This is a genomic window from Enterobacter chuandaensis, assembly GCF_039718975.1.
In the GTDB taxonomy this organism is placed as follows: Bacteria; Pseudomonadota; Gammaproteobacteria; order Enterobacterales; family Enterobacteriaceae; genus Enterobacter; species Enterobacter chuandaensis.
Map to the genome: position 1 here is coordinate 2,960,910 of NZ_CP097173.1, position 57,311 is coordinate 3,018,220.

A 57,311-nucleotide genomic window follows, 5' to 3' on the forward strand; every position below is an offset into this window, starting at 1 on the left:
AAAGACAGTTTTACACGCTTATTGCGCTATTACGCTTTGCCATTTAAACAATAAGCATCAAACCTGACGCCATTTCTCACCATTAATAAAAAAATCAAAAAATAATTCAGTCTTTTTTATTCCCCCCGATGAAAGAAGTATGCGCAACAACGAACGCATATCTCTTATTACCGTTATCACTTAGAAGGATATAACAATGGCACAGGTCATTAATACCAACGCGCTGAGCCTGATGGCTCAGAACAACCTGAACAAATCTCAGTCTTCTCTGGGTACCGCTATTCAGCGCCTCTCTTCCGGTATGCGTATCAACAGCGCCAAAGACGATGCGGCAGGTCTGGCGATTTCCAACCGCTTCACGGCGTCCATCCGCGGTATGACTCAGGCGGCACGTAACGCCAACGACGGTATCTCCCTGGCACAGACCACCGAAGGGGCGCTGCAGGAAGTGGGCGAGAACATCCACCGTATCCGTGAGCTGACCGTACAGGCGAAAAACGGCACTAACTCTGCAAGCGACCTGGACTCCATCAAGAAAGAGATTACCACCCGTCTGGAAGAGATTGGCCGCGTGGCGGAAACCACCAACTTCAACGGCGTAAAAGTCTTTGATGGTTCTAAAGAGAAGATCACTATTCAGATCGGCGATAAAGACGAAGACACCATTGATATCAAGCTGAGCAAGCTGGATATGGAGACCCTGGGTCTGGATGAGTTTATGGATGACTTTGCCGATATTGGGATTACCGTGAATGGGAATATTGCGGCAGGATCTCAGTTTGAAGACAAAGGTACTGTGCTCAAAGATAGCGATGTCTTGACAGGTGAGAAAATTGGCCTTGCTACTGGTCAAGACTTTACTGTTGATGCTGCTACTCTTACTACCATTAAGGCCGCAGCTACAATTGCTTCACCTACCCAAGTATTAACCTATGAGGATGCGGATTCAGGGCAATACCGTTTCTTTGTGGCTAATGCTGCCGGTGAGGTGGAGGAGATGAATGTTCCGTTCTCATGGGATCCTACTGGTAGTCAAGTGGATTTAGGTGCCGTGACGTCAGTAGCCGTGATGACGGACGTGGACGCTGACATGCTGCTGAATGGCAAGAGCACGTTGAAAAATGCGGAAGTCTTGGGTGTTGGATCTGAAGTTACTGAAGTTGGAGGTGCTGCTACCCGAAAACTTGACGAGGCAGCTCTGGATGCCATAGCGGGGGCAGCTTTCGGGGGCGCAACAGCCGAAGCTTCCGGCATGAAGTTATTCTCCGTTGAAGACGGAGCAGGTAACACCAGATACTTTGCTTATGGTGAAGATCCAGCGGGAACTACAGGTAAAGAAGCATTCGAAATTACCTTCCCAGCAGGTGGTGGTGCACCTGCAGCCGTAAAAGCACGTCCTGCTGACACTGAGTTCATTGAGAAAGCAGCGAGCGGAGCACTCGCAGATGGCCTGCTGGCTAAGCTGGATGAAGCCCTGACCAAAGTCGCCGACTTCCGCGCCGACCTGGGTGCCGTTCAGAACCGCTTTAGCTCCATCATTGCGAACCTGAACACCAACATCATCAACACCACCGAAGCGCGCTCCCGTATTCAGGACGCTGACTTCTCCGTAGAAGTGTCCGCCATGAGCCGCGCGAACATCCTCCAGCAGGCAGGTGTGTCCGTACTGGCCCAGGCTAACCAGGTTCCGCAGAACGTGCTGTCCCTGCTGCGTTAATCTGTAACAAACCACCTTACATTGTCATTACGCGCGTGCCTCACGCGCGGTTGCCCTCCCTGGTGGAGGGCTTTTTTTATTTCACGCTCTGGCATGTAAAGGCCTTCTGCTGCCCGCCCGTCTTTTGCACCAGCCCGATGTGACCCTGTTTGCCCATGTCGAACTCAAGGGTTCCCTCTGCACTGCTGAACGTCATCTGCGAAGGATTGTGCTGCTGTTCCGTCGGTTCAACAAAGTGGTACGTTGTGCCGTCGAACTTCACCGTTTCGGTTTTTGAATACATTTTGACAAGACGATTTTCACCGCTCTCATCGCTGCACTGCATGTTCAGAACGGAGAAATCCGGTTCATTAGCCGCAGGTTTTCCGGTGGCACGTTCGGCACAGCCGCCCAGCGTAAGGGCCGCACACAGGCCATATATTGCTTTACTATTCATAGCACTCCTCTTCCTTAACGTTGCCTGACTAAGGGTAGCACGTAACAAAAAGCCCTCCATCAGGGAGGGCTGAGAGCGATTTACATCAGTGATTTTCACCGGGTACCACGAATCACACCTTAAACCGGTCCACCACGCTTTCCAGCGCCACGGCCTGCTCTTCCATCGCCTTCGCCGCCGTCGACACGTCCGCCACCAGCGCGGCATTCTGCTGGGTGGCACCTTCAAGCTGACATACCGCCACGTTCACCTGCTCAATGCCGACGCTCTGCTCGCGGCTGGCGGTTTTGACCTGCTCCATCAGCGTAGACACGTCGTTAACCGACGTTACCAGCGCATTCATGGTTTCTCCGGCCTCCTGCACCAGACGGCTGCCATCCTGCACGCCCGTCACCGCGTCGTTAATCAGCTCGCGGATCTCCTTCGCCGAGCTGGCGGACCGCAGCGCCAGGCTCCGTACTTCTGCCGCCACCACGGCAAACCCCCGTCCCTGTTCGCCCGCACGTGCCGCTTCAACCGCCGCATTCAGCGCCAGGATATTGGTCTGATACGCGATACCGTCAATCACCCCGACGATGTCGGTTACGCGTAAGGAGGACGATTCAATGTGGCTCATCTTTTCGACGGCGGCAGTCATCAGCGCGGCCCCCTGCTGCGCCACGGTGGCCGCCTGCGTCGCCAGCCTGTCGGCTTGCGCCGCGTTGTCGGCGTTATTGCTCACGATACCGGCAATCTGCTCCATTGATGCCGCCGTTTGCGTCAGCGAGGCGGACTGCTCCTCGGTGCGCGACGAGAGCGCCACGTTGCCCTCGGCAATCTGATGGGAGGCCGCCGCAATCGTGCGCGTGCTCGTCCCCACCTGCTGCAACAGCCCCTGCAGATAGCGCATAAAGGTATTCACGTTGTCGGCGATGGCGTTCAGCTCGCGGGTGCGGCTCTGCGGCAGGCGCAGGGTCAGATCGGCCCCGCCCGCAGACAGGGCCACCAGACGGTCGCTCACGGTCTGGAGATTACGCATCATGACGCGCACGGTCAGAATCAGTACCACGCCCAGCAACAGCAGCAGCGGGATCTGCACCATCCCCAGGCGCAGCAGAATGGTGCGGGACTGCTGGCTCAGCAGGTTACTTTGGGTGTCGGTCGCCACAAACCACGGGCTACCGGCAATCGGCGAGAGAAAGATAGTGTGTTCGCCATCGTCGGCGTCATAGGTACGCTCGATGTAGCCACCGCTGCCCTGCGCCAGCATCTCCTGCAGAATGGCAATCTCATCTCCGGGCAGGTCGTTAATGTTTTTCAGCCCGGACATAGCTCCGGCGGCGCGGCTGTAGCCGATAATGTTGCCGTTGCCCTCAATAATCAGCACGCCGCCCTGCAGCGGCTCTGCTATCTCGCGGGCCAGCTGATTAAAGAAGCCCAGCGTCACGTCCAGCGTCGCCACGCCCCACGGTTCTCCGTCACGCCAGATGGGCATGGCGCAGTTGGTTCTCGGCTGTGGACTGGCAGCATCCATATAGGCCTCGGCCCAGGCGCACTGCCCTTTTGCCGCGTTCATCCCGGCCTTAAACCACGGCTGTTGCCAGTACGGTGGCGCACCGGGCTGGTTCCACGTGCTGTTCAGCTGCAGCTGGTTTTGATTGTTCCGGGCATAGAACGTGCTGTGTTTCTCGATTCCCGGTTCGCGCTTGCCCGGCAGCGGCCACACGCCGCCGCCAAAGAGGGTGCTGTCACCGTTCTGGTTCACCAGGGCGGGAAGCAGGCGGTCGATTTGCACGCTGTCGAGCCGGGCGACGGTTTCCGTCAACCCGCGCTGTTGCGCCTGTACCCGCGACATCAGCTGCGTCACGTCGGCGGTGTGTTCGTTAATTTGATAGTGCACGCGGCGGTACTCCTCTTTGAGCAGCGCGGGCGCAATAAAATGCATAACCACCCAGAGGGTGATGAGGGTCAGTAAGATAAAGAAAGCGGAGACCAGCAAAATGGCTCTGCTCTGAAGGGAAGAAAACATAACAGGAAATTCTCGTTGTTTATCCGCTGTTGCGGTGAATTAAGGTGTTTGCCACCGTATAAACTTCTTCAATCAGCACGCTGTTATTTTGCGTCACCGATGCGGCGCCGCTCTGCGCCTGCATCATCGCATCGTCAACCAGCGCCCGGAGCTCTTTCGACGAACGCGCGCAGCGGCTCGCCAGGTTGCGCGACTCCACGGCAAAAACGCCCTCCTCGTTATGCAGCGAATAGCTGTAGGCGCGGCTGGCCAGCTGCACCAGCGCGCCGCTGCTGTCGGCAATCTGCAGCGCGGCGTCGTGCAGGTGTTCATCGCCCGGATCACGCCCGTGGCGCTTTCGCTCAGCACCGCCAGCATATTGGCGTTCGCTTCAGGTACCCGCAGCAGACGTTCGTTCTCCTCAGCAACCGTACTGGCAGCCTGAGCGATCGCGATTACCTGCTCGCCGATCTCCTTCATCAGCGGCGGCAAGTGCGCCCCCTGCTCGGTTTTCAGCTGCGACGGGAGTTCTTCGTTGAGGCGGGAGAGGTGCAGGTTCAGGCTGCGCAGAAGGGTTAACGTGGAGACCAGCAGCAAGGCCGCCAGCGGCCACGGCTTATGCAACAGAATGCCGGGACGCTCCCCCAGACGTCGGGTAGGAACATCAATGGCCAGCAGCCACGGCCTGTCGGGAATGGGCATCACCACCAGCGTATGCTCGCCGCTGGCGCTGCGAAAATGAGTATGACGCAGACCGCCACCCGACTGGGCCAGCAGCGTGCGCAGCGGCACCGCCATCGGCAGGTCGGTGTCGTTGAGGGATTGCACCGTCGGCGCACCGGCGGCATCGCCGATGATGCGGCCAGTGTCGTCCACAATCCATGCCCGACCGCCAAGACGTTCGCCCGTCTCTTTGACCAGGGCGTTGAGAAATTGACGGCTGTTGCCCGTCTCGTCGGCAATATCCGTATCGCCAGGGGCGCTTTTGTCCAGCGCGAAGCTTTTGAGGGTGACCACGCTTTCGGTCATTGAGCGCTGCTGCGCTTCAACGCGATCGAGCTGCTCCCGCAGCTGGGTTGCCAGGGCATCCACCTGCGTGCGCAGGCGTTGCCCCTCCGTGCGAATAAACCACGGCATGACGCCCGCCTGCACCAGAATCACCAGGGTAATGAAAATAACGACCAGTATGACAATAAAAACCATGACATCAGCGCCTGTTCTTTTAACGGCAGCACAACGCTGCCTCTACAGGGCTATTTTATTATGCGGGGGTCGGGAAATATGCTCTTCAAACCGTTGATAACCGCGCACTTCTGTTAACCCTCAACAAAAACAATTTTGCGCATCTTCTGCCAGCGTTTGACCAGCCAGCCGTCGAGGCTGCATAGCGTGCCGCCCCAGGTCAACGGGAACAGGCACAGCACCATATAAAGGGTCTCAGGCAGATAAAACAGCCAGCTGAGCCATGAAATCAAATTAAGCCCGCGTGGAATGGTGTAAATGCCGATAGTTATCAGCGCCACGGTGCTGATGATCATCAGTACCAGCGCGCTAACGCGGCTGAACAGCCCCAGCGTCAGCAGCAGCCCCATGCTGCACTCCAGAAACGCGACGACCACCGCCATGACGACAGGAAATGGGATCCCCGCATCGTGCATCGTATCGACCATCAGCAGCTGGTTCTCCGGGACAAATAATTTATTAAACCCGGCGGTAAAGAAAAATACGCCCAATACCAGGCGGCAGATGAGTACGGGAAACATGGCCGGCATATCGGACGTATGCATAAAACGCTTCAGAGAGAACATCGGTCATCCTTGTAAAGAAAATAAATACTGTGTAATAAATTCAATAACCTGTCTTTTACTCAGTATAAATTCGCGGTCCTCGTTCGCAACCGCCTCGCCCTCAATGCCTGCATAATTAATAATTTTATTCAGATTAAAAATAATTAATTCGTAATAATAACAGCGTCTCATTATCAACGCCGCAGAAGCACCGCCGGCACCGCCAAAAATGTAACCATTTGGTTTTAAAATGATTAAAGTAAAACCGCACTAAACTCCACTTTTAATGTGGTTAATAACACCACGATTAATATCCTTAATAGCGTTAAGGTCGTTATTACGAAGTGGTTGCAAAAAAATGACGTAAGACATAAAAAGCATGTCGCTCTGGCTCCCGGCTAGCAATAACGTGCATTCATTACTATTAATTACATTAGCCAGAAGCGATACCCAATACACCAGAAGAATCAAATAACTATGCTAAACAATATCGCGATTGGATCGTCAGTGACGCTGGATATGCAGACCCGTACGCTTGCCCGTACGGATACGCAAGAGACCGTCACTCTTCCCCAAAGCGCATGTCTGTGCCTGGCCGCACTGGTGGAAGCGCAGGGTGAGGTGTTGTCCCAGGAACAGCTGATGGAGATCGGCTGGCGCAGCGCCGGAGTGGAGGTTACCGACAACAGCGTGCGGGTGATGATCACCAAGCTACGCCGCGCGTTCGCTCAGCTGAACCTGCAGGAAGCCATTACGCTCATCGCCGTGACGCGCAGCGGCTATCGTTTGATCGTCCGGGAAACCGCGAGCGAACTGCCGCCTGCGACACAGACGGAAACCCTCCCGCAGCAGACTCCTCCCGTGCAGGTCGATGCGCCAGAGGCTCCGCCAGCTGTCACCCCCGCCCCGCCCCGTGCCCGCAGCACGCTACTGCAAAAGAGCTGCGTCACGCTCAGCGGCGTGCTCGTGGGGCTGGTGATTGCGCTCCTCCTGCGCGGCATTTTCGATTTTAGCCCACAGCCGGTGCACTTTGTGCGCTGGAATGGCCCCGGCGTGCCGCCCGGCACCGAGGTGATGGTTCAGCAGGACAAGCAGTCGCAGACCGCCCTGATTGAGTCCACGCTGCAAACCTACACCCGCCATGTGCTGGCGCGCCGCACTGACGAGAAGCCCGCAGCGGTACTGTATGTCACGACGGGCTCGGAAAAGATGAGTAAATTCCAGGGGCTTATTGCCTGCCAACAACCCTTTAAGGATTCAGGGAATGACTGCGAATCGTTCTATTTTCGCCATTATTAAATCGCCGATCGCGCTGCTGTTTCTTGGCGGCGTGGTTATCGGGACCGGCGCCATGGCGCTGTACGGGTTATACACCTCGCCCTACAAGGCGGTCTGTATTGCCCCGACCTCGTATTACATTATCGAGGACGACAACAACGCGACGCTGGCGCGCGGCATCTACCGCTCCTACCGTGACGGCCTGTTTAACGGGCATACCACCTATATCGGCAGCATCAGCCACTTTAAAGACGGCAAACGCGACGGGCTTCCCAAAGCCGTAAACCGTGAAGTGCGTTACGACGTTGACGTGTCGGGCAAGCGGCTCCATCTCACCGTCACCAGCCAGCACCGCAAGCTCGGCGGCCAGAGCACCGATGAAGACGTGACCGATTATATTTTCCCGCAAATCAAACCGGGTGAAGTGGCGACCAGCACCGTCTACCTGCTGGACGACAAGGTGCTCGCCTCCGGCACGGAAACCGTCGCCCGTATTGCCTGCATGAACTGACGGTTACACCAGCGCCTGAATCAGCCCGGCAAGGGTATCAAACCCGGTAGCCATCAGGCGCTCAAAGAACGGTGCCAGCGTTTCGGCAATCAGAAACAGCGCCAGCATGCCGAAGGTCAGCGTCAGCGGGAAGCCAATCACGAAAATAGAGAGCTGCGGCGTCAGACGGTTTAGCAGCCCGAGGATAAAGTTGATGCACAGCAGCAGCGCAATCACCGGCAGCCCAAGCATCAGCCCCTGACTGAAGATCATCCCTGCGTGGGTCACCAGATACCTGAACCCGCCCGCGTGCAGCGGCGTGGCGTCAACCGGCAGCGTCTGGAAGGTGTCGGCCAGCAGCGCCAGCAGCCAGAGATGGCCGTTAAAAGCGAGGAACAGCAGCGTCACCAGCAGATTGAGAAAACGCGAGATCACCGGGCTGTTACCGGCGCCGGGGTCGAAGAAGGTGGCGAACGACAGCCCCATCTGCATCCCGATGATTTCACCGGACATGCGCACGGCGGCAAACAGCAGCTGTATCGTCAGCCCCATCGCCGCCCCGATAATCACCTGTTTTGCCAGCACCCATACCCCTTCCCAGGAGTAGAGACCGATCTGTGCGTCAGGCAACGTGCCGCCAATCAGGATGGCGATAAGCAGTGCCAGACCGGCGCGCAGCCGGACGCTGATCGCCTTCTCGCTGAAAAACGGCGCGACGTGCAGCAGCGCGGCAATGCGCACCATAATGAAAAAGGTGTGGCTGACCAGCCCGTAGAGCTGGTCGAGAGGAAGTCCGAAGGCCATCAGCCGATCACATAGGGAATACTGGCGAACACCGCGCGGGTGTATTCAATAAAGATTTTCATCATCCACGGACCAAGCGCGACCGCAACGCCAACAATCATCAGGATTTTCGGGATGAAGGTCATGGTCATTTCGTTGACCTGGGTGGCGGCCTGCAAAATACTGATGATGAGACCGGTGACCAGGGCGGCCACCAGCAGTGGGGCTGACACCATCAGTCCCACCTTGATCGCCTGCATGCCAATCACCATTACGCTTTCCGGGGTCATGGTCGTCTCCTAACTGTAAAAACTCTGGGCCAGCGACCCCACCAGCAGTTGCCAGCCGTCGACCAGCACAAACAGCATCAGCTTGAACGGCAGCGCAATGGTGGTGGGCGGCACCATCATCATCCCCAGCGCCATCAGAATACTGGCGACGACCAGATCGATAATCAGGAACGGAATAAAAATGGTAAAGCCAATCTGGAAGGCGGTTTTCAGCTCGCTGGTGATAAACGCCGGTACCAGAATGCTGAGCGGCACCTCGTCCGGCGAGGCGATATCAGGCGTTTTGGCGATACGCGCAAACATCGCCAGATCGCTTTCTCGGGTCTGGTCGAGCATAAAGGCACGCAGCGGCTTCACCCCTTCCGTCAGGGCCACCTCCATGGTGATTTTATTTTCCTGCAGCGGCTGCCAGGCTTTTTCGTAGATCTGGCTGAACACCGGTGACATGACGAAAAAGGTCAAAAACAGCGACAGCCCCACCAGCACCTGATTTGGCGGCGCAGTGGGCGTGCCCAGCGCGTTACGCATCAACCCCAGCACAATGATGATGCGGGTAAAGCCGGTCATCATCAGCAGTACGGCAGGGATAAAGGTAAACCCGCTCAGCAGGAGCAGGGTTTGCACCGGCAACGTCCAGCCCTCTTCCCCCGCCGGTTTGCCGAGGGTGATATCACCGTTGGCCGCCAGCGCACCGGCGGCAGGCAACATCAGGACGAGTGCCAGCAGCAGACGGCGGTTCACTGCCCACCTCCCGGACGATAGTTCTGGCGCAGCTTTTCCAGCATCAGCGGGAACGTCGCCGCAGGCGTAGAAGTTTGCGGGGCATCTTCCGGGCGCGACTGCGTCGCAAGACAGGTAATCTGTGACGCGGTGACGCCCAGCACCAGCCGCTGCTCGCCCACGTCAACCAGCACCAGGCGCTCGCGCGGGCCCAGCGACTGGCTCGCCACCAGGGTCATGTTGCCCTGGGCATCGTTCAGCCGACGCGCCAGCCCGCTGCGGCGGGCGGCCCAGGCCATCACCACCATCAGCAGGATAATCAGGGCCAGCGCGCCGGTGACCGTCATCAGCACCGAGCCAGTGGCCGGGAGGGAGTCAGTGGCGTTCATTAGCGGCTCAGGCGATGCATACGTTCAGACGGCGTAATGATGTCCGTGATGCGGATGCCGAACTTATCGGAGACCACCACCACTTCACCCTGCGCAATCAGATACCCGTTGATCAGGATATCCAGCGGTTCCCCTGCCAGACCGTCCAGCGACACCACCGAGCCCTGGCTCAGGCGCAGCAGCTCTTTGATGGTCATCTTGGTGCGCCCCAGCTCCACGGTCATTTTGACCGGGATATCAAGGATCAGGTTCATCTCGTCAGAAAATTGCGGTGCAGCCATGGTGTCGGTAATTCCCGCCGCGTGCTGTTCGCTCATTGCATCACCCCAGAGATTATCAATGGACTGATCGTCAGAACCCGATGAGGTGTTCATATCGCTCATGGGGAAATTACTCCTTGTTTAATGATAGTAATGAAGGCTGAATCATCTGCTCGACCTTCAGGGCATATTGATTGTTAACGGCACCGTAGCGGGCCGTGAAGACCGGTACGCCACCGACGCTTGCTTCGATAAACTCCTGCTTATCCAGCGCGATAATGTCGCCTTTCTTCATCTGCATCACGCGGGAAAGCCGGGTGCCGATATCCGCGAAGCGTGCCGTCAGCTCCAGCTCCGTTTCGCGCATCTGGCTGGCCAGCAGGCCGCGCCACTGGGTGTCTTCCTGCCGGGAGTTGTCCATCGGCGGGTTGCTCAGCAGCTCGCGCAGCGGTTCGATGGTGCTGAAGGGAATACAGATGTTGAACTCCCCGCGGTGCGAACCGATCTCCACCGAAAACGGCGTGGTGACCACCACATCGTTAGGTGATGAGGTAATGTTGGTGAACTTCACCTGAATTTCCGAACGGATGTACTCCGTTTTGATTTTATAGATTGAGCTCCAGGCAAATTCGTACGCCTCGCGCGCCATCGATAGCATGCGGTGGATCACCCGCTGTTCGGTGGGCGTAAATTCCCGACCGTCGGCCTTAGTCGGAAAACGCCCGTCGCCGCCAAACAGGTTGTCCACGGCCATAAACACCAGCCCCGGCGAAAAGGCCATCAGCGAGGTGCCGCGCAGCGGGTTAAGGTGCAGCAGGTTCAGGTTTGTCGGCACCGGCAGGTTGCGGGCAAACTCGTGATACGGCTGGATCTTAATATTCCCCGCCGTGATATCCGGGCTTCGGCGCAGCAGGTTAAACAGCCCCATACGGAACTGACGAGCAAAGCGTTCGTTAATAATTTCCAGCGAATGCAGACGCTCGCGGATCACCCGACGCTGCGTATGCGGATCGTAGGGTTTTATCCCGGCATCGGGTCGGCTGTTATGCAGATCGCTGCTGCTGTCAGCGTCAGCGTTAAGCAAGCGGTCGATCTCATCCTGTGATAAAAAGCTGTCAGCCATAATTATTACCGCAGAATAAATTCGTTAATAAGGACGTCGGTGACGCGAATAGACTGGTTAAACGCCAGCGGTTTATCCAGCTCGTTCTGAATATTAGTCATCAGACGGCGTTTCCCCTCATCGGTGGCTAATTCTTCATAGGTCTGATGGGTGAGCAACATAAATAAGCGGCTGCGATATTCCGGTAAATATTTTTCCAGAACGGCAAGCGATTTCTGCTCAGCCACCCGAATAGACAGGCCCAGGTACAATACGCGATCCGATTCATTCGCGGTCGGCTTCAGGCTCACGGTGAAGGTATTCATCGAGGCGTAAAGCGGCTCGACTTGCGCAGACTCAGACGCTGTTTTCGCTTCCCCTTCCACGACCTCTTGTGCCGGCTTCGCGAATTTCACTTCCCAGAACAGGTAGCCGGAAAACCCGCACGCCGCAACGGCAGTCAAAAACATGAACGTCATCAGAAGCGAGCGAGACCCTCCGCCGCTGGCGACCTTTTTATTTTTATTACTCATTGAACGTATACCTGATAAATAAGAGAGGGCAGCGTTCTACCCTCGTGTCAATATGGCGGACATTGTAGTCCATTTAATCATCCTGATAATCAGGCGATAAAATTTCATTCCTGAAGCTAATTCAGGACTTCAGGCAAAGGTATTAATTCCGTATATATTTCCCGGTGTGGTGGTTAATAACGTCGGCACACTCTCCTCCTCCGTCGTTAGCGTTTCCCCCTCCTGTTCGGCCTGTTCCTGGCCCGATGCGTTTTCGCCCTGCTCACCGGCGGCAAACGGCTGCCCGTCGGCGCTGACGTTCGCCTGACCGAGCTGAATACCCGACTCCGCCATCGCGGCGCGCAGCTGCGGCATGGCCTGCTCCATGGCGTGACGAACGTGGGCATGCTCGGTGACGATATGGATCTGCGCCTGATCCTGCTGCATGCGCAGGGAAATGTGCAGCGACCCAAGGTCTTCCGGGTGCAGGCGGATCTCTGCGCTGTGCAGCCCGTTGCGGCTGAAGAGCGCAATATGCTGGCTGACCGACTGCTTCCACTCCGGCGTTTCCGGCGGGTGATTGACGGTAACAACCTGCTGCGGCGCGTGCGCGACGCTGGTACGCACGGCGGCGGCCAGCGCCACGGCGCTGGCCGGGGTGGTTACGGACATCTCCGGCGCGGCGACGGGTTCACTCATAGACTGCGCCAGCAGCGGCGATGCTGACGCCGGTGATGTCTTCTCCGGCGCGCTCAGCGGCGACGGCGCTTTACCGTCCTGCGACAGCGGGTTTTCGCGCACGGCAGGCTTGCCAGGCGCCGTCTCCGTGCCCGTTACGCTGCGGGTGACCAGCTGCTGGAGCTGCCACTGCGGGCTTTCTTCCCCTTCGCCCTCGGTAATGACAACGCCCGTCAGCGCCTCCGCCAGCCCCGGCGGGGCCATCAGCAGCGCGTCAGCACTCTCGTCATCCCCTCCGGCGGTAACTTCCGTGAGCTGTCCCGGCAGCATACCGGCGGGCAGCATCGCCTCCGGCAGCGCCTGCGGATCCAGTCCGGTAAACAGCTGCGCCAGCTTGCCCTCCAGCGCCGGGCCAAAATCCTCGTCAGACAACAGCCCGGCTTTCGGTTTGCCCTGCGCTCCGCCACCCAGTAGCAGGGTAGCAATATCAATGTTCATAGCCTTTCTCTCTTTTGTCCGGCACGCTGAGCAAATTCATCCATCAGCTTTTGTTCATGTCGGCTCTGAACCAACGCCTGCGCCGTCGCCCGACGCTCAATCAGGGTTTCAAACGCGTTCAGGCGCTGCTTGTTCTGCACCCAGTTCTGTTTCACCTTGTCGACCGCCTGCTCGCAGGCGCTGACGTGTCCTTCCTGCTGTTTCACGACCTGCTTCAACGACAAAATAAACGACTGGTGATTCACCAGATCCGCTACCGACATGCCCTCGCCCATCATTCCCTGACGCAGGGAATGTTGGTACTCCTGTTCGTAGTGCTGCAGCTGTTCGCGCTGGGTGAGCGCCTGCTGAAGCTGCTGCTGCGCGCCGCCCAGCGCGCGGGTGGTCTGCGTTAACGTCTCCAGCGCCATGTCGCGCAGCCGGGCCATGGGGTTGTTTTTCATTACGCCTCCGGGTTAGTCCTTAATGTCCGGGAAGAGCCCGGATAGCGCACGAATGGCGTCGTCATAGCCGCTGCGCTCGTGGATCGCCTGATGGAGGAAGGCCTCCAGCGAAGGGTATTTGTCGATAGCCTGGTCCAGCATGGCGTCGCTTCCTTTGACGTATGCGCCCACGCTGACCAGATCGCGGTTGCGCTGATAAGCGGAAAGCAGCTGTTTGAAACGCTGCACCTTGCGGTACTGGGCGTGCGGGATAAGCTCGGTCATGGCGCGGCTGATCGAGGCTTCAATATCAATCGCCGGATAGTGGCCCGCCTCGGCAAGACGACGCGACAGGACGATGTGGCCGTCGAGGATCGCCCGCGCGGAATCGGCAATCGGATCCTGCTGGTCGTCCCCCTCCGTCAGAACGGTATAAAACGCGGTGATTGACCCACCGCCCTTCTCGCCGTTACCGGTCCGCTCCACCAGCGCAGGCAGGCGGGCAAAGACCGACGGCGGATAGCCTTTGGTCGCGGGCGGTTCGCCGATGGCCAGCGCCACTTCACGCTGCGCCATGGCGTAACGCGTCAGGGAGTCCATGATCAGCAGCACGTTGAGGCCGCGCTCGCGAAAATCTTCCGCGATGCGCGTCGCGTAAACGGCCCCCTGCATACGCAATATCGGCGAAACGTCAGCCGGGGCGGCAACCACTACCGCCCGCGCCAGCCCCTGCTCGCCGAGGATATTCTCGATAAAATCTTTTACCTCGCGGCCACGCTCGCCGATCAGCCCCACCACGATGACGTCAGCGGTGGTGAAGCGCGCCATCATGCCGAGCAGCACGCTTTTTCCAACGCCGGAACCGGCGAACAGGCCCATACGCTGCCCGCGCCCCACCGTCAGCAGGCCGTTAATGGCGCGCACGCCGACGTCAAGGACGGTTTTGATCGGGTCGCGGTGCAGCGGGTTAAGCGTCGGCGTAAAAAGCCCCGCCGCCGGTTTGCCCGGCGCGGGACGGCCATCCAGCGGTCGGCCCTGCGCATCCAGCACGCGGCCCAGCAGATGCGGGCCCACGGGCAGCTGTTTACCGGCGTGGCTGTCGGTTTGCAGGGCGTAAATGCGCGCCCCCGGCAGGATGCCGTCGACATGCTCCAGCGGCATCAGAAACAGCGTCTGGCCGTTGAAGCCCACCACTTCGCTCTCAACCGGAATTATTCCGTGTTCGGTCTGGCGTTCAACGATACACAGCGCGCCAATCGGCAGCTTCAGCCCCACGGCCTCCATCACGAGTCCCGTGGCGCGCGTCAGTTTGCCGTACTGGCGAAACTCGGGTACCCGGGTGAGTTTTTCCTCCACCCGGTCAAGGGCCGATAGCCACTGCTTTAGCTGCTGGCTCATTGCGAGAGCTCCTCGCGCGCCAGCTGGCACAGCGCCTGCCAGCGGGTTTCCATGCTGGCGTCCACCTCCACGTCCGGGGAGACCACCCGGCAGCCACCGGCGGCCAGGCTGGCGTCACGGTGCAGCTCCCAGCCCATCGCGGTGAGGGTTTCTCCCAGCGCCGCCTGCACGCCCGCAAAGTCGTCCGGGCTGACGTGAAGCTGGAGGGGGCCGTGCAGCAGCGCGTCCTGCTGCATCAGGCTGCGGATCCGGGTGACCAGGGCATGGTTGTCCGCCACGCGGGAGGTACCGTAGAGCTGCTGCACCGCCGTCAGCGAGAGCTGCACCAGACGAGCGGGGATCAGCCCTTCGAGGTTTTCCAGCCCCAGCTTAAAGTTGCTGACCCACCGTTCAGCCTCGCGCAGCAGCGCCTGCTGTTCCGCGCGCGCCTGTTCCACACCCTGGGCAAAACCCGCGTCGCGGCCCTCTTTCAGCCCCGCCTCATAGCCCTGCTTGCGGCCCTCTTCCTGTCCCTGCTGCTGCCCCTGGGCAAAGCCCTGCTGCTCCGCCTGCTTGCGCAGTCGCGCCAGTTCGGCTTTCAGCTGCGCCTCAGACTGGCCGTTTTCCAGCGTCGGCAGCGGGGTTTCCAGCGGCTCACCCAGCAGGTTTTCCGGCTTCCAGGCACGCCATCCTGCGGCGTTGTGTTCATCAAACGTAGGCATCGTCGCTGCCTCCAATCAGGATCTCGCCAGACTCGGCCAGGCGACGAACCACGTTGAGGATGTTCTTCTGTTCGGCTTCGACCTGCGAGAGACGCACCGGGCCGCGGGAGGCCAGATCGTCGGTCATCAGCTCGGCCTGACGACGGGACATATTGCGGAAGAACTTCATGCGCAGCGGCTCGTCGGCCCCTTTCAGCGCAACGATCAGCGTATCGCTCTCGATCTCCTGCAGCAGACGCTGGATGCTTCTGTCTTCCACATCCACCAGGTTTTCGAACAGGAACATCTCGTCGATAATTTTTTGCGCCAGCTCGCCGTCGAACTCGCGAACCGCCTCGATGGCCGCCTCTTCCTGCTGGGATTTCATCAGGTTGAGGATCTCGGCCGCCGGACGTACGCCACCCATCTTGCTGCGCTTGAGGTTCTGACCGTGCAGCAGGTTGTTCAGCACTTCCGTCAGCTCCTGCAGCGCGGCAGGCTGTACGCCGCCGAAAGTGGCGATACGCAGCATGATGTCGTTACGTTCGCGATCGTCGAATTTACCCAGCACGTCCGCCGCCTGGTTACGCTTGAGGTGCACCAGGATGGTGGCGATGATCTGCGGGTGCTCTTCGCGGATAAGGTCAAACACCGCCTGCGGATCCATAAAGTTGAGCGTTTCAATGCCGTTGGTGCCCTGATGGGTATCGAGCAGATCTTCCAGCAGCGAGGAGGCGCGCTCTTCGCCCAGCGCCTTGACCAGCACGCTGCGCAGATAGTCGTTGGTGTTGAGGCTGAGCGCCGCGTATTCGCTGGAGTCTTTCTTAAACTCCTCCAGCACCATCGCCATCTGATCGTGGGTAAAGCCCGCCATATTGACCATCGACCCGCTGATCTGCTTCACCTCGTGGGCGTTGAGGTGCTTGAACACCTCCGCCGCCAGGACATCTCCCAGCGTCAGCATGACGATGGCGCTTTTTTCTGAGGCATTCATTATTTAGGCTCCTTACTCATCCACTGGCGGATCACGAGGGCGATAACGCGTGGCTCCTGCTCTGCCAGCTCACGCAGCTGTTGGCTATTGACTTCCGTATCCACGCGCTGCTGGGCACGGTCGCGGTTGTTTTTCTCCGCAGCGCGTTTCCGGGCGGCAAGCTCTTCTTCTCGCGCCTCTTTTTCCATCTCAAGACGACGGATAGCGGTCTCCTGATGACGGATCCAGGCCGGCTGCACCAGCTTGCGCCACATGACCCAGGCGATAATCGCAATCACCAGGTAGCGGGCGATCGCCATCAGCAGGGCGTAGAAACGATCCTGTTCCCAGAACGGCGGTACTGGTGTTTCCACCACGCCGTTAAACGCGGAGTTGAGGATATTGACGCTGTCGCCGCGCGCGGCGTTATAGCCGATGGCCTCTTTGACCAGCGCGTTAATGCGGGTCAGTTCGGCCTCGCTAATCGGCCCCGGCTTCCCCTCTTCCCCCTGCGGCAGGTGGTTAATCACCACCGCCACCGACAGCTTCTGGATGCGTCCGGTATTGGATTTGGTATGGGTCAGGGTGCGATCCACTTCAAAATTGGTGGTCTCGTCGCTGCGGTTGTTGTACGGCTGTGCGGGCTCGCGGTTCGCCCCGTTGCCGGTGGTTTTCTCATTTTTGTCATCCGCCGGGGTGTTGAGCGGCTGGGTCAGCGGTGCGGTGGCCGGTGCGGGAGGCGTATTGCTCAATGCTCCCGGCACGCCGCCCGCGCCGCGGCGATTACCCTGTTCTGAGAGGCTCGCCTGACGGCTGCGGATCGCCATTTTTTCAGGGTCACTGTTAGGCTGATATTGCTCCTGGGTCTGCTCCTGCTCGGTGAAATCAATCTGCGCCGTCACCTGAGCGCGGATGTTTTCATCCCCCACCAGCGGGGCCAGAATGCGCTGAATGCGCTGCTGATAGTCGGTTTCAATTTCGTTGGTGTACTTCAGGTGTGCCGTCTGCAAACCGCGCAGACCGCTCTGGGTCAGCAGGTTGCCGCGCTGATCGACAATGGTCACGCTTTCGGCTGCCAGCCCGGTTACCGCACTGGAAATAAGATGGGTAATAGCCACCACCTGGCTGTCGTCAAGGGTACGCCCCTGCAGCAGATTGACGGTGACAGATGCGGTCGGTTTTTTCTGCTCGCGGACAAACATTGACGGCTTCGGCGTGGCAAGATGCACGCGCGCGCTCTGGATCGGCCCGAGATTTTCAATGGTGCGCGCCAGCTCGCCCTCCAGGGCACGCTGATAGTTCACCTGCTCGGTAAACTGGCTGACGCCAAACTTCTCCTGGTCGAGCAGTTCAAAGCCCACCGAACCGCCTTTCGGCAGCCCCTGCTGGGCCAGCTTCATGCGCACCTCATGCACCTGCGAAGCCGGTACCATAATAACGCCGCCCGGCGTGTCGATACGGTAAGGAACGTTGAGCTGCGACAGCTGCGCAACAATCGCGCCGCCTTCTTCATCACTGATATTGCTGAACAGCACCCGGTAGTCCGGCTCCTTTGCCCAGAACATTAACGCGATGATGACGGAAAGCGCCGCAGCGCCGCAAATCACCAGCAAAAGCTTTGGACTGCTGCGAAGTGAGGACAGTATTGATTTAATTCGCTCTGCCGGGTTGTTGGTTAAATCATTTAGTGTGGCACTCATGCCGTATTCCTGTATGAAATAGCACGCATCTGCGATGCGCGTCAGCTCACGAAATTCGCGAGAGTGATGTCGACGATTTCAAAAATATAAGAATTTTTCAGGCGGGCATTATCGTCTGAAAGGCGTTTTTTTTAAGGATAAATAAGCTCAAAGTTCTGACGGCTTATTGGGTTTTCTGAGGTTTTTATTCGCGTGTTAAGCTGTCGACGTTTAAAAGACAGGCAACTAACAGCGGTTTTTATCCCATTTACCAGGAATTGAACATGTCAGCAACATTAATGCGTGGCGTACTCGATCAAATACAGACTCAGGCGCAGCAGGTCAACGGCGCATCGAATCGCCTCCAGACCTCCCGCGGCGATACGCCCTCTTTTTCTGACGTTTTATTTAACAGTATTAATGAAATAAATAAAACCCAGGTCGAAGCGAAGAGCAAAACACAGCAGTGGATGTCCGGAAGCTCCGATATTGCCCTGAATGACGTCATGCTGGCGATGCAGAAGTCATCTATTTCATTCAGCTTTGGTATGCAGGCGCGAAATAAAATGATCGGCGCGTATCAGGAAATAATGAATACACCGGTTTAAGGTCTGCCTCAATTCTATGAGTGAAATTATCAGCACGTCTACACGCTTATCCCTGAATACGCTTTCTCTGACTGACGGCGAATTACAGCGTGTCGGGAAATTAATTTATAAGCGCGCCGGAATTGTCGTCAACGCGCAAAAGCGAGAGATGATTTTTAATCGTCTTTCCCGTCGCGTACGCACGCTGGGGCTTGCTTCGTTCAGCGAGTATATCGGCCTGCTTGAGTCGCACTCTGAGCACCCGGAATGGCAGAACTTTATTAACGCGCTGACGACCAACCTGACCTCCTTTTTCCGCGAGGCGTATCACTTCCCGATCCTCGCGGAACATGCGCGCCAGCGCGCCTCAGGCTACCGCGTCTGGTGTACCGCCGCCTCAACGGGTGAAGAGCCCTGCTCTATCGCCATGACGCTGCACGAACAGCTGGGCGCTTCGCTGACCGGACCGCGCATCTGGGCGTCGGATATCGACACCGAGGTGCTGGCAAAGGCGGAAGCAGGCGTTTACCGGTTGAGCGATCTGGACGCGCTGACGCTGGCGCAAAAGCGTCAATTTTTTCTACGCGGCACCGGCGACAACAGCGAGTGGGTAAAAGCCAGACGGGAGCTGCTGTCCGCCATTCACTATCAGCAGCTTAATCTGCTGGATGAGAAGTGGTCCGTGCCGGGGCCGTTTGACGCCATTTTCTGCCGCAACGTGATGATTTACTTCGACGCGCCGACGCAGCAGCGCCTGTTACAGCGCTTTGCGCGTCTGCTTAAGCCGGGCGGCCTTCTGTTTGTAGGTCATTCGGAACATTTTAACCACGCGCATATTCCGCTGCGCCTGCGCGGGCAGTCGGTCTATGAACTGACGGAGGCGACACGGTGAAGGCAATTCGTGTGCTGGCGGTCGATGATTCGGCTCTGATGCGTAACATGCTGAGCGCGGTAGTCAATCAGCAGCCTGATATGGAAATGGTCGGCACGGCGCCGGACGCGTTTATTGCCCGCGAGCTGATCAAACAGCTCAACCCGGACGTGCTGACCCTGGATATCGACATGCCGCGGATGGACGGGCTGGAGTTTCTCTCCCGACTGATGCGCCTGCGCCCGATGCCGGTCATCATGATCTCCTCCCTGACCACCCGTGGTTCAAAAGCCACGATGGCCGCGCTGGAGCATGGCGCGGTTGATTTTCTGCCCAAGCCGGAGCACCGCGGGGCAGAGAATATCGACAGCTGGAGCCAGCTGGTGGTGGAGAAGATCCGCGTCGCTGCTCGCGCCAGGCTGTCTCAGCACAGCCCTGCCGCCCGACCGGTTCTCGCCGGTATTCCCGTGCGTAAGCAGAGCATCATTGCCATTGGCTCGTCAACGGGCGGTACGGAGGCGCTGCGTCGGGTGTTGATGCCATTACCGGCCAGCACGCCGGGAATTGTTATCGCCCAGCACATGCCAGCCGGTTTTACCTACTCTTTCGCTCAGCGTCTCGACTCGCTGTGTCAGATTGCCGTGCGTGAAGCGCAGGATGGCGAGCCGGTGCTGCCGGGATGCGCTCTGATAGCGCCGGGTGACAGCCACATGGAAATCCTCGGCCAGGAGAACGGCTACCGGGTCCGGCTCAGCGATGCCCCACCGGTGAATCGCCATCGGCCTTCGGTAGACGTGCTGTTTGACTCCGTGGCGCGTCAGGCCAGCAAACACGCCAGCGCCGCCCTGCTGACCGGCATGGGCGCGGACGGCGCACGCGGCCTGCTGCACCTGCGTCAGACCGGGGCGTTTACCCTCGCGCAGAGCGAGGCCACCTGCGTGGTGTTCGGTATGCCGCGCGAAGCCATCGCGCTCGGCGCGGCGAAGAAGGTCGTCGATCTCGACGACATCAGCCAGTGCTTACTGGACAGTTTCCATAAACATAACTCATCCAAAACCGACTCACGTTCAGGAGATACCCCCCATGTCGGATAAAAATTTGCGTTTTCTGGTAGTGGACGATTTCGCCACCATGCGACGCATCGTACGAAACCTGCTGCAGGATCTGGGCTACAAGCACATTGACGAGGCCGAAGACGGTCAGGACGCGCTTAACAAACTGCGTGCCGGAGGCTTCGATTTCGTCGTCAGCGACTGGAATATGCCAAACGTCGACGGGCTGGAGCTGCTGAAAACCATCCGCTGCGATGCCACTCTGGCAAAACTGCCGGTGCTGATGGTGACCGCTGAAGCGAAGAAAGAGAACATCATCGCCGCTGCTCAGGCGGGTGCCAATGGTTACATCGTTAAGCCGTTCACCGCTGCCACGCTGGAAGAAAAGCTCGGCAAAATCTTTGAAAAACTCGGGTAACCCCTATGAACACCCCGTTAAACATGCAGGCGGATAACGCCACAGAGATTTTCGTTCGCATCGGGCAACTGACCCGTCTGCTGCGCGACAGCATGGCCAACCTCGGTCTGGAGCAGGCCATCATGGAGGTGGCGGACGCGTTTCCGAACACACGCGATCGCCTGAACTACGTGGTCGGCAAGACCTCACAGGCGGCCGATCGTGCGCTGACCAGCGTGGAGGTGGCGCGTCCCCTGCAGGAAGGGCTGAGCGATAGCGCCACCGCGCTGAGTGCGCGCTGGGATGCCTGGTTTGAACATCCGCAGCCGCTGGAAGACGCCCGCGAGCTGGTCAAAGCCACCCGCGCCTTCCTGCACGACGTGCCAGCGGTAACCCAGCAAACCAACCGCCAGCTGACCGAAATCATGATGGCGCAGGACTTCCAGGATCTCACTGGTCAGGTGCTGCAAAGCCTGATGCACGTGATTGAGACCGTTGAGAAAGAGCTTATCAGCGTGCTGGTAGAAAACATGAACGAGCGCGATGTGATTGCCGAAACGGGCGATGCGCACCTGAAGAATGGTCCGCAAATCGATGCCCGCGCCGAAGGGATCGTCGCCTCTCAGGAGCAGGTGGATGACCTGCTGGAGTCACTCGGCTTCTAATCCCGCCGGGCGAAAGTCATGTCAGAGCAAAACGACAGCGAAAAAACAGAAGACCCCACCCCCCACCGAAAGCAAAAAGCGCGTGAGGAGGGGCAAGTTCCGCGATCGCGCGAGCTGACGAGCCTTCTGATGCTGCTGGCAGGCTGGGGGTTAATCATGGTGGCGGGCGGCTGGCTGGCAAAACAGCTGCAGCATCTGCTGCATAACGGTTTGACGTTTGATCGGCTGTTAGTCAGCGACCCGCAGCAGATGCTGCACCACGCGGCATCGCTGTTAGGGAACGCCTTCCTGGCGCTGCTGCCGTTCGTTGGCGGGCTGTTTCTTACCGCCGTCGCCACGCCGTCGCTGATTGGCGGCCTGAACATGAGCGCCAAAGCGCTGAAATTTAACCTGAAGAAGCTCAATCCGCTGAGCGGCATCAAGCGCCTGTTTTCCGGGCAGATGGTGTCGGAGATGGTGAAGAGCATTCTGAAGGTCACGCTGGCAGCGGTCGGCGGCGGGCTGTTCCTGTGGTTTAACAAAGCGAAGTTTATCAGCCTGATGTTTGAACCGCTCGGCATGGCGCTTAGCGATATCAGCGCCCTGCTGCTGGGCTGCATGCTGTCCATTATTTTATCGCTGATCCCGATGGTGGCGTTCGACGTGGTTTACCAGCTCTGGAGCAACTTCAAAAAGCTGCGCATGAGCCTGAAGGAAATCAAAGACGAATTCAAAAATCAGGAAGGCGACCCGCTGATTAAAAGCAAGGTTCGCCAGCTGCAGCGTCAGATGGCGCAGCAGCGAATGATGAGCGATGTCCCCACCGCCGACGTGGTGGTGAATAACCCGACCCACTATTCGGTCGCCCTGAAGTATCAGGAAGGCGCCATGGGCGCGCCGATGGTTGTTGCCTGCGGCAGCGGCTTAATTGCCCTGCGCATCCGCGAACTGGCCGAAGAGAACCGGGTCCCCATGCTTGAAGCGCCGCCGCTGGCGCGCGCCCTGTATCGCCATTGTGACCCCGGCACACCGGTTCCCGCCGAGCTGTACAGCGCGGTGGCGGAAGTGCTGGCCTGGGTTTATGGCCTTAAGCGCTGGCGTAAAGGCTACGGCCTGCGTCCGCTGACACCTAAAGATCTTCCCGTTCCGGCGGGGATGGATTTTGCACAAGAGAGTAGAGAGTGATGGCCAATATCGCCACCAAATTACGATTACCCAACATGAAGGAAACCCAGTGGCAGGTACTGGCCGGACCGGTATTGATCATGACCATCCTGGCGATGATGATCCTGCCGTTGCCGACCTTTGTGCTGGACCTGCTGTTTACCTTCAACATCGTGCTGTCGATCATGATCCTGCTGGTCGCCATGTTTACCCAGAACACGCTGGAGTTTTCGGCGTTTCCGACGGTGCTGCTGTTCTCCACCCTGCTGCGTCTGGCGCTGAACGTGGCCTCCACGCGCGTGATCCTGATGAACGGCCATACCGGCTCTGAAGCGGCGGGTCAGGTCGTTGAAGCCTTCGGCCACTTCCTGGTGGGCGGGAACTTCGCCATCGGTATCATCGTGTTCGTCATCCTGATCATCATTAACTTTATGGTTATCACCAAGGGTGCGGGACGTATTGCAGAAGTGGGCGCGCGCTTTTCTCTCGACGGCATGCCCGGCAAGCAGATGGCGATAGACGCGGATCTGAATGCCGGACTGATCGGCGAAGAAGAGGCTAAACGCCGCCGTAAAGAGGTGACGCAGGAGGCCGACTTCTACGGTTCGATGGACGGTGCGAGTAAGTTTGTGCGCGGAGATGCCATCGCCGGGCTGCTGATTATGGCGATCAATATTATTGGCGGCCTGGTGATCGGCGTGATGCAGCACGACATGTCCGTGGGCGTGGCCGGGGAGACCTATACCCTGCTGACCATCGGTGATGGTCTGGTGGCGCAGATCCCGGGGCTGGTGATCTCCACCGCCGCCGGTGTGGTCGTGACCCGCGTTGCCAACGATCAGGATGTGGGCGAGCAGATGGTGGGCCAGCTGTTCACCTCTCCGCGCGTGATTGTGCTGGCGGCGGGCGTGATTGGTCTGCTGGGGCTGATCCCCGGAATGCCGAACGTTGTCTTCCTGCTGTTTACCGCCGTGCTGCTTGGCGTCGCCTGGTGGCTACGCGGTCGCGAAGGTGAAGTGAAAAAAAGCAGTGGTGCGCAGGCCGATGCCGAAGCAGCGGAAGCCGAGGTTGCGCAGGTGCATGAGGCCACCTGGTCTGACGTACACATGGAAGATACTCTGGGTCTGGAAGTGGGCTATCGCCTTATTCCGATGGTGGATCACGAACAGCAGGGCCAGCTGCTGACCCGCGTGCGCGGCATTCGCAAGAAGTTCGCCCAGCAGATGGGGTTCCTTCCTCCTGCCGTGCACATTCGCGACAACCTGGATCTGGCCCCGACGCACTACCGTATCCTGCTGAAAGGGGTCACGATTGGTTCTGGCGACGTTCAGCCGGACCGCTGGATGGCAATCAACCCTGGCTGTGCTGAAGGTGAAGTCCCTGGCACACCGTGCACCGAGCCCACCTTTGGCCTGCCTGCTCTGTGGATTGACGAAGTCCACCGCGAGCTGGCGCAGACGCTGGGCTACACGGTGGTTGACCCAAGTTCAGTCGTAGCGACGCACCTTAACCATCTGATGAGTACCCACACCGAAGAGCTGTTTGGCCGCCAGGAGGCGCAGCAGCTGCTCGATCAGATCACCAAACATTCACCGAAGCTGGTGGAAGATTTGATCCCGGCAGTCATCAGCCTGACCACTCTTCACAAGGTGCTGCAGAACCTGCTGGCTGAGCGCGTGCCGATCCGCGATATGCGCACCATCATTGACACGCTGGCGGAGTTTGCCACCGCCCAGAGCGATGCCGATGAGTTGACCACCCGCGTGCGGGCGCGTCTGTCCAGGGCCATCACCCAGCAGTGGTTCCCGGGCGAAGATGACATTCAGCTGATTGGTCTGGATCTCTCCCTGGAGCAGCTTCTGGTGCAGGCGACCCAGAGCGGCAGCGCGATTGAGCCGGGGATTGCTGAAAACCTGATGAAGCAGACCGAACAGGCGCTGCAGCATCAGGAAGGCTTAGGCGCGCCGCCGGTGCTGCTGGTGAACCCGGCCCTGCGTCTGATGCTGTCGCGCTACCTGCGCCGCATCTTCCCGCAGCTGGCGGTGCTCTCCAGCCAGGAGATCAACACCCAGCGCAACGTGCGGATGACGTATCTGATTGGGGGCAAAGGATGATGAGAGCAGCGCTTGCATTGCTTCTGGTTTCGCCGCTGGCTGTTGCGGCGGACGGTTCCTGGAGCAGCCAGAGCTTTGGTGGCACGCTGACCCGGGGGCAAATGGTAATGAAAAGCAAACCGGTGCATAGCCCCTCTCCCCTGCCCGCTGGCGCAGTGGCCTCACGCGTGTACTGGAAGATTCAGACAGACGGCCTGACCCCCGCCGGGTTTCGCATTCGCCTGTGCAGCGCCACGCGCTGCCTGACGCTGCCCGGCTTTGCCGGGGAACTGCCCCTGCCTACCGGGATACCAGCCGCCGGGCCGTTTCGTTTTGAGTATTATTCCGTAGCGGGAGGTCGCCTCGACACGCCGCTGCATGTGCTGAGTAATCAGGTGACGGTGAGTTATCGTCACCGTTGAAAGATGCTCTACCGGCGAACCGGTAGAGCAGGTTGTACCGGTTAGAAATCGACGCGCAGACCCACATTCCCCACTAACGGCGACTCCGCATGCTCGCTCTTTGCGTAGCCCGCCTCCATCCAGACCCGTGTTGACGGGGTCAGCATCACGCTGACGCCACCGGAAAGCTTACCGCCGGTTCCGGTGAAATCGTTGGTAAAATCAACCGTCTCGTTGATTCGCGTACCGCCGTTTTTCACCAGCGCCTGGCTCAGGGCTGCCGTTGCGTAAGGCGCGACTTTCACATCCCCCGCGTCCAGACGGGTACTAAACCGCATACCAGCTTCCGCCTGAAGGGAACGTCCGTCCCCCGTTTCAGCGGTCATGCCATTGTTCAGACTGACGCTCTCGGACGGCGTTAACCAGCCGTTCAGGCCCGCAAACGGTGTCAGCCGCGTGGTATCATTTACGGCAATATGACGACCGGCTTCCACGCCCAGACCGTAGCCCCAGCTGTTCCAGTCTGCCCGAGCGGTTCCACCGTCACTCATCCTGGCGCTCAGTTTATTGCTAAAACGGGTAATTTGCGCCGAACCGCGGGTATACCAGCCGTTATCTGACGTCAGGGAGGCGTACAGACCGCCGCCGTAGCCGGTCACCCGGCTTTGGCCGCCGCGCGCATGTTTCACCTGACCGGTTGACTGGCTCAGATACCCCCCGGTGCTCAGACTGCCTGCGTCGAGCTCAGTGACCTTATCGCCGCCCAGCATCAGGCCATTCTGTTCAAGCCGATAGGCGGAGTCCCACGCGCCGTCCACATCGCTGCGGCTGTGCAGCGCCGTGGCCCACATACCGGATTGCGGCGCCAGAGTTGTGTCGTCAAGGCGCGAACGCAGGACGTTCAGTTCTTCCTCATGCATAAACTGCGGCGCGGAGGCCATAGCGAGCATCGCGTCGGTGGAGGCAGAGGTTGAGCCCGCCTGAACCAGCTCCCAGTTATTGCCGTTACGCACCAGCTGCTGCTGCCAGGCTCCTACGTCAAGGCGACCACCATTCAGGGCAAATTCAGCATCACCGCCGCCGGTGCGCACCAGCGCGAGCGCCTCGCGGTTCGCCGCTTCACGCCCCGTCGCCGCCAGGTGCAGGGTGTACTTCCCGTTCGCGGTGCCGGAAATATCCAGCAGATCGCTTTTACCGTTCAGCAGGTCGGCGTTCATCATGACGTTACCGTTGCCGGACAACGTGCCGAGCGTCAGCGTGCGGTACTCCTCGCCCTCAGCCGGTGCGAATTTTACTGTTCCTCCCGCCATGGTGAGTGCTTTGATATCGGAGCTGGCGGTCATTTCAAAGAGCGAGGTATCGTCCAGCACCAAGCGATTAACGTTGACCATTTTGCCCGAAAGCGTACTGCCCTCAGTAAGGCTCACGTCCACATTTCCGGTTCCCTGCGCCAGGATATCACCCGCTGCGTAGCTGCCCTCCAGCAAAAGGGCAACCGCTCCAGACCCTCTGTTCTCTAACAGCACACCTGTAGCCGAACCTGCGCGGCTCCCCGCACTCAGGTTGATGTCTTTCTTAAAACCGCCTGTGATATCGAATGTGGCGCCTTCTGTGGACCATATGCTGCTATTGATAAGAGCCAGGGAGGAATTTTGTATTCCAGAAAACTTCACTCCCTCCGCTTTACCCACTATTACACTGCCATTAAAAGTCGCTTTCCCACCACCAATGAAATGTCCATTTCCCCTATAACCACCGGTATTGTCAAAATGGCCATTGGTGACAATAAGCTCACCTTCGGCAGTAGAAAACTCATAAGCATGTACATTTATTGCCCTGATCATTCCGGCGCTTTGTGTTGCTATAAGACCATTGACTACGCTATTTTTAATATCAACCTCACCCCCTGAGGTATACAAAGCGCCGTTAACAATACTATTATTAATGATTCCAGACGTGTTTTCATTAAAAAAAACTTGCCCATTAGCGATGGAATTATCATCCATCTTCAGTGAACCATCCCATACATTAATATACTTCGTCGTTGCACCAACGACCGTCAGCTCAGCACCTTTCAGGACGGCATAGGCTTCATCGGCAGGAGAGCGACCATCAATTATTGTGTCTTTAGTAATGTCAGTAATTGCGTAGACGCTACTGCTTGAACCAAGCGTGGCGATGAGAATGGCGTTTCTTAAAAAAGAATATTTGAATAACGATTTCATTTAATGCCTTATAATAAGTTGAATAATGAGATTTTTTCTTCTCAAAACTTATATCGGTAGAAAGGCAATTCACATAAATTTAAGGTCGCCCCCGGCGACCTTTTATATTCAGAAATAAAACGTAAACTGCGCGACACCGCCTATAGTCCGGGTTCGCCCGGCCATGGCCGTTAGATCAAACTGCATTGACTCCCCGGCGGAGAGCCCTACCCCACCCGTTACAATACGGTGGTCGTTACCTCGCATATCCACGCGATACCCCGCCCGTAGCTGCATCCAGTCGGTGGCTCGAATTTCACCACCAAACGCCGCATACTGGTTTTTATCCGCGTACTGGAAATCACTCACCGGGGTCAGATCGATATCGGTGCTCAGGGTCACGCGTTCAGTCTTCCACGCTGCCCCTGCCGTAACCTGAGGACGAATGACAAACGCTGGCTGGTAGCCGTTTATTTCCCGCGTTTTTACTTTATTTTCGAACAGGTTTTGTGCGGAGAGCGCCACCATCCACTCTGGCGTTAACGCGGCAAAAAAACCGGCATCAATATTGGCGCTCATGGTCTGGTGCTGCCAGTTTCCGTCACGTAGATCGGAAGAGTCATAATTATTGATAGCGACGTTATAATTCCAGGTTTCAATGCGCTGGATCTTCGGCGTGATCCCCACCCCGATCTGGGTGTCGCCAATCGAAAATGGATGAGCGACGGAAACACCGTATTCCGTCACCAGTGCCGCCATGCCTTCCGCGCGGGACGTCAGTTTATCAAGATCGTCTTTGCCCGGTATGATGGTGCCATTCGCTACACCTTCCAGATATTCCAGATCAGACTGGCTGACCAACGCGCGCGCATGGCCTTTTGCCCAGCTGTTGACGGAAAGCGCAATCGGAAGGGAATCATCCGGCACCGCCAGCACCATACCCAAACCCAGGTTCGCGTTTGCCTTTTCGCCCGCAAGCCCGGAAACGAGGTCCGCCAGCTTGCCCGCCGCCTCCGCCTCGTTACCACTGCCAAGAGCGTTTTCCAGATTATCCCAGGCCGTGGTGACATCATCGAACCCGTCAATCAGGTTTGCAGAATCACTGGCCTGTGCGCCAATCGACGGCGCAATCAGGCTTGCACGGTCTTCAGCACGAGAGGTGGCGAGCAGGGCCGGGTTGGTTAAAGGGGCCGCACCAAAGTGCGCTGACGCCACGCCAACGCCCCCCATCGCGGTGCTACGGGCATCGAACCCATTTGTCGATGCGAAGCCATAAGGCGTCAACGTAATAGCCCCTGCAGTAAAGAGGTACTGTGTGAGTAATTTATATTTCATAATTTCCGGATAGAATATTGTTGCCAGTGAGAAAGGCTGGAGTAATAACCTGTTTGCTATGGTAGCAATAAGTTCATTATTTCAATTTTGAAATAATGCATCACTAATGCGAGTTCATTGCCGGAATGAAATATTGCCTTCGCACGCTGTCCTGCCAGAATAGGTTTTGCGTTGCATGGAATATTTATCCCCCCTGTTATGGAGAAGAGTCATGCGTTATCTCGCTATTGTGTTCACCTCATTTTTCATGTGCGGCTCTTCACTGGCTGCCTCTGTCACCGCCACCAGCATTCCCGATCTTGCCGATGCCATCAACCAGCGCTTTGAGGTGATGAAAGATGTGGCGGGATACAAACTGGCGAACGGCCTGCCGGTGGAAGATCTGCCCCGGGAAGAAAAAGTGCTCAGGCAAACCCAGCATTTTGCCGACGCGGCAAAATTAGATCCGCTCAGCGTTGAAGGTTTCATTCATGCCCAAATGATGGTCAGCAAGGCTATTCAGTATCGTTACCTGGATCGCTGGCGCATCAAACCTGAGAATAACTGGCAGCCAAAATCCTTGCAGACGGTAAGAGAGCAAATCCTTAAACTTGATAACCGCATTCTCGACCTTATTAGTCAGCAATTGCTGGTGGGTGGCGGCTTTAGCCATGCGCAGACCGAAGCGCTGCGCCAGGAGCTTGACGGCAAGCAGATTTCCGAATGGGAAAAAACAGTGTTAATTGATTATCTTGTGCGAATTAAGCGCCAGTAATAAGGCTACCCTGTAGCCTTATTACTGATACTGTTACCAGCGGATAGCCATTTATTTCGTTAATTCAGCTTCCGCTGCGAGCAGATCGGCTCGGGCCTCTTCAAGCTTAGCGCGTTTTTTGGCAATCTTATCCGCACGCCCGGACGCGTTTGCTTCCTGAAGCTCCTGTTCCCGCTCGCTCACCTTTTGCTGTTTTTTAAGAATATCAGCCTCACGCTCTTTTTTAAGCGAGGCATCCGTACAGGTTGCGACAACTTCTGCATAGGCTTTTTTTAAGCCATCAAGGCGATAACTGTTTTCGTGCGTTTCCGCCTGGCGAATTTGCTGTTCGATGTTATACCGTTTTGCCGCACACCCCGTTAATGCGTCATCAGCCAGTGCTGAAAAAGGAATGCTCATCGTCATAATAACGGCCAGAAATGTTCGCTTATTCATTTTTTAATTCTCCACGTATTTAACTTAACTGCTTCAACGTTATTTCGGCGGAGCTAGCATTTTCTGAAATTTTTATTCTGTCACACGGAGGAATTACTGATAAATGACAAAATAGTGTATGTTAATAGTGAAACCTGTTATTAAAAGAAGAGACCTGCACCCATGAAAAAATCGACGCTGCTGACGTTACCGCTCATTGTGATAACCGCCCTGCTGGCAGGCTGCAATACTGACGCGCAAACATCCGCTCCAACGGATCGCACCCCATTAAAAACACAAACCGTGCCTTTGCCGTATCACGTGACGCTCTCAGGCTCGGGTGACGATCGTATGCAGTGTGAAAACTGCGGAAATAGCGGCAAAAAGTTATTCATCAACGGTGGCGAGAAACTCAGCCAATACAACATGATGGTCGACAGCCCGTACTTTGTTTTCCTGTGCAGCAATTCCGCCGACGACTGCCGTAAAGGCAAGTGGATCGCGGTGAATAAGAATCTTGCCGAACCGCAGGTCAGGGCGATTTCTCTTGCCGGCAAGGCGGATGTCAGCGATCTCCGTCCGGCTAACGATGCCAGCAAGACATGGCTGAACATCACCTATGCGAACGGCGACCAGCATGTCTTTGAATTCGATAACAATAAATAGCCCAGGACAGCAGATTTATCACCCGATCTTCTCTATGGGAGTTTTGTCACTGAAACAAAACGGCATAAGTGCTTGAATAGCGGTCGCGAGAGGGGCCTTATACCTGCGGCAAAAATTCCCTCTGCTCCGTTTTGTTGTTGCCTTCATGCCGGGTTCTTTGGCATGTTAACAGCACATCACCTTCCCATTTTTGTTCAAGTGACGAGTTTGCGAGCAAAGCGATGATTAAGTGGCCCTGGAAAACGAATGAGGCTGGCCGGGATATGGCGCTGCCCTGGGATGACGCGCTGGCGATCCCTGTTCTGGCTAATCTTAAGCCGGATGAGCAATCGAAACTGGTTCAGATGGCGGATCGCTTTTTGCAGCAAAAACGCCTGGTGCCGCTGCAGGGGTTCGAGCTGGATCCGCTGAAAAACGCCCGTATCGCCCTGCTTTTCTGCCTGCCGGTGCTGGCGCTCGGTATTGAATGGCTGGACGGTTTCCACGAAGTGCTGATCTACCCCGCGCCGTTCATTGTCGATGACGAGTGGGAGGACGATATCGGGCTGGTACACAACCAGCGGGTGGTACAGTCCGGGCAAAGCTGGCAGCAGGGGCCGATTATCCTCAACTGGCTCGACATTCAGGATTCGTTCGACGCCTCAGGCTTTAACCTGATTATTCATGAAGTGGCGCATAAGCTTGATACCCGCAACGGCGATCGCGCCAGCGGCGTGCCGCTGATCCCGCTTCGTGAAGTGGCAGGATGGGAGCACGACCTGCATGCCGCAATGGATAACATCCAGGATGAGATAGATCTGGTGGGTGAAAGCGCCGCCAGCATTGATGCCTATGCGGCAACCGACCCTGCCGAGTGCTTTGCGGTGCTGTCAGAGTACTTCTTCAGCGCACCCGAGCTTTTCGCCCCCCGCTTCCCGGCGCTGTGGCAGCGCTTCTGCCAGTTTTATCAGCAGGATCCGCTCAAGCGCCTGCGGCAAAATGAGGGCACAGATGGCCCTGCATCCCGCCACGTGCATTAATGCTTTTCAGCAGGGGTACGCTCATTAAACCGTACCCCGACGCTCAGCGCTAAAAACAGTACTGCCATTCCCCAGGCGGCCATCGTTAAATACTGCTCGCCGAAAAAACGCGTCACAACGGGCACCAGCAGTGCGCTGACGCCGTAGCCCAGCGTGTGACTGGTCGCGATAGCACCCGCGCCTTTCCCCGTCGTCAGGCGATCGTTCAGCAGCAGCTGATAGCCCGGCGTTGCCATTGCCGCGCCGAGTGACGTGATAGCAATCCCCACGTAGAACAGCGCCAGTTCGGCAATACACATTAAGCCAAGCCCTGTCACCATCAGTACCGCCGCGATGCATAGCAACATCAGCGGGCTGAAATGCTGCGGACGCACTACCAGGAACTGCGCTGCGAGCGTCGCCAGCGCGGCCAGGCTCAGCAGCAGCGCCACATGGTGGCTGATATCCCGGGCGTTGCCCTCCAGCAGGGGGCTAAGGTGCGGTGCCAGGCCAAGCTGCATCAGGCTCACCAGCGCCGCCAGCAGCAGCGCCAGCAGCAGAAACGGCAGCATTGAGACCTGTAAACGGGTGGACTGATGCGCCACCGGCGGCAGCGGCGGATCGGCCACCTCACGCAGCACCAGCAGCAGAGCAATAAGAGGCGCAATCGCCATCAGCCAGAGCGGTGCCACCGGATTCACACTGAGCATCAGCGCCGCCAGCGGCGGGCCCAGCAGACGACCACAGCTGAGGCCGGAGCTGATGGTGGCCAGTGCCGCCATGCGTTTCTCCAGCCCCGCACGCTGAATAGCCCACGTCTGCGCGGCAGGCACCATGCCCGATACCGTCAGGCCATACAGCAGTCGCGAGAGGATCAGCCCCGCCAGTCCCCAGGCGCTCGCCAGCATCCCGGCGGCCATCGCCCAGACCACCAGCGCCATGACGCCAAAGCTGGCGAGATACCCGCTGAGCGAGGCCACCATCACGACCTTACACCCTCTTCGCTCACTCTGACGTCCCCACCACGGGGAGGCGGGTAAAAAGAGCATGGATCCGAACATCAGCAGCCCGGCCCAGACCGAGAGCGACAGCTCGGTCAGGGTCACCAGCTGCGGAAGCATCACCAGCAGGCCATTTTGCCCGACGCCCAATAAACCCGCGCAGAGCGCCAGGGGCCAGTTAGCTTTCGGGGTGATGTTTTCCGTCAACGTTTCAGAATAAGCGCGCATGAGAATGTGAACATAGTGTCAATAAATGTGTGGAAATTATGAAGTTAATGAAAACAAATATTGCAAAAATAGTTGCCACTGTAAACAGAATGAATATCATAACGAGAATTATTATCAGTCACGGAATGAGGTACATCTATGCGTGCTCTGCCCCGCTCTGCCGGTACAGACGTTGCAGCCCAGTGTTTTTTAAACGCCCTGGTGCGCGAAACGAAGGACTGGCGCTATCTCCCCGCTTCCGCAGCGGATGAGCTGGCGCACATTCATATCCCGCTTTCTCCCTCCCAGGCCCTTCAGGTTCCGGTACGCTATTTCTCCCCAACCCAGCATCATCAATACTGTTTCCCGGCAACGCTTATCCAGAGCGATAGCGACAGCGGTGACACCGTCACTTTCAATCAACTGGTTGATTTAATTCTTGAAAAACCCTCGGTAAAAGGCTCACTGGATGCCGATACGCTGGCGCGTTTTAAACAGCGCGCGCTGGAAAGCCACGCGCACACCTGGCAGGCGATCGATCTGCGCCACAGCTGGGCAAAACTGCGCGACAGGCCGCTGACGTTTGCCGACGCGGAACAGGCGCTGCTGGTGGGCCACGCGTTTCACCCTGCGCCAAAATCCCACGAGCCGTTCAACGAAACCGAAGCGCGTCGCTATCTGCCCGATTTCGCCTCCCGCTTCCCGCTACGCTGGTTTGCCGTTGAGAGCACACTCGTTGCCGGTGACAGCCTGAACGTCTCCCTGCGCGAGCGTCTGCTGCGCTTCGCCGCCCAGAGCGCGCCGGAGCTGCTCGGCCACTTCACCGACACCCGCTGGCTGCTGCCGATGCATCCGTGGCAGGCCGACTATCTGCTGGAGCAGGAATGGTGTCAGCGTCTGGCGGCAAACGGTTCATTACAGGACCTGGGCGAAGCGGGCGCGCAGTGGCTGCCCACCAGCTCGTCACGCTCGCTGTACAGCGAAACCAACAGCGACATGATTAAGTTCTCCCTCAGCGTGCGCCTGACCAACTCCGTGCGCACGCTGTCGGTGAAAGAGGTTAAGCGCGGCATGCGTCTGGCGCGGCTGGCGAAAACGGAACGCTGGCAGGATTTACAGGCACGCTACCCGACCATGCGCGTGATGCAGGAAGACGGCTGGGCGGGACTGCGTGATGAAAGTGGTGTCGTTCAGGAAGAGAGCCTGATGGCCCTGCGCGTTAACCTGCTGTTCGATACCCCTGAAACGCAAACCAACGTGCTGGTGAGCCTGACCCAGGCCGCGCCGGACGGCGGCGACAGCCTGCTGGCCGCAGCGGTGCGCCGTCTGAGCCAGCGTCTGGATTTACCGCTCGCCCAGGCCGCCCGCTGCTGGCTGGACGCCTACTGCGACCGCGTGTTGCTTCCGCTGTTCAGCGCCGAGGCGGACTACGGACTGGTGCTGCTGGCGCACCAGCAAAATATCCTCGTAGAGATGCAGCAGGATTTCCCCGTCGGGCTGATCTACCGCGACTGCCAGGGCAGCGCCTGGACCGAAGGGGCCGATGCGTGGCTGAAAGAGGCGGGCGAAACCGACGTGGAAAACCGCTTCGGTGAGAGTCAGCTGCTGCGCTACTTCCCTTATTACCTGCTGCTGAACTCCACCCTTGCGGTTACCGCCGCCCTCGCCGCCGCCGGTTTCGACAGCGAAGAGAGCCTGATGTCCCGCGTGCGGGACGCGCTGGCCGAACTGCGCACGACGGCGAAGCAGACCCGCTGCCTCGACTACGTGCTCGACAGCCCGACCTGGAACTGCAAAGGCAACTTCTTCTGCTACCTGCACGATCGTAACGAAAACACCATCGTCGATCCGGCGGTGATCTATTTCGACTTTAGCAACCCGTTTTACAAGGAGAAGGCGTGATGGCGAACGCGAATATCGTCCATTCCGGCTACGGCTTTCGCTGCACGGCCACGGAACAAAACCTGCCGCTGACGCTGGGTCTTGACGGCAGCGCGGTCCTTGAGCGTCTGACCGGGATCCCGGACGGCTGGCTGGTGGACGCCCTCGATCAGCTGTTTATTGCCGCGCCCGCGCTGTCCGGCATTACCCTGCCGTGGGCGGCCTGGCAGGATGAACCCCAGGCGCAGGCGCTGTTTCGCCAGGCCCACGGGGATTATCTGGCGCGTGAAACCTTCTGGCAGCTGCCGCTGTGGCTGAAAGGCGAACGGCCGCAGGCCAGCGGCGGGATGCAGTTTGATGAAAGCCGTCAGCTGTATTTCCCGCTGCGCCCTCGCCGCCCGCAGGGCGAGGTGTATCGCCGTTACGATCCGCAGATTAAGCGCACGCTGAGTTTCCGCGTGGCCGACGTGGCGCTGGACGGCGAGCGTTTCACTCAATGGATGAATAACCCGCGCGTGAACGCCTTCTGGGAGATGGCGGGCCCGCAGGCCGAGCAGGAAAACTACCTGCGCCGTCAGCTTGACTCGACCTACTGCTACCCGGTTATCGGCTGCTTCGACGACCAGCCGTTCGGCTATTTTGAACTCTACTGGGCGCCAGAAGACCGCATTGGCCGTCACTACCGCTGGCAGCCGTTTGACCGCGGGCTGCACATGCTGGTGGGTGAAGAAAACTGGCGCGGCGCGCAGTACATCCGCAGCTGGCTGCGCGGCCTGAGCCACTATCTGTATCTCGATGAGCCGCGCACCGCGCGCATCGTGGCCGAGCCGCGCTTCGACAACCAGCGCCTGTTCCGCCATCTGTCGTCTGCCGGTTTTGACACGATGAAAGAGTTCGACTTCCCGCACAAGCGCTCGCGCCTCATCATGAGCCAGCGTCACCGCTTCTTCAGCGAGGTGGAACTGTGAACGCGCTCTGGCAGAAAGTGAACCGCGAGATGGTGGCGAAGATCCTCGCCGAGCTGGAATACGAACGCACCCTGCGTGCTGAGCAGGTGTCGGCGGACGGCTGGCGCATCGCCATGGGCAACGAGTCATGGCAGTTTCGCGCCACGCGCGGGATCTGGGGCTGGCTGCATATCGACCCGGACAGCCTGACCACCGCCAGCGGCGCCGCCGTGGAGGCTGAATGCGCGCTGCTGCAGCTGGCGACGGTGCTGGAGATGAGCGACGCGCAAACGGCAGAGCACATGGAAGATCTCTACGCCACGCTGCGCGGGGACATGCAGCTGCTGCAGGCGCGTGAAGCGCTGGACGCGGACGCACTGATCCACCTCGACCCGGACGAATTACAGTGTCTGATGAGCGGTCACCCGAAGTTTATTTTTAACAAAGGACGCCGCGGCTGGGGTCTGGACGCGCTGCGCCAGTACGCGCCGGAATACCGCGGACGCTTCCGCCTGCACTGGGTCGCCGTCCAGCGTGAACATCTGGTCTGGAGCAGCGACGCCGATTGCGACATCCACACTCTGCTGTCCAGCACCATGGACGATGCCGAGCGCGCCCGGTTTAACGCCCGCTGGCAGGCGCTGGGTCTCGACAACAGCTGGCTGCCCGTGCCGCTGCATCCGTGGCAGTGGCAGCAGAAGATCGCCATTCATTTCCTGGCGCAGCTGGCGCGCGGTGAGATGGTTGAGCTGGGCGAGTTTGGCGATGAGTATCTGGCGCAGCAGTCCCTGCGCACGCTCACCAACGCCAGCCGTCGCGCGCCGTATGACATCAAGCTGCCGCTGACTATCTACAATACCTCCTGCTATCGCGGTATTCCGGGCAAGTACATCGCCGCCGGTCCTCTGGCCTCGCGCTGGCTGCAGCAGCAGTTCGCCGCCGACGCCACGCTTGCCCGCTCCGGCGCGCAGGTGTTGGGCGAACCCGCTGCCGGGTATCTGTCGCATCCGGGTTACGCGGCGCTGCCGAAAGCGCCCTACCGCTATCAGGAGATGCTGGGGGTGATCTGGCGCGAGAACCCATCCTGTTATTTAGAAGACGGTGAACAGGCGGTGCTGATGGCAGCGCTGATGGAAACCGATAACGCAGGTCGCCCGCTGATTGACGCGTGGATCAAACGCTCGGGGCTAAGCGCCGAAGCGTGGCTGGAAAAGCTGTTCGAGGCCACGGTGATCCCGTTCTACCACCTGCTCTGCCGCTACGGCGTGGCGCTTATCGCCCACGGCCAGAACGTGACGCTGGTGATGAAGGACTCTGTCCCGCAGCGCATCCTGCTGAAGGATTTCCAGGGCGATATGCGCCTGGTGGATGAGGATTTCCCGCAGGCACAGAGCCTGCCGGAGCAGGTAAAAGCGGTGACGGCGCGCCTGAGCGCGGATTACATCATCCACGACCTGCAAACCGGCAACTTTGTGACGGTGCTGCGCTTTATTTCGCGCCTGACCCTGCAAAGCGGCGTGAGCGAAAACCGCTTCTATCAGATCCTCGCCGGGGTGTTGCACCGCTATATGGCCGCGCACCCTGAGCTTGCGGATCGCTTTGCGAAATTCGATCTGTTTAAGCCGCAGATTATTCGCGTGATCCTCAACCCGGTCAAACTGACCTTCTCCGAACACGACGGCGGTAGCCGCATGCTGCCGAACTACGTTACCGATCTTGATAACCCCCTTTTTCTGGCCTCCCGGGAGTCCGCGCAATGAAAACCTATGATTTCATCGGCATTGGTATTGGCCCGTTTAACCTCAGCATCGCCGCTCTGGCCGAGGGGCTGGACGGCTTTAGCTCACTGTTTCTTGAGCGTAAACCGCACTTCTCGTGGCACCCGGGGATGATGGTGCCGGACTGCCACATGCAGACCAGCTTCCTGAAGGATCTGGTCAGCGCCGTGGAGCCCACCAACCGCCACAGCTTTCTGAACTACCTGGTGCAGCGCAAAAAATTCTACCGTTTTCTGACCACCGAGCAGCGCACGGTTTCCCGCGAAGAGTTTGCGGACTACCTGTGCTGGGCGGCGGACAACCTCACCAACCTGGCCTTCAGCCAGCAGGTTCAGCAGGTGAGCTTTGACGAAAAAAGCGGCCTGTTTGAGGTGGTGACCCAGCGCGACCGCTTCCTGGCGCGCCACGTCTGTGTGGGGATTGGCAAGCAGATCAACCTGCCTGACTGCGTCACGGCGCAGGACGATACCTGCTTCCACGCCAGCGAAATGATGCTGCGCACGCCGGACCTCGCCGGCAAGCGCGTCACCGTTGTCGGCGGCGGCCAGAGCGGCGCCGATCTGTTTTTAAATATCTTCCGCGGGGAATGGGGCCAGCCGCTGAGCCTGAACTGGGTATCGCGCCGCAACAACTACAACGCGCTGGATGAAGCCGCGTTTGCCAACGAATACTTCACGCCGGAATACGTGGACAGCTTCTCCACGCTCGGCGAACAGGCCCGTCGTCAGATGCTGCACGAGCAGAAGATGACGTCCGACGGCATCACCACCGAGTCCCTGCTGGCGATTTACCGCGCCATGTACCACCGCTTTGAAGTGCTGCGTGAAAAACCCTGGGCGCACCTGATGCCGTCCCGCTCGGTGACGGCCCTGACGCGTCAGGAAACCGGACATCACCTGAGCATTCAGCATCACCTCGACGGCGGCCACGAGCAGCTGGAGAGCGACGTGGTGATTTTCGCCACCGGCTACCGCGCCGTGCAGCCCGCGTTCCTCGCGCCGCTGTCTCACCGCCTGCATCTGGATGCGGACGAAGCGTTCTGCATTAACAACGATTTCACCCTCGAATGGGACGGCCCGCAGAGCAACCGCCTGTTTGCCGTGAATGCCGGGATGCACCGTCTCGGCATTGCCGAACCCCAGCTCAGCCTGATGGCCTGGCGCGCGGCGCGAATTCTGAATCGCGCGCACGATGACGAGCCATTTGAACTGGCCACCACCCCTGGCGTTATCCACTGGCGGAGCACCACCAGCCCGGAGAGCAGCCAGGTTTTTAAATCGTTAGCAAAAACCACTGAGTACTGACACACACAATCAGGATCAACATAACAATGAAACGTTCTCATCTTTGGGTTTTAAATCCTTGTTTGCTTGCAATGCTTTCTACCTCTGCGTGGGCGGAAGAACAAAAGGAAGAAAATATCGTGGTCTCCGCCAGCCGTGCGCACCGCAGCGTGGCCGAGATGGCGCAGACCACCTGGGTCATTGAACGGTCTGAGATCGAGCAGCAGGTCCAGGGCGGAAAAGAGATCAAAGAAGTGCTGGCGCAGCTGATTCCGGGCATGGACGTCAGCAGCCAGGGACGTACCAACTACGGCATGAACCTGCGTGGCCGCTCCATGATGGTGATGGTGGACGGCGTTCGTCTGAACTCGTCCCGCAGCGACAGCCGCCAGCTGGACTCTATCGATCCGTTCAACATTGACCGCATCGAAGTCATCTCCGGCGCCACGTCACTCTACGGCGGCGGCAGCACCGGCGGCCTGGTGAACATCGTCACCAAAAAGGGCCAGCCGGAGACCGAAGTTGAGTTCCAGACCGGGGCAAAAAGCGGGTTTAACAGCCATAACGATCACGATGAGAACGTCTCGGCTGCGGTCAGCGGCGGCAACGACAACGCCTCTGGCCGTCTGTCGGTCTCCTATCAGCGCTACGGCGGCTGGTATGACGGTAACGGCGATGAGGTGATCATTGATAACACCCAGACCGGCTTACAGTATTCCGACCGTATTGATGTGATGGGAACAGGCACCCTCAACATCGACGAACATCAGCAGTTGCAGCTCACTACGCAGTACTACAAGAGCGAATCCGACGGCAAGCATGGGCTGTATCTCGGGAAGAACTTCTCGGCGGTAACGGGGGATGCGACCGCGTACAACAAGGATAATCTCGATTCTGACCGCGTGCCGGGCACCGAGCGCCATCTGATTAACCTGCAGTACTCCAATACCGATTTCTGGGGCCAGGACCTGGTCGCGCAGATTTACTACCGTGACGAGAGCCTGACCTACTACCCGTTCCCGACCCTGACCAAAGGCGTGGTAAGCAGCATCGGCGCGTCCCAGCAGAAAACCGATTTCTACGGCGGCAAGCTGACGCTGAACAGCAAGCCGGTTGACGATTTGACGCTGACCTGGGGTGTCGATGCCGACCACGAAACGTTCGATGCTAACCAGCAGTTCTTCGACCTGAGCAAGGCAGCGGCAAGCGGCGGTATGGAGCTGGACAACGCCTACAACGTGGGTCGTTACCCGGGCTACAGCATCACCAACCTCGCCCCGTTCCTGCAGGCGAGCTACGACATTGACGCTATCACCCTGAGCGGCGGCGTGCGCTACCAGTACACCGAAAACAAGGTGGATGATTTTGTCGGTTACGCCCAGCAGCAGGCCATCGCCACCGGGAAAGCCACCTCCGCAGACGCGGTGCCGGGTGGGAAAACCGATTACAACAACTTCCTGTTTAACGCCGGGATCCTCGGTCGTCTGACCGAACAACAGCAGCTGTGGTTTAACTTCTCCCAGGGCTTTGAAATCCCTGACCTGGCGAAGTACTACGGCTCCGGCACCTACCAGCTCAGCAACGGCCACTATCGCCTGCTGAACAGCGTGAACGTCAACGACTCAACGCTGGACGGCATTAAAGTCAATGCTTACGAGCTGGGCTGGCGCTACACCGGTGACAACCTGCGCACGCAGGTCGCGGCGTATTACTCGCTCTCGGATAAAACCATCACCATCAACAAGACGGATATGACCATCAACCTGGAAGACGACAAGCGTCGTATCTACGGGATTGAAGGTCAAGTGGACTATTTCTTCACCGACAGCGACTGGAGCACCGGCGCGAACTTTAACGCCATTAAGTCTGAAACCCGCGAAAACGGGAAATGGGAGAAGCTGACGGTCGACAGCGCCAGCCCGTCGAAAGCCAGCGCATGGGTGAACTGGGCGCCGGGCGACTGGACCCTGCGCGTGCAGAGCACGCAGACCTTTGACGTGTCCGACTCCGACGGCAAGAAGATCGATGGCTATAACACGGTCGATTTCCTGGGCAGCTACGCCCTGCCGGTGGGCAAGGTCAGCTTCAGCGTGGAAAACCTGCTGGACAAAGACTACACCACCGCCTGGGGCCAGCGCGCTCCAGGGCTGTATAGCCCAACCTACGGCGCACCGGGCCTGTATACCTATAAGGGCCGTGGACGAACCTTTGGTCTGAACTACTCCGTACTGTTCTGATCCTGCGCGCCGCCTGCGGGCGGCGCTTTTTTATTGTGCAATTTGAACGCAAATTTGCCATAAAATCAGCGATTTGCTGAAATTGTCGGCAAACGAACAAAAAGCGCGTTTTCACCCTTTGACAAGGCGTACCGAGGTCGTTACTATGCGCCTCGTTCACACGATTCCTCTGTAGTTCAGTCGGTAGAACGGCGGACTGTTAATCCGTATGTCACTGGTTCGAGTCCAGTCAGAGGAGCCAAATTTGAAAAGCCTGCTTAAGGAAACTTGAGCAGGTTTTTTGCTTTTTAGCGTCTATCATTCACATCATAAGCATTGATTCAGGATGGCTTGCTATCTGACCATAACTTCATTCACGATAGCATTAGCTATACGTTGTTCAAGACATCCCTCTCAGTGGTTCTTGACTGCTCACAGTGAATAGCGCCCGCTTTTTGCTCTTGCATACGGCAAAACCCACGTATCCACCGCTGGTTATGGGAACAAAAAAGGAAGGCAGGGCGAACTGGCTAAATAGTGTCGCAATTGGCCAATAGCAGCAAGGGAGGGGGTTCTGGAAGCAGATCGCAGAAAATAAAAACTCCTCGGACAAGACCGCCATAATAGGAAAGTTTTAATATCTGTTACCCTACATATCGCTATTGCGAAATGTGATTAATGTCAATAAGTTGCATAATGTATCCTGCATTTAATAAATCAGCCCCCAAATAAACAAAAAATGCCGTACTATCTCTGATATAAGCAAGAAAACTCAGGTGCAGCTTTCCTTTCTGCTGGAATATTTGGGCTATTCAACGCGAAGTATCTTATAACTATGAATCCAACTTTCTATCTTGAACGTAATTTTACGCACGGTGACAGGGCGTACACAGAGACAGAGTTGCTGGCTGCATCAACGCACATTGTTGTGTTAGCAGAACCCGGTGGCGGGAAAACGGAGCTGATGAAGAGTCTTGCTCAGAAACTGAACACTTCTGTCTTAAATGCCAGTGTATTTGCCTACATGGGAGCAGATAAAGAAAATAGCCCGCTGATAATTGACGCCGTTGATGAGGTCGCCAGGATCGATCAATCAGGTATTCATAAGCTCCTTGCTCTCGCCAGAACATCAACCCCGACTCGCGTAATCATGTCGAGCAGATCAAGCGAATGGGGACAGGCTTCTACCAGTATTTTTGAAAAATTTCTTGGTTTCTCCCCGATGGTTGTAAGGCTGAGAGAGTTCGATCAAGACGAACAACACGCCATCTTTAAGCACCATGCGCCAGAAGAAGACTTCTTTGCATTCCAGACCGAAGTAACACGGTTTAGTTTAGACATGTTGTTACCAAACCCTCAGTTTCTGAAAATGTTCACCGATGCCTATTTAGAAAGTGGCAGGCGATTTGCTGACAAACGTTCAATCTTTTCTTTAGCGGTCGAACGACTGGCTAAGGAAGCTAACCCAAATATCCCGAAAGCCTCTGTATCACTTTCAGTTGCGCAGAAGATTTCATTTTCTGCCGAGGTTTATGCCAAACTTCTGTTGTCGGGCGCAGAGGGAGTCAGCACCACCGATGCGACTGCAAGCCGGATGTATCCCATGCTGCCAGCGTTGTTTAGCGGCACTACAGCCTGTTACGACATATTGTCAACGCAGCTTTTCAAGCCCGGCGATAAGGAAGACCAGCACCGCCCGGTCCACAAGATCGTCGCTGAATACTGCGCAGCGGATTATCTCATTAAACGAATAGTCGATCCTGTGGATGTCCTCACTTTATCAAAGTGCTTGCCTGTTATTGCACCGAACGGTATTGCCAGAGATGAGTTGAGAGGTCTGCTCGGATGGATGGCGGCATTAGGCAACAGCTCGGTACAGGGAGCTATTATTGAGCTTGACGCCTATGCGGTACTCGCAAACGGCGATCCATCGCAGCTTGAACGCTCATCGAAACGACAACTTCTTCATCGACTCAAAGAGATTGAAGCCGCTGACCCTTACTTCCGTCGGAACGATTTCTGGCGCCGGTTCAGCGCGGCTGGTTTTTTCACACAAGACGTTGTTGAAGAAATAAAACCACTTTTAACAATGAGCAATGAAGGTCATTTACGTGGCTTGATTTTAGAACTTCTGGCAGACTCTCCGGTTAATTGTCAGTTGGAACCTGAATTAAGCCTGCTTACTTTAAATCCCGACGAGTCTGAACATATTCGTACATTAGCAAGCAGATGCTTACTTAATGTCAAAGAATACGATTTCATTGGTGCTTTAGCCGTTTTGATTTTTGAAGCCAGTAATATTTCACTTAATATTGCAGCCAACGTCATCGAAGTCACAGGGCCAGAAAAATTTAACCACACATATCTCTCTGGATTCTTACGAGTCTGTACGAACCTCTATCCCGATCACAAAGCACAATTTGAAAGAGTTGTAGGCACTCGTTATTTTATTAAAAAGCTAATCTCCTGTTTTTCACTAAATACTCTTGAACTTCTTCTGGACGAATTAACCTATAATCTTCATTGCCACTGTGGGAAAAAATCCTATGAGTGTGATTGTCGCAATGGAATAAGCAAGATCGTCGGTTCAATGGCCGATCGCTATTTTGAACAGGTTCAAGCACCGTTTGATCCTGTGAGGATCTGGCAATGGATAGGTAATCTCAATTTTCATCGCCAATGCCAACCCGATCAAAGCAAATCGGTACAGGTGCTTCGGGAAAATGAAACGCTTCGTCAGGGGATCATTGCCTATGTATTCGGGCCATTAACGGATCGTAAACAGATATTCAACATAAGAGTAGAAAAATTCGACGGACATTTGCACTCACATTCAGGTCTGAATTTATGGAGGAATGACTATAAATTTATCCTTAATCTGGCTTTTGAAACAAATAACGTTGACCTGTGGGCGAGTTTCCTTGTCAACCATCAACGTTACAAAAACAGGGAAGAGCAAGGCCCAGATGATTTGCGGGCACAAATGCGTCAGCATGCCCTTTCCAAACCCGCATTTATGCGTGAATGGGCCCGATTCAATAATGCGATGAAATTATCCGAACAAGAGCATCAGGTTTGGAGATGCAGACATAGCCGAAGCATGAAACGCCATGACCGAAAGCAACGGGAGATCCACGCCAGAAACATAAAATTCGTTAATGAAAACAGAGAGATTGTAGAATGTGGTCGTCACTGGGGTTGTCTGGTGCGTTTTGCAGAACTTGTGCTCATGCATCCGGAAAGAATTGAATTAGAGTTTGGTGACGAGAAACTGGTTCGGACTGCGTTAAGAAATTGTCTGGATTTTATTACTCCCGAGGTTCCCACCCTTCACGAACTGGCGGCCCTGCAATGCGAATCCAAATGCAGACATTCTGTGATGATTTTATATGCCGCCTGTCTGGAGATTCTACGTGCAGAAGGCCATCTTGAATGCGTCAATATTGAGTTACTTACAGCCTTAAGAACTAACATTCACATGGGATACAACTCAGTTTCGACGGAAGAACGTGATGCGCTACAGACTGAAATCGACCGCCTCATTTTTCCTGATAGTGAAAGTGCTGAAAAATATCTCCGACAGTACGTTGAACCCCAACTCGCCCAGCCATGCCCTCACCCTGAAATCTGGATGTTAAGCGGAGAAGAGGTTTTTAGTCAGTCACGCGCTAAACTTTCCATTGAATGGCTTCATCGTTTTACTGATTTATCCCTTAACTCAGTAGATACACTTTTTGAAATTGCTGCTCAATACGGCGATCGTGAGGATTTAAACGAGATTATTACAGAGCGTTGCTCAGATATAATGTCAGGCTGGCCTAATCCGACAGAAAATGAGGATATTGAACGCAAGCGAATATTCTGGCTGGTACGTGAATATTACTTTCTAGAGAATATTACGGCTACTTATTGGGCATGGCTAAAATCTGATAAAGATAATTTACTGCATTTTTATGAACGTTCCGGGCGCATGAGCCGAAGCGAACACCGTGCCTGGCCGGAGCTTACCTCAATTAAAATTGAAGCCATTTTAGACGCGTTCATTAAACACTGGCCGCATGTTGATCTGCCTGATAGTTGGGATAGTGATAGCCCTAGAGAAGAGAAAGCCTACCGCTTTTTGACTGATTTGATTTGGTCAATTAACTCGGACACTCCCGATGATGCAATACCGGTGCTGGACCGCCTTCTTAATGATCCCCGTATCACCAATCTACACAAGGAATTGCAAAGCATAAAGGCCGATCAGCTAAGAAAAAAAGCGCTCAGTGATTTTGAACCACCGACGCCGGACGAGATAGTCCAACGCCTAGATTATGACTCAGTCGTTACTGTTGAAGGCCTTCGTCAGTTAGTGATTCAGGAGCTTACTGATTTCCAGAAAGCGATTGATGGTGGAGAATTTAACTCCGTAGATCGCTTCTATGAGAAAAATGACCGTCTTGATGAGGAAAAATCCACAGAGATTATTGCAGAACGTCTGAATTTAAGACTTCAGCCTCAGGGCATCGCGATAACTTCAGAGCATCAGTTGAAAGGGAAAAACAGGAGTGATTTCACAGCATCTAAATTAATTGGCGGAAGAAGACGGTTGCTGGTTACGGAAGTCAAAGGTCAGTGGCACAGAGAGTTATATTCTGCCGCTTCAGCTCAACTCTATGACCGTTATTCCATTCACCCTGATGCCGAACAGCAAGGAATCTTTCTTGTCATATGGTTTGGAGAAAGCGAAACCGTTGCTGGCCGCAAAGCCCACGGAATTAAAACAGCTCAGGAACTTAAAATTAGTATTGAAGCAGTATTACAGGCCGATCTCCGTGGTTTAATTGATGTTTTCGTTTTAGATGTTGCACGGCGCAGTAAACATTAACATGAGTTACATCGAACATAAATATCCTATATCAGCACAAGTGTGAGATCAGGCATTTACCACTCGCATAAAAGTTTGTTAAAAAGTAGTGGTCATTCTGATGGTCTTGACGGGTAGCTGATTAAGGTTTAGCTTTTTATTAGCCAGTTACTGGCAAAGGCGATACCAGTCAGAGGAGCCAAATTTGAAAAGCCTGCTTTTGAAGCAGGCTTTTTGCTTTTCTGCGTCTCTGATGTTAACTCAGAATCGCATCCAGCCTGGCAAGCACTTCATTTACAACGGCGTCAGGTATGCGTTCCAGCCGTATGCCGTTCCGGGCAGCCATATCAACGGTTCTGGGCTGGTCGCAGCGAATAACGCCCGTTGTTTTTGTCCCCACCCCTTCCAGTGAAACGGTGAAACCGGCTGTACGTGCAAAGTTTCCGCCGCTGGTGATAGGAACCACTACCGGTAGCCGGGTCAGCTTGTTAAACGATGCCTTCGATACGATGAGAACCGGACGTTTTCCACTTTGCTCGTGGCCAGCAATTGGATCCAGTGAAACAAGCCAGATTTCCCCTCTGTCCATTTACAGGATCTCCTTGCCCACCGCAGGCGCATCAATCCACTCTCGATCCTCTTCGCTCATTTCAGCATGCGGATCGCACTGCGCCAGCAGCTCCTCAAGCGAATAATGAGGCCGTTTCTGGGGTTCGATAATCAGGCAGCCATTGTTAATGGTCATACCAACTTCGCTGTCCGTCGACAGCTCCAGCGTTTTCAGCACGGCGGGAGGAACCGCCAACATGATGGATCCGCCGACCTTTTTCAGGCGAGTTTTATACATAGCGCACCTCCAAATATTATATTTTAATATAACATCCATAGATTTTGCAGTTCAAAGGATTATGGCGGATTGGATAAACGAAATGCGAGGCGGCTTCCGGATCGGAGCTGTGTCGGGGCCAGATTGAGCCCCCCCTATCTCAAGGCTTCATAACGATGCGGCCAAGCGGTTTCGCTGTCTCGGCGTATTCGTGGGCCGCGGCGGCGTCAGTCAGAGGGAAGATGCGGTCAATAACAACCCGGATGCGCCCTGCTGCTATAGCCTGCAATATCTCGTCCACGCTTGCCCGAACCTCAGACCTTTCAAAAAGGGGTCCCATGAATACCCCCATGAGCGTCTGGTTAGACTGCATTGCCGTCCATAAGTCGGCTGTCAGGCTGCCACCGCCCGCATTACCAACGAAAACGAGACGTCCTTCCGGCGCGAGTGCAGCAAGCGAGTCAGGCAACGTTGTCCCCACCGGATCGATGACGAGGTCAACACCGGTGCCATGGGTGTACTCCCGGACACTGTCCACGACGTTATTCTCTACACGATCCACGACATGAGCGGCACCCAGTTCAAGCAACCGGCTGCTTCGCTGCGTTCCGCTTGCCACGGCGATGACCGTCGCACCAGCTTGTGAGGCAAGCTGAACCGCCGCGAGCCCCACGCCACCCGCTGCTGCCTGAATCAGAACGGTTTCTCCGTGCCGGAGCATGCCTCGTGTGAAGAGGCAATAATGTGCTGTTCCAAAGGAGATCGGTGCCACCGCCGCTTCTGCTGCATCCACCCCGTCGGGTATAAGCCAGGTTCGTTCCGCAGGCACAGCCCAACGTTCCGCATGCGATCCCTGCATGCTAAAAGCAGTCACTCTGTCTCCCACCCTGCGGCTACGGACTTTTGACCCGACGGCAACAACCGTGCCCGCGGCCGCGTAGCCGACGATCCATGAAGGAAAAGGCGGCGGAGTTGAGCGGCGGTTAATCAGATCTCCCCCTTCAATCGAGATAGCCTCGACAGAAATCAGGACATCGTCAGACCCTGCGACCGGATCCGGAACATCGACATACTGCAGGACGCCGGGAGCGCCTTCCACGTCATAAACCGCTGCCTTCATAAATTTTCCTCTGTCTTGTTTTGACCGTCGGAAAGACCCGTAACGCTCAGGGTAGCCTGGCAATCACCTTAATCTCAAACTGGAATCCGTACAGCCACGTCACGCCGATCCCGGTCAACGTTGGGTAAGGCGCTTCCCCCCAATATTCTGGCAGGACATTCCAGATAGCGTCGAGGTTTGACTCGGGATCGACGACAAAAAGGGTAACGTCAACCACGTCATCGAACGTACAGCCCGCAGCCGTGAGAACAGCATTAAGATTATCGAACGCCAGCCGGATCTGCGCTTTTAGATCGGGCTCAGGCGAACCATCTTCCCGGCTACCCACCTGCCCCGAAACAAACAGGAAGCCGTTAGATTTGATGGCGGGTGAATACCGATTGCGCTCATAGAGCGCCTGGCGTCCGAAGGGAAAAACGGCTTCGCGTGTTGTCATGTTTGTACCTTTGCAATGGGGGCGAAATCTGCCCGGTGAACATAAAGACACTTTACAGGTGCCCGATCCGGCGGATAAACAAGCGACTTTGTCCATCGTTGTTTGTAATATCCAAACAATCGGTGAAAAGAGAGGACAAGGGATGGATCGTTTTGATGCGATGCGCGCCTTTGCTCGCGTGGTGGAGGCAGGCAGCTTCACAAAGGCTGCCCAAACGCTTCATATGAGCAAAACCACGGTGACGCAGCTTATTCAGCAGCTGGAAGCGCGTCTGCGCGTCAAGCTGCTCCATCGCACCACCCGCAGGCTCGGCGTCACGCCTGATGGCGCGGTCTACTACGAGCGCGTCATCCGTCTGCTGGCGGACATGGAAGATGCTGAAAACAGCCTGTCCAGTGCGGCGATGACGCCCCGGGGACGGCTACGGGTAGATGTGCCCACTCCTCTCGCCCGCCTGGTGCTGGTTCCCGCGCTACCGGCTTTTCACGCGCGCTACCCTGATATCCAGTTCGACATGGGCGTGAGTGACCGGGTAGTGGATCTGATCGGCGACAACGTGGATTGCGTCCTGCGGGGCGGCGAAATCAATGACCAGTCCCTGATCGCGCGCCATGTCGGCGATTTGCAAAGCGGGGTTTACGTCGCACCGAGCTATGTGGAACGCCTTGGCGCCCCTGCGCATCCGCGAGAGCTGGAAAATACGGCCCATCGCATCGTGGGATTCTTGTCCTCACGCACCGGTAAGATTGATCCTCTGGTACTGCGCTGTGAGAGTGAACGTATTGAAATTGCGGGCAGCTATGTGCTGGCAGTGGATGATGGCAATGCTTACCTCGAAGCTGGGCTCGCGGGATTAGGCGTGATTGCGCTGCCAGCCTATATGGCGGCAGCACATCAGGCTCGTGGTGACTTGATTCCGCTATTTGAACGCTGGCGTATTGCTCCAATGCCCCTTTACCTGGCATTTCCGCCGAACCGTCATGTCAACGCAAGGCTGCGCGTTTTTATTGACTGGATCGTTGAGTTGATGCAGCAGCATGTCCCCACCACTTACAATAAGTGACGACATCCCTGCCCCCTGATTCGGCCAGCGCAGCGCTAACGGGCAAGCCAGCATCTAAATCTGATAATCAATCGCCACTTCTTCCGGCTCCATTACCTGACGTTTGATCTCGTCCACCGACAGCCCTGCATTGCACAACTCGATAAAGCGCCACACATAGTTACGCTGCAGCTGCCCGCGCTTGAGGCCGAGCCAGACGGTATTGGCGTCAAACAGATGCCGCGTATCCAGGCGCACCAGGCTCCCGTCCTCGCGTTCACCGCTGGACTGCTCCGCCACCAGGCCAATGCCCAGCCCAAGCTCGACGTAGGTTTTGATGACATCAGAATCCTGCGCGCTCAGCACCACGTCCGGCGTTAGCCCTTTGCGGTTGAAGGCCTCGTCTATGCGCGAGCGCCCGGTAATGCCCTGGCGATACGTAATCAGCGGCCATTTCGCGATCGCTTCCAGCGTCAGCGGTGAAACCTGATTTAGCGGATGATCGAGTGGGAGCAACAGGCTGTGGTACCAGCGGAACCAGGGGAAAGCCACCAGCAGCGGGTCGTTGCTCAGGCGTTCGCTGGCAATGCCGATGTCCGCCCCACCGCTTTGCAGCAGCACTTCAATCTCCTGGGGCGTGCCCTGGATAAGCTCCAGACGGACGTCGGGGAAAATTTCGCGGAAGGCTTTGATTACCGGCGGCAGGCTGTAGCGCGCCTGGGTGTGGGTGGTCGCGATGGTGAGCACGCCGGAGGCATCGTTGGTAAAGAGATCGGCCAGACGACGCACGTTGCTGGCCTCGTTGAGGATCCGCTCAGCGATGGTGAGCAACGCTTTACCGGGCTCCGTCATGCCAAGCAGGCGCTTGCCGCGACGGATAAAAATTTCGATGCCCAGCTCCTCTTCCAGCTCGCGGATATGGCGGCTGACGCCGGACTGAGAGGTATAAAGCATATTGGCGACCTCGGTCAGGTTGTAGTCCCGCCTGGCCGCCTCACGGATAATTTTAAGTTGCTGGAAATTCACGGTTCACTCCGGCGCATCTGACATAACGCTATTGTTAGAGTCAGCTGTGCTGCAGAACAAATAATAAAAACCAGCATCTTATGCTTTTATGGAATATCAGCTCACGAGCTGCAGTTCACGGTTCTCAAGCGATGGCTTGCTGACCAGCGACATTAAAATCTCTTTAACCGCCTGCGCCTGCGGCGACAGCGAGCCGCGTGCGGACATGTTCAGCGACAGCGGCAGGCTCATGGACGGCGTGGTGATGCGCGCCATCCAGCCGTTCGCCGCGCTGCACAGCGAGCGGGCTGCGGATTCCGGCAGTACGGTGACGCCCATTCCGCTGGCGATGGCTGCGGTCAGAGTGGAGATCGAGTCAATTTCACCGATGATTTTGGCCGTGAGGCGTCGCAGTGAGAACGCTTCATCCACACGCACGCGCACGGCGCTGTAGTCGCGCGGCAGGAAGAGGTTCATCTCTGCCACGGCGGTGAGGTCTACGCTTTGCCCCGGACAATCGCGGGTGCCAACGAGGTAGAGATCTTCTTTCAGCAGCGGCTGGCTGGTGATCCCGGCGACCGGGGAGCGATCGTACAGGACCGCCATGTCCAGCTGGCCGTTAAGCAGTTTGTCGTTCAGTACCGAACCGCTGTTTTCGTGCAGATAGACCAGCACTTCCGGCAGCTCAGCGCGCACGGCCTGCAGCAGCGGCATGGTGATAGAGGACGCCGCCGTTCCCGGCGCCAGGCCGATGGACACATGCCCGCTCAGGGTCTGTCCTACGTTGCTCACCGCCAGCTGCGCCTGCTCGCACTGGCGCAGGATAGTACGGGCATGGGTATACAGAATTTTACCCGCTTCCGTTGGCGTCACGCCGCGTTTAGTGCGGATCAGTAATTGCTGATCCATCTCGCCTTCCAGAGTAGCCACCTGCTGGCTCAGCGCAGGCTGCGCGATATGCAGCACTTCTGCTGCTTGAGTCAGGCTGCCGATATCGACGATTTTTACGAAGTATTTCAGTCGTCTTAAGTTCATTTTGCCCCCTGTTCGAAATGCTTTGCCGGAACCGGCTGTCGTTGTTGAACAGGTTTTGCAATATGGATGCCACTTTTACCGGGTGGTCTGAATTGTTCGCTAAACGCCTGAAAATAAGGAAACCTAATCACAGGGCGTGGTTTTATTACTGAAACAGCAGATTACGATCTGCCCCATTAGAGGTATATCCGCACCATGACGGTGCATTTTCGCTGTCAAAAACATCACTTTGCCGATTTTGTCAGCAAACGATCAAAAGGCGGTGATCCACCCTTTGACAAGGCGAACGCAGGTCGATAATATGCGCCCCGTTCACACGATTCCTCTGTAGTTCAGTCGGTAGAACGGCGGACTGTTAATCCGTATGTCACTGGTTCGAGTCCAGTCAGAGGAGCCAAATTTGAAAAGCCTGCTTTTAAAGCAGGCTTTTTGCTTTTCTGCATCGGGTAAAATTGTCGGGTGGCGGCTTCGCCTTACCCGACCTACGGGATTGTAGGCCCGGTAAGCGCAGCGCCACCGGGCGAAAAGGGCTTCACATGCCTATCTTAACCGGCATTCCCGACCGACGTTCCAGTTCCGCACCCGCGCCCTCGTTTATCAACTGCGTTCGCTGTACGGCCGGTATCGGCAGAGGCACTTTTCGGGTCGATTCAAACTCCGCGCGGTTACGTGATAATGGCTCATGAACCTCCACCCAGCGGCTGCCGTCCGGCTCGGTAGTGACTTTAACGGGCCGATCGATAAGCTGCACGCGGGTTCCCACGGGAACGTTATCGAAAAGATATTTAATGTCGTTGTTACGCAGACGGATACAGCCCTGGCTCACCCGCAGCCCGATGCCGAAATTGGAGTTTGTGCCGTGAATGGCATACAGCCTGCCGATATAAATCGCATACAGCCCCATCGGGTTATCCGGCCCGGCGGGCACGAATGCCGGAAGCGTTTTCCCCTCTGCCGCATAGGCGCGGCGCGTATTCGGCGTCGGAGACCAGGTTGGCCCCTCCTGCTTGCGCTCAACGGCCGTCACCCAGTTACGCGGGGTTTCGCGACCGGCCTGACCGATGCCGATGGGCAACACTTCCACGGTATTGCTGCCCGGCGGATAATAGTAGAGGCGCATTTCCGCCACGTTAACAACGATCCCCTCGCGAACGGTGTCGGGCAAAATCAGCTGCTGGGGAATGGTTAAGGTCGTTCCGGCTTTTGGCAGAAAAGGATCCACGCCCGGGTTCGCTTCCAGCAGGTTGCTCAGCCCCTGCCCGTGCTGAGCGGCATAATACTCCAGTGGCCGGGTATTTCCCTCGGGAACCACAACCGTAACAGGAGCACCGACAAGACGACTGCCTTCAGGCGGAAGTGGATACGTAACGGCCAGTGCACCGGGCGTTACGGCAGCAAGCATTAGCGCGAGCGAGAATAAGCGAATCATAGTTTCCCTGCGATAAACCGGATGGTCACAGGCTAACTATAACTGCCCGCTGCGAAATTTGTCAGAATAGTCACGTGGCGATAACGCTTTGTCAGAAAAACCAGCACAACATGCTGATGAAATAATGCGAGAATAGCGATACCAGACCGGGTCAGGAGGACACAATGCTGGAAAATATGAAAGCCTTCAGAATGGTCGTAGAGTGTCAGGGGTTCCGCGCCGCCGCGATGGCCATGAAACTCTCTCCGGCCATGATAAGCCGCAGAATTGAAAAGCTGGAAAGCGAGGTAAACGCGCAGCTTATTAAACGCAATTCGCGTCGCATTTCTCTGACGACGGCCGGTGAGCAATTTTATCAACGCTGCCTGCTCATTATTGATGAATATGAGTCCTGTCTCAGGGATGTCAAAAGCCTCAGTAACGAAATTGGCGGTAATCTCAAGGTGGGGATCCCCCATTCAATCAGCAACCAGCACGTTATTCCGCACCTCGGCGCCTTCCTGGCGCGTTATCCAAATTTGAAGCTGGATATCGTGACCGGAAATCACTGTATGGAGCTGTTCAGCCACGGCTTCGATCTGGCGCTTCAGTGCGGGCCGCTCCCCGACAGCAACCTTTATTACACCCTGATTGGCTACTGGCGAAAATATACCTGTCTTTCGCGAAGCTACGCGCAGCAGCACGGCATTCCGCAACATCCTGATGAGCTGCGCCAGCATACCTGCCTTCTGCATTTCGATAACCATCGACGCAGCTGGAAGTTTATCATCGACGATGAACTGGTTGAGATCCGCCCTCATTACGTTTCCAGAGTGAGTAACAGCCTCGACCTGTGCAATATGGTGCATCATGGGCTGGGGATCTGTTACCTGCCGGAATTCACCGTGCGAGCGGGAATGGAATCAGGAGAAATCATCACCGCCCTTGATGCCTATATGCCTGCTCCTCTTCCCATGTATGTGGTGCATATCAATCCTCACCCCTCACCTAAGGAACAGGCATTTATTGATTTCCTCCGCACGCTTAACCTGGCAACGGCCCCGGCGCCAGCATCCTGAGCGGGTTCAGCCGCGTGATCTCATCAATGCGTGCCTCCCCCAGCCCGGCCTCTCTGAACCAGCGGTGGCTGTCCTCCAGCCACTCATCAATGTCAGGCTGGCCCGGCTGGCCCAGATCCGAGCTGTAAACCAGGTTATGCACTCCCGTCAGTACCTCATAGAGATCGTCGAGGGGCTGATAGCCTAAGTAGACCGTCAGGGCGCACTGCTCAACAAAGAGCCACTCGTGTTCGCCGAGCGCGCGCAGTTCCCGGGCGGTAAATCCCGTCATCGGATTCGCAGGCTGGTTCAGCATCAGCCTGCAGCCGCCCACGCGCTCAACGGCCTCAATCAGACGCAGCGTTTGGTCTTTCGTCGCATGTCCTGAAGAGAGCACAACGTCATGATGCCGGGCAAAATGGATGAGCGTTTTTACACCAGAACGTAATTCACCCTCATCGTCCGCAATCGAGAGCGGCTGCCCGGCAAAATGCCGGGCGTACTCGTTACTGAACGTCCGGGATAACCCGCTTTTATGCGTCGTTGGAACCACGGTTGGCAAATGCACGAGCAGCCTGGGCGCGCCGTCAAACTGATACTGACTCAGCGCCTGGCGGACAACGTTAAGGTTTATTCCCCCGGCGGCCGCATTCAGCACGACCGAGCCAAAGACGGGCAGCCCCCTCTCCTGCATTGCCGATGCCAGCGCGCTGACGCTCCCCAGGTGGTTCTTAAGCACCACGCCCCCCTGAAGCTGTGCGTAACGCTCTCCGGCCTCCATGGCAGAATAACGCCGCTGATAGCTGTCCGGGCGCGCGTGATAGTGCACGTCCAGAAAGCGCAAGCGAGACGCCCAGTAGTCAAAAAACGGGCGTGTCATGCTTTTGCTTCCCAGGGAACGTGGTAGCCAAGCGTTTGTCGGGCGACGTCGAGCGAGGTGCCTTCACGCACTGCGTTGATGATTTCACGCTCCGTCTTCTCAACGTTTTCTGCCCGACGGATCACCTCCTCCAGATGTTCAGCGGGGATCGCCAGAACGCCATTCTCATCGCCGAAAATCCAGTCGCCGGGGCAGACCGTCACCCCTTCAATCTGCAGCGCACACTGCACCGCAGTGACCCGCGCCCGGTTCTTGCCGGAAACCATATAGATATTGCTGGCGTACAGTGGGTAATTCATCTGACGAATGTCTGCAATGTCCCTGGCTGAGCCGTAGATGACGGACCCTGCGATGCCTTTAAGCACGGCTTTGGTGGTCAGAATATTGCCCCAGCTGGTGCAGTCCGTACGGCCGCCATTGTCCACAACGATGACCGCGCCAGCCGGAACCTGATCGATATAGTTCCCGGCATTCATAAACTGATTTTTCTCCGCCACGCAGGCTTCATATTTGACGGTCCAGGCAGGCCCTGCCAGCTTTCTGCCCCCGGCCTGCAGCTTTATGCCCGCAAGGCCTCCCGCAATGTATAAACTGTCCAGCGCATCCGAAATGGCTGCCGTATCCAGCGCCAGCAGGCGCGACTGAAGCGTCGGGTGAATCGTCATTGTCGAATTATCCATGTTGTGTTGTCAGGGTTTTTAAGGCGCACCAGGCGGCATATTCCGGCAGGGTTTGCGCGAGCAGTATTCTGTTCATCGGAAACGTCATCTGATGCGCCTGACCATTCTGATGACGGACCGAAAGGGTCATTTTCCCCAGATGGGCTTCGCTGTTCAGAAGCTCGGAAAGCGAAGGGCTGACCGTCACCTCCATCCTGACCGTCGGCTCTCCCTTTCGGGACAGGGCTCCGGCGGGCAAATACGCCGGGAGGTCTGCATCCGGCGTATGCCAGCAGATACTGCACGCCCCCCGCAGTATTTCTCCCGCCGTTTTATTCCGTTTACTCACCAGATAAGGACGCAGCGCCCTGTCCAGACTTTGCCTCACCGAAAGCGGCAGAGGCCGATGCTCAGGCGTCTCAATCTGAACAATGACGTAAGGACTTTTCCATAAGAAATGACTGTCCCAGTCCCTGGAGGTGACCAGCGCGCTGACGATAGAACCGACCTCGCTCTCGCTGATGCCGAGCAGGGTCCAGCTGTGCTTTTGCCTTTCAGGCCCGGCTTCCACGCTGTTTGCCAGCGTCTCTTCCAGCATCGGTAACGCCTGGGAAGGCGGCCCCGGCAGAACCACCAGCTGGCTACCCGCCACGCATGCGCTGAACCCAGGAGCAGTACCGGAAGCGTTATCCAGAATGGATGCGCCTTCCGGGAAACGTGCCTGAAGACGGTTTGAAGGATCGTTTTTCACCCCGAACGTCACGAGACGGCGCTCAATGGTTTTCCACGTCTCTTCGTTGTGTACCAGCGGTTTGTTCAGGACCTGAGCAATCGCCTCACGGGTTTTATCGTCGGAGGTTGGGCCAAGACCGCCGCACACCACAATGAGATCGTCCTGCCCGATACGCCCCGTCACCACCGAGCTTATCTGCGGGATGTTGTCTGCACAGGTCGCCTGAAATCTGACCTGATAATGCGCCTTTTCAAGGCATTGGCTGATAGCCTGCTGGTTCGTGTTAAGGCATTGCCCGGACAGGAGCTCATCACCAATCGCGATCACGCTGGCCGTTTTCGCGATGGCTGGCTGAACCAGGGCGTCGATAATCGCCTTTGCCATCTCCTCCGTTGTCGCCTGGCCGCCTAAATCGTAGGTGGCCACCTTCCCGTCACGAACAACGCGATCGACAGCCTGCTGCAGTTTTTCCGCCTGCGCCTCAAAGCCCAGGTAAGCCAGCATGAGTGCAATCGTGTAGAACATCGCACACGGATTGGCTTTTCCCTGCCCCGCCATCCCCGGCGCGCTGCCGTGGACGGGTTCAAAATAGGCCACCTCGCTGCCAATGTTGGCGCTGGGTGCCAGACCAAGCCCGCCCATCACACCGGCGGCCAGATCCGACAAGATATCGCCAAACATATTTTCTGCGACAATCACGCCAAACTCGTGAGGCTTACGCACCAGCCAGAGGGCGATCGCATCCACGTTATGAATATCCGCCCGAATGTCTGGAAAGCGCGCGGCCACTTCATGAAAAATTGTTGCCGCAAAATGGCCGCTTTCGCGCATGACGTTGGGTTTATCGGCAAACGTGACGCGTGAAAAGTGGTGCTGGCGGGCATAGTCAAAGGCCGTCTGAAACAGGCGCTCCAGGCCATAGCGCGTTTGCAAACGCACTGACCATGCCGCCTCTTGCGGGCCATATTTTTCGAGGTTCGGGTGTTTAAGCCAGCTGGCTACGTTCGCACCGACACCTTTAAAATCCATTCCGGCGTACAGCCCCTCGGTGTTTTCCCGGATCACACAGCAGCGGAAAGGACGTCGATCCCCCGTCACGTATTTCACCGGGCGGATGTTGGCATAGAGCCCAAGCCGCTGACGGAGCTGAATCACCGGTGAAACATACTCAATGCCTTTCTGCCGGAGCGCTACGGGCAGCGCCTCCTGAGCCTGAACTTTCCCCTTGCTGGTGATGGCCCCCAGCAGCACCGCGTCCGCCTCCGCAATTTGTTCCCATGTGCGGGCC

The 57,311-nt window shown here is 56.8% G+C and carries 53 protein-coding genes and 2 tRNA genes (1 of these 55 only partly in view); 24 read left to right on the plus strand and 31 right to left on the minus strand.

Annotation, left to right across the window (positions count from 1 at the left end):
• Window positions 1-196 precede the first annotated feature (196 nt).
• Window positions 197-1,717: a flagellin gene (locus tag MX657_RS14440; protein WP_346806034.1), complete on the plus strand. Its 1,521-nt coding sequence runs from the start codon at window positions 197-199 to the stop codon at window positions 1,715-1,717.
• 76 nt (window positions 1,718-1,793) lie between these two features.
• On the opposite strand, the gene MX657_RS14445 is transcribed toward MX657_RS14440, so the two are convergent.
• From MX657_RS14445 to MX657_RS14460, 4 genes are all read right to left on the minus strand, one after another.
• Window positions 1,794-2,153 carry a hypothetical protein gene (locus MX657_RS14445; RefSeq protein WP_346806035.1) on the minus strand — a complete coding sequence of 120 codons (360 nt, stop codon included), beginning with the start codon at window positions 2,151-2,153 and terminating at the stop codon, window positions 1,794-1,796.
• Window positions 2,154-2,265: 112 nt separating this feature from the next.
• The gene (locus MX657_RS14450; protein WP_346806036.1) at window positions 2,266-4,161 is read right to left on the minus strand and encodes a methyl-accepting chemotaxis protein; all 1,896 of its coding nucleotides are present in this window, start codon (window positions 4,159-4,161) and stop codon (window positions 2,266-2,268) included.
• 123 nt (window positions 4,162-4,284) lie between these two features.
• Window positions 4,285-5,343 (minus strand): methyl-accepting chemotaxis protein, encoded by a 1,059-nt coding sequence (locus MX657_RS14455; RefSeq protein ID WP_346806037.1) that lies wholly within the window; start codon window positions 5,341-5,343, stop codon window positions 4,285-4,287.
• 113 nt (window positions 5,344-5,456) lie between these two features.
• Window positions 5,457-5,927, minus strand: coding sequence for a DoxX family protein (locus MX657_RS14460; RefSeq protein ID WP_346806038.1), 471 nt, complete (start codon window positions 5,925-5,927; stop codon window positions 5,457-5,459).
• 477 nt (window positions 5,928-6,404) lie between these two features.
• Here MX657_RS14460 and MX657_RS14465 point away from each other — a divergent pair, with 477 nt between their 5' ends.
• Both MX657_RS14465 and MX657_RS14470 read left to right on the plus strand, forming a co-directional pair.
• Window positions 6,405-7,226, plus strand: a complete 822-nt coding sequence (locus MX657_RS14465; protein WP_346806039.1) for a winged helix-turn-helix domain-containing protein — start codon at window positions 6,405-6,407, stop codon at window positions 7,224-7,226.
• The gene (locus MX657_RS14470) at window positions 7,192-7,716 is read left to right on the plus strand and encodes a hypothetical protein (protein ID WP_346806040.1); all 525 of its coding nucleotides are present in this window, start codon (window positions 7,192-7,194) and stop codon (window positions 7,714-7,716) included. The genes MX657_RS14465 and MX657_RS14470 overlap by 35 nt, the downstream gene beginning before the upstream one ends.
• 3 nt (window positions 7,717-7,719) lie before the next feature.
• Here the strand turns inward: MX657_RS14470 and fliR are convergent, their stop codons facing one another.
• The 13 genes from fliR to fliF form a co-directional block, all read right to left on the minus strand.
• Window positions 7,720-8,499, minus strand: a complete 780-nt coding sequence (gene fliR / locus MX657_RS14475; protein WP_346806041.1) for a flagellar biosynthetic protein FliR — start codon at window positions 8,497-8,499, stop codon at window positions 7,720-7,722.
• A complete protein-coding gene (fliQ, locus tag MX657_RS14480) occupies window positions 8,499-8,768 on the minus strand; it encodes a flagellar biosynthesis protein FliQ (protein WP_217478926.1) in 270 nt (89 codons plus the stop codon). Before fliQ ends, fliR begins: the two co-directional genes overlap by 1 nt.
• 9 nt (window positions 8,769-8,777) lie before the next feature.
• Entirely contained in the window at window positions 8,778-9,476 is a 699-nt protein-coding gene (fliP, locus tag MX657_RS14485) for a flagellar type III secretion system pore protein FliP (protein WP_080329720.1), read from the minus strand.
• A 29-nt stretch (window positions 9,477-9,505) separates the two neighbouring features.
• Window positions 9,506-9,877 (minus strand): flagellar biosynthetic protein FliO, encoded by a 372-nt coding sequence (gene fliO / locus MX657_RS14490; protein ID WP_346806042.1) that lies wholly within the window; start codon window positions 9,875-9,877, stop codon window positions 9,506-9,508.
• Entirely contained in the window at window positions 9,877-10,260 is a 384-nt protein-coding gene (gene fliN, locus MX657_RS14495; protein WP_041909256.1) for a flagellar motor switch protein FliN, read from the minus strand. The genes fliO and fliN overlap by 1 nt, the downstream gene beginning before the upstream one ends.
• A gap of 7 nt (window positions 10,261-10,267) precedes the next feature.
• Window positions 10,268-11,260 (minus strand): flagellar motor switch protein FliM, encoded by a 993-nt coding sequence (gene fliM / locus MX657_RS14500; RefSeq protein ID WP_252002121.1) that lies wholly within the window; start codon window positions 11,258-11,260, stop codon window positions 10,268-10,270.
• Window positions 11,261-11,265: 5 nt separating this feature from the next.
• A complete protein-coding gene (locus MX657_RS14505) occupies window positions 11,266-11,772 on the minus strand; it encodes a flagellar basal body-associated FliL family protein (protein ID WP_346806043.1) in 507 nt (168 codons plus the stop codon).
• A gap of 129 nt (window positions 11,773-11,901) precedes the next feature.
• The gene (locus MX657_RS14510; protein ID WP_346806044.1) at window positions 11,902-12,927 is read right to left on the minus strand and encodes a flagellar hook-length control protein FliK; all 1,026 of its coding nucleotides are present in this window, start codon (window positions 12,925-12,927) and stop codon (window positions 11,902-11,904) included.
• Complete coding sequence (gene fliJ / locus MX657_RS14515) at window positions 12,924-13,355, minus strand: flagellar export protein FliJ (RefSeq protein WP_346808561.1); 432 nt, start codon at window positions 13,353-13,355, stop codon at window positions 12,924-12,926. Before fliJ ends, MX657_RS14510 begins: the two co-directional genes overlap by 4 nt.
• A gap of 27 nt (window positions 13,356-13,382) precedes the next feature.
• Window positions 13,383-14,747: a flagellar protein export ATPase FliI gene (fliI, locus tag MX657_RS14520; RefSeq protein ID WP_346806045.1), complete on the minus strand. Its 1,365-nt coding sequence runs from the start codon at window positions 14,745-14,747 to the stop codon at window positions 13,383-13,385.
• The gene (locus MX657_RS14525; RefSeq protein WP_346806046.1) at window positions 14,744-15,448 is read right to left on the minus strand and encodes a flagellar assembly protein FliH; all 705 of its coding nucleotides are present in this window, start codon (window positions 15,446-15,448) and stop codon (window positions 14,744-14,746) included. Before MX657_RS14525 ends, fliI begins: the two co-directional genes overlap by 4 nt.
• The gene (gene fliG, locus MX657_RS14530; protein WP_217478934.1) at window positions 15,435-16,421 is read right to left on the minus strand and encodes a flagellar motor switch protein FliG; all 987 of its coding nucleotides are present in this window, start codon (window positions 16,419-16,421) and stop codon (window positions 15,435-15,437) included. Before fliG ends, MX657_RS14525 begins: the two co-directional genes overlap by 14 nt.
• Window positions 16,421-18,100, minus strand: a complete 1,680-nt coding sequence (fliF, locus tag MX657_RS14535) for a flagellar basal-body MS-ring/collar protein FliF (protein WP_346806047.1) — start codon at window positions 18,098-18,100, stop codon at window positions 16,421-16,423. The genes fliG and fliF overlap by 1 nt, the downstream gene beginning before the upstream one ends.
• 263 nt (window positions 18,101-18,363) lie before the next feature.
• Between fliF and fliE the strand changes: the two genes are divergently transcribed.
• Genes fliE through MX657_RS14575 form a run of 8 tightly spaced genes read left to right on the plus strand, consistent with a single transcriptional unit; the run spans window position 18,364 to window position 25,309 of the window.
• On the plus strand, window positions 18,364-18,687 hold the full coding sequence (gene fliE / locus MX657_RS14540; RefSeq protein ID WP_346806048.1) for a flagellar hook-basal body complex protein FliE: 324 nt from the start codon (window positions 18,364-18,366) through the stop codon (window positions 18,685-18,687).
• A 16-nt stretch (window positions 18,688-18,703) separates the two neighbouring features.
• The gene (locus MX657_RS14545) at window positions 18,704-19,558 is read left to right on the plus strand and encodes a CheR family methyltransferase (protein WP_346806049.1); all 855 of its coding nucleotides are present in this window, start codon (window positions 18,704-18,706) and stop codon (window positions 19,556-19,558) included.
• On the plus strand, window positions 19,555-20,631 hold the full coding sequence (locus tag MX657_RS14550) for a protein-glutamate methylesterase/protein-glutamine glutaminase (RefSeq protein ID WP_346806050.1): 1,077 nt from the start codon (window positions 19,555-19,557) through the stop codon (window positions 20,629-20,631). Before MX657_RS14545 ends, MX657_RS14550 begins: the two co-directional genes overlap by 4 nt.
• Window positions 20,621-21,007: a chemotaxis response regulator CheY gene (gene cheY / locus MX657_RS14555; protein ID WP_080329603.1), complete on the plus strand. Its 387-nt coding sequence runs from the start codon at window positions 20,621-20,623 to the stop codon at window positions 21,005-21,007. The genes MX657_RS14550 and cheY overlap by 11 nt, the downstream gene beginning before the upstream one ends.
• A gap of 5 nt (window positions 21,008-21,012) precedes the next feature.
• Window positions 21,013-21,651: a protein phosphatase CheZ gene (gene cheZ / locus MX657_RS14560; protein WP_346806051.1), complete on the plus strand. Its 639-nt coding sequence runs from the start codon at window positions 21,013-21,015 to the stop codon at window positions 21,649-21,651.
• An 18-nt stretch (window positions 21,652-21,669) separates the two neighbouring features.
• Window positions 21,670-22,815, plus strand: coding sequence for a flagellar biosynthesis protein FlhB (gene flhB, locus MX657_RS14565; RefSeq protein ID WP_346806052.1), 1,146 nt, complete (start codon window positions 21,670-21,672; stop codon window positions 22,813-22,815).
• Window positions 22,815-24,908, plus strand: coding sequence for a flagellar biosynthesis protein FlhA (gene flhA, locus MX657_RS14570; protein WP_080329606.1), 2,094 nt, complete (start codon window positions 22,815-22,817; stop codon window positions 24,906-24,908). Before flhB ends, flhA begins: the two co-directional genes overlap by 1 nt.
• Window positions 24,905-25,309 (plus strand): flagellar protein FlhE, encoded by a 405-nt coding sequence (locus tag MX657_RS14575; protein WP_346806053.1) that lies wholly within the window; start codon window positions 24,905-24,907, stop codon window positions 25,307-25,309. Before flhA ends, MX657_RS14575 begins: the two co-directional genes overlap by 4 nt.
• A 41-nt stretch (window positions 25,310-25,350) precedes the next feature.
• Here the strand turns inward: MX657_RS14575 and MX657_RS14580 are convergent, their stop codons facing one another.
• Together MX657_RS14580 and traF are read right to left on the minus strand one after the other, a co-directional pair.
• Window positions 25,351-26,715, minus strand: a complete 1,365-nt coding sequence (locus MX657_RS14580) for an autotransporter outer membrane beta-barrel domain-containing protein (protein WP_346806054.1) — start codon at window positions 26,713-26,715, stop codon at window positions 25,351-25,353.
• Window positions 26,716-27,621: 906 nt separating this feature from the next.
• Complete coding sequence (gene traF / locus MX657_RS14585) at window positions 27,622-28,827, minus strand: conjugal transfer protein TraF (RefSeq protein WP_346806055.1); 1,206 nt, start codon at window positions 28,825-28,827, stop codon at window positions 27,622-27,624.
• A 175-nt stretch (window positions 28,828-29,002) separates the two neighbouring features.
• On the opposite strand from traF, the gene MX657_RS14590 reads away from it, so the two are divergent.
• The gene (locus MX657_RS14590; protein WP_346806056.1) at window positions 29,003-29,581 is read left to right on the plus strand and encodes a chorismate mutase; all 579 of its coding nucleotides are present in this window, start codon (window positions 29,003-29,005) and stop codon (window positions 29,579-29,581) included.
• 51 nt (window positions 29,582-29,632) lie between these two features.
• On the opposite strand, the gene MX657_RS14595 is transcribed toward MX657_RS14590, so the two are convergent.
• Complete coding sequence (locus MX657_RS14595; protein ID WP_346806057.1) at window positions 29,633-29,986, minus strand: DUF1090 domain-containing protein; 354 nt, start codon at window positions 29,984-29,986, stop codon at window positions 29,633-29,635.
• Between the two features lie 192 nt (window positions 29,987-30,178).
• On the opposite strand from MX657_RS14595, the gene MX657_RS14600 reads away from it, so the two are divergent.
• Both MX657_RS14600 and mtfA read left to right on the plus strand, forming a co-directional pair.
• Window positions 30,179-30,661 carry a hypothetical protein gene (locus tag MX657_RS14600; protein ID WP_346806058.1) on the plus strand — a complete coding sequence of 161 codons (483 nt, stop codon included), beginning with the start codon at window positions 30,179-30,181 and terminating at the stop codon, window positions 30,659-30,661.
• A gap of 221 nt (window positions 30,662-30,882) precedes the next feature.
• Entirely contained in the window at window positions 30,883-31,680 is a 798-nt protein-coding gene (gene mtfA, locus MX657_RS14605) for a DgsA anti-repressor MtfA (RefSeq protein ID WP_080329610.1), read from the plus strand.
• Here mtfA and MX657_RS14610 read toward each other — a convergent pair.
• The gene (locus tag MX657_RS14610; protein WP_346806059.1) at window positions 31,677-32,888 is read right to left on the minus strand and encodes an MFS transporter; all 1,212 of its coding nucleotides are present in this window, start codon (window positions 32,886-32,888) and stop codon (window positions 31,677-31,679) included. The two genes, mtfA and MX657_RS14610, sit on opposite strands and share 4 nt — an antisense overlap.
• A gap of 138 nt (window positions 32,889-33,026) precedes the next feature.
• Here MX657_RS14610 and MX657_RS14615 point away from each other — a divergent pair, with 138 nt between their 5' ends.
• The 7 genes from MX657_RS14615 to MX657_RS14645 all read left to right on the plus strand — a co-directional run bounded on the left by MX657_RS14615 (window position 33,027) and on the right by MX657_RS14645 (window position 45,842).
• The gene (locus MX657_RS14615) at window positions 33,027-34,769 is read left to right on the plus strand and encodes an IucA/IucC family protein (RefSeq protein ID WP_346806060.1); all 1,743 of its coding nucleotides are present in this window, start codon (window positions 33,027-33,029) and stop codon (window positions 34,767-34,769) included.
• A complete protein-coding gene (locus MX657_RS14620) occupies window positions 34,769-35,716 on the plus strand; it encodes a GNAT family N-acetyltransferase (protein WP_119915971.1) in 948 nt (315 codons plus the stop codon). The genes MX657_RS14615 and MX657_RS14620 overlap by 1 nt, the downstream gene beginning before the upstream one ends.
• A complete protein-coding gene (gene iucC, locus MX657_RS14625) occupies window positions 35,713-37,455 on the plus strand; it encodes an aerobactin synthase IucC (RefSeq protein ID WP_346806061.1) in 1,743 nt (580 codons plus the stop codon). The genes MX657_RS14620 and iucC overlap by 4 nt, the downstream gene beginning before the upstream one ends.
• Window positions 37,452-38,777: a lysine N(6)-hydroxylase/L-ornithine N(5)-oxygenase family protein gene (locus MX657_RS14630; RefSeq protein ID WP_346806062.1), complete on the plus strand. Its 1,326-nt coding sequence runs from the start codon at window positions 37,452-37,454 to the stop codon at window positions 38,775-38,777. Before iucC ends, MX657_RS14630 begins: the two co-directional genes overlap by 4 nt.
• 26 nt (window positions 38,778-38,803) lie before the next feature.
• Window positions 38,804-40,993 (plus strand): TonB-dependent siderophore receptor, encoded by a 2,190-nt coding sequence (locus tag MX657_RS14635; RefSeq protein ID WP_080329616.1) that lies wholly within the window; start codon window positions 38,804-38,806, stop codon window positions 40,991-40,993.
• 165 nt (window positions 40,994-41,158) lie between these two features.
• A tRNA-Asn gene (locus tag MX657_RS14640) sits at window positions 41,159-41,234 on the plus strand.
• Between the two features lie 702 nt (window positions 41,235-41,936).
• A complete protein-coding gene (locus MX657_RS14645) occupies window positions 41,937-45,842 on the plus strand; it encodes a hypothetical protein (RefSeq protein ID WP_346806063.1) in 3,906 nt (1,301 codons plus the stop codon).
• Between the two features lie 235 nt (window positions 45,843-46,077).
• Here MX657_RS14645 and MX657_RS14650 read toward each other — a convergent pair whose 3' ends face one another.
• The 4 genes from MX657_RS14650 to MX657_RS14665 all read right to left on the minus strand — a co-directional run bounded on the left by MX657_RS14650 (window position 46,078) and on the right by MX657_RS14665 (window position 48,203).
• On the minus strand, window positions 46,078-46,410 hold the full coding sequence (locus MX657_RS14650) for a type II toxin-antitoxin system PemK/MazF family toxin (protein ID WP_346806064.1): 333 nt from the start codon (window positions 46,408-46,410) through the stop codon (window positions 46,078-46,080).
• Complete coding sequence (locus tag MX657_RS14655) at window positions 46,411-46,668, minus strand: AbrB/MazE/SpoVT family DNA-binding domain-containing protein (RefSeq protein WP_041909206.1); 258 nt, start codon at window positions 46,666-46,668, stop codon at window positions 46,411-46,413.
• 139 nt (window positions 46,669-46,807) lie between these two features.
• Window positions 46,808-47,767 carry a quinone oxidoreductase family protein gene (locus tag MX657_RS14660; RefSeq protein WP_346806065.1) on the minus strand — a complete coding sequence of 320 codons (960 nt, stop codon included), beginning with the start codon at window positions 47,765-47,767 and terminating at the stop codon, window positions 46,808-46,810.
• Between the two features lie 46 nt (window positions 47,768-47,813).
• A complete protein-coding gene (locus MX657_RS14665; RefSeq protein WP_346806066.1) occupies window positions 47,814-48,203 on the minus strand; it encodes a RidA family protein in 390 nt (129 codons plus the stop codon).
• 142 nt (window positions 48,204-48,345) lie between these two features.
• Here MX657_RS14665 and MX657_RS14670 point away from each other — a divergent pair, with 142 nt between their 5' ends.
• Entirely contained in the window at window positions 48,346-49,266 is a 921-nt protein-coding gene (locus MX657_RS14670; RefSeq protein WP_346808562.1) for a LysR family transcriptional regulator, read from the plus strand.
• 54 nt (window positions 49,267-49,320) lie between these two features.
• Here MX657_RS14670 and cbl read toward each other — a convergent pair whose 3' ends face one another.
• On the minus strand, window positions 49,321-50,271 hold the full coding sequence (gene cbl / locus MX657_RS14675) for an HTH-type transcriptional regulator Cbl (protein WP_119917259.1): 951 nt from the start codon (window positions 50,269-50,271) through the stop codon (window positions 49,321-49,323).
• A 96-nt stretch (window positions 50,272-50,367) separates the two neighbouring features.
• Window positions 50,368-51,285, minus strand: a complete 918-nt coding sequence (nac, locus tag MX657_RS14680) for a nitrogen assimilation transcriptional regulator NAC (protein WP_346806067.1) — start codon at window positions 51,283-51,285, stop codon at window positions 50,368-50,370.
• Window positions 51,286-51,606: 321 nt separating this feature from the next.
• Between nac and MX657_RS14685 the strand changes: the two genes are divergently transcribed.
• A tRNA-Asn gene (locus MX657_RS14685) sits at window positions 51,607-51,682 on the plus strand.
• 135 nt (window positions 51,683-51,817) lie between these two features.
• On the opposite strand, the gene ldtA is transcribed toward MX657_RS14685, so the two are convergent.
• Window positions 51,818-52,714, minus strand: a complete 897-nt coding sequence (ldtA, locus tag MX657_RS14690; RefSeq protein ID WP_336239492.1) for a L,D-transpeptidase — start codon at window positions 52,712-52,714, stop codon at window positions 51,818-51,820.
• 164 nt (window positions 52,715-52,878) lie between these two features.
• Between ldtA and MX657_RS14695 the strand changes: the two genes are divergently transcribed.
• Window positions 52,879-53,772, plus strand: coding sequence for a LysR family transcriptional regulator (locus MX657_RS14695; protein ID WP_346806068.1), 894 nt, complete (start codon window positions 52,879-52,881; stop codon window positions 53,770-53,772).
• On the opposite strand, the gene MX657_RS14700 is transcribed toward MX657_RS14695, so the two are convergent.
• The 3 genes in view from MX657_RS14700 to MX657_RS14710 are tightly spaced (each overlapping or abutting the next) and all read right to left on the minus strand, a layout consistent with a single transcriptional unit that may run on beyond the window.
• Window positions 53,738-54,631 (minus strand): DUF6282 family protein, encoded by an 894-nt coding sequence (locus MX657_RS14700; RefSeq protein WP_119917262.1) that lies wholly within the window; start codon window positions 54,629-54,631, stop codon window positions 53,738-53,740. The two genes, MX657_RS14695 and MX657_RS14700, sit on opposite strands and share 35 nt — an antisense overlap.
• Window positions 54,628-55,311 (minus strand): RraA family protein, encoded by a 684-nt coding sequence (locus MX657_RS14705; RefSeq protein ID WP_322920772.1) that lies wholly within the window; start codon window positions 55,309-55,311, stop codon window positions 54,628-54,630. The genes MX657_RS14700 and MX657_RS14705 overlap by 4 nt, the downstream gene beginning before the upstream one ends.
• Window positions 55,304-57,311: the 3' portion of an isocitrate/isopropylmalate dehydrogenase family protein gene (locus MX657_RS14710; RefSeq protein WP_346806069.1), read on the minus strand. 155 nt of this gene lie beyond the right edge of the window; 2,008 of the gene's 2,163 nt are visible here — the last part of the coding sequence; the start codon falls outside the window, past its right edge — the gene reads right to left on this strand; it ends in the stop codon at window positions 55,304-55,306. Before MX657_RS14710 ends, MX657_RS14705 begins: the two co-directional genes overlap by 8 nt.

Bases quoted from the DNA above. Each gene is read 5' to 3' on its own strand.
- fliE (WP_346806048.1), top strand. From the start codon at position 18,364: ATGTCAGCAACATTAATGCGTGGCGTACTCGATCAAATACAGACTCAG.
- MX657_RS14470 (WP_346806040.1), top strand. From the start codon at position 7,192: ATGACTGCGAATCGTTCTATTTTCGCCATTATTAAATCGCCGATCGCG.
- MX657_RS14610 (WP_346806059.1), bottom strand. From the start codon at position 32,888: ATGCGCGCTTATTCTGAAACGTTGACGGAAAACATCACCCCGAAAGCT.
- MX657_RS14525 (WP_346806046.1), bottom strand. From the start codon at position 15,448: ATGCCTACGTTTGATGAACACAACGCCGCAGGATGGCGTGCCTGGAAG.
- traF (WP_346806055.1), bottom strand. From the start codon at position 28,827: ATGAAATATAAATTACTCACACAGTACCTCTTTACTGCAGGGGCTATT.
- MX657_RS14450 (WP_346806036.1), bottom strand. From the start codon at position 4,161: ATGTTTTCTTCCCTTCAGAGCAGAGCCATTTTGCTGGTCTCCGCTTTC.
- mtfA (WP_080329610.1), top strand. From the start codon at position 30,883: ATGATTAAGTGGCCCTGGAAAACGAATGAGGCTGGCCGGGATATGGCG.
- MX657_RS14505 (WP_346806043.1), bottom strand. From the start codon at position 11,772: ATGAGTAATAAAAATAAAAAGGTCGCCAGCGGCGGAGGGTCTCGCTCG.
- fliO (WP_346806042.1), bottom strand. From the start codon at position 9,877: ATGAACGCCACTGACTCCCTCCCGGCCACTGGCTCGGTGCTGATGACG.
- MX657_RS14600 (WP_346806058.1), top strand. From the start codon at position 30,179: ATGAAAAAATCGACGCTGCTGACGTTACCGCTCATTGTGATAACCGCC.
- MX657_RS14575 (WP_346806053.1), top strand. From the start codon at position 24,905: ATGATGAGAGCAGCGCTTGCATTGCTTCTGGTTTCGCCGCTGGCTGTT.
- MX657_RS14590 (WP_346806056.1), top strand. From the start codon at position 29,003: ATGGAATATTTATCCCCCCTGTTATGGAGAAGAGTCATGCGTTATCTC.
- MX657_RS14660 (WP_346806065.1), bottom strand. From the start codon at position 47,767: ATGAAGGCAGCGGTTTATGACGTGGAAGGCGCTCCCGGCGTCCTGCAG.
- flhB (WP_346806052.1), top strand. From the start codon at position 21,670: ATGTCAGAGCAAAACGACAGCGAAAAAACAGAAGACCCCACCCCCCAC.
- fliP (WP_080329720.1), bottom strand. From the start codon at position 9,476: ATGTTGCCTGCCGCCGGTGCGCTGGCGGCCAACGGTGATATCACCCTC.
- MX657_RS14545 (WP_346806049.1), top strand. From the start codon at position 18,704: ATGAGTGAAATTATCAGCACGTCTACACGCTTATCCCTGAATACGCTT.
- MX657_RS14630 (WP_346806062.1), top strand. From the start codon at position 37,452: ATGAAAACCTATGATTTCATCGGCATTGGTATTGGCCCGTTTAACCTC.
- MX657_RS14595 (WP_346806057.1), bottom strand. From the start codon at position 29,986: ATGACGATGAGCATTCCTTTTTCAGCACTGGCTGATGACGCATTAACG.
- MX657_RS14615 (WP_346806060.1), top strand. From the start codon at position 33,027: ATGCGTGCTCTGCCCCGCTCTGCCGGTACAGACGTTGCAGCCCAGTGT.
- ldtA (WP_336239492.1), bottom strand. From the start codon at position 52,714: ATGATTCGCTTATTCTCGCTCGCGCTAATGCTTGCTGCCGTAACGCCC.
- MX657_RS14635 (WP_080329616.1), top strand. From the start codon at position 38,804: ATGAAACGTTCTCATCTTTGGGTTTTAAATCCTTGTTTGCTTGCAATG.
- MX657_RS14695 (WP_346806068.1), top strand. From the start codon at position 52,879: ATGCTGGAAAATATGAAAGCCTTCAGAATGGTCGTAGAGTGTCAGGGG.
- fliJ (WP_346808561.1), bottom strand. From the start codon at position 13,355: ATGGCCCGGCTGCGCGACATGGCGCTGGAGACGTTAACGCAGACCACC.
- fliG (WP_217478934.1), bottom strand. From the start codon at position 16,421: ATGAATGCCTCAGAAAAAAGCGCCATCGTCATGCTGACGCTGGGAGAT.
- MX657_RS14645 (WP_346806063.1), top strand. From the start codon at position 41,937: ATGAAGAGTCTTGCTCAGAAACTGAACACTTCTGTCTTAAATGCCAGT.
- cheY (WP_080329603.1), top strand. From the start codon at position 20,621: ATGTCGGATAAAAATTTGCGTTTTCTGGTAGTGGACGATTTCGCCACC.
- cheZ (WP_346806051.1), top strand. From the start codon at position 21,013: ATGAACACCCCGTTAAACATGCAGGCGGATAACGCCACAGAGATTTTC.
- flhA (WP_080329606.1), top strand. From the start codon at position 22,815: ATGGCCAATATCGCCACCAAATTACGATTACCCAACATGAAGGAAACC.
- MX657_RS14460 (WP_346806038.1), bottom strand. From the start codon at position 5,927: ATGCATACGTCCGATATGCCGGCCATGTTTCCCGTACTCATCTGCCGC.
- MX657_RS14510 (WP_346806044.1), bottom strand. From the start codon at position 12,927: ATGAACATTGATATTGCTACCCTGCTACTGGGTGGCGGAGCGCAGGGC.
- fliN (WP_041909256.1), bottom strand. From the start codon at position 10,260: ATGAGCGATATGAACACCTCATCGGGTTCTGACGATCAGTCCATTGAT.
- MX657_RS14440 (WP_346806034.1), top strand. From the start codon at position 197: ATGGCACAGGTCATTAATACCAACGCGCTGAGCCTGATGGCTCAGAAC.
- nac (WP_346806067.1), bottom strand. From the start codon at position 51,285: ATGAACTTAAGACGACTGAAATACTTCGTAAAAATCGTCGATATCGGC.
- MX657_RS14620 (WP_119915971.1), top strand. From the start codon at position 34,769: ATGGCGAACGCGAATATCGTCCATTCCGGCTACGGCTTTCGCTGCACG.
- MX657_RS14705 (WP_322920772.1), bottom strand. From the start codon at position 55,311: ATGGATAATTCGACAATGACGATTCACCCGACGCTTCAGTCGCGCCTG.
- MX657_RS14665 (WP_346806066.1), bottom strand. From the start codon at position 48,203: ATGACAACACGCGAAGCCGTTTTTCCCTTCGGACGCCAGGCGCTCTAT.
- fliQ (WP_217478926.1), bottom strand. From the start codon at position 8,768: ATGACCCCGGAAAGCGTAATGGTGATTGGCATGCAGGCGATCAAGGTG.
- MX657_RS14670 (WP_346808562.1), top strand. From the start codon at position 48,346: ATGGATCGTTTTGATGCGATGCGCGCCTTTGCTCGCGTGGTGGAGGCA.
- fliM (WP_252002121.1), bottom strand. From the start codon at position 11,260: ATGGCTGACAGCTTTTTATCACAGGATGAGATCGACCGCTTGCTTAAC.
- fliF (WP_346806047.1), bottom strand. From the start codon at position 18,100: ATGAGTGCCACACTAAATGATTTAACCAACAACCCGGCAGAGCGAATT.
- MX657_RS14465 (WP_346806039.1), top strand. From the start codon at position 6,405: ATGCTAAACAATATCGCGATTGGATCGTCAGTGACGCTGGATATGCAG.
- MX657_RS14445 (WP_346806035.1), bottom strand. From the start codon at position 2,153: ATGAATAGTAAAGCAATATATGGCCTGTGTGCGGCCCTTACGCTGGGC.
- MX657_RS14650 (WP_346806064.1), bottom strand. From the start codon at position 46,410: ATGGACAGAGGGGAAATCTGGCTTGTTTCACTGGATCCAATTGCTGGC.
- fliR (WP_346806041.1), bottom strand. From the start codon at position 8,499: ATGGCCTTCGGACTTCCTCTCGACCAGCTCTACGGGCTGGTCAGCCAC.
- fliI (WP_346806045.1), bottom strand. From the start codon at position 14,747: ATGAGCCAGCAGCTAAAGCAGTGGCTATCGGCCCTTGACCGGGTGGAG.
- MX657_RS14700 (WP_119917262.1), bottom strand. From the start codon at position 54,631: ATGACACGCCCGTTTTTTGACTACTGGGCGTCTCGCTTGCGCTTTCTG.
- MX657_RS14455 (WP_346806037.1), bottom strand. From the start codon at position 5,343: ATGGTTTTTATTGTCATACTGGTCGTTATTTTCATTACCCTGGTGATT.
- MX657_RS14655 (WP_041909206.1), bottom strand. From the start codon at position 46,668: ATGTATAAAACTCGCCTGAAAAAGGTCGGCGGATCCATCATGTTGGCG.